The organism is Chitinophaga niastensis (assembly GCF_003014755.1).
GTDB lineage: Bacteria > Bacteroidota > Bacteroidia > Chitinophagales > Chitinophagaceae > Chitinophaga > Chitinophaga niastensis.
In genome coordinates, this window is sequence record NZ_PYAW01000008.1 from 1 (window position 1) to 57,671 (window position 57,671).

General features: G+C 42.8%; 52 protein-coding genes and 1 pseudogene (1 of these 53 running past the window's edge). 36 read left to right on the forward strand and 17 right to left on the reverse strand.

Annotated features, from left to right (window positions below):
* The 9 genes and pseudogenes from CLV51_RS25420 to CLV51_RS25460 form a co-directional block, all read left to right on the forward strand.
* The coding region (locus tag CLV51_RS25420) for a DUF6443 domain-containing protein (protein WP_211302121.1) at positions 1–4,473 on the forward strand (4,473 nt) is incomplete at its 5' end.
* Complete coding sequence (locus CLV51_RS25425) at positions 4,470–4,826, forward strand: hypothetical protein (RefSeq protein ID WP_106530927.1); 357 nt, start codon at positions 4,470–4,472, stop codon at positions 4,824–4,826. The genes CLV51_RS25420 and CLV51_RS25425, both read left to right, overlap by 4 nt.
* A 257-nt stretch (positions 4,827–5,083) precedes the next feature.
* A complete protein-coding gene (locus CLV51_RS25430; protein WP_106530928.1) occupies positions 5,084–5,686 on the forward strand; it encodes a hypothetical protein in 603 nt (200 codons plus the stop codon).
* Between the two features lie 49 nt (positions 5,687–5,735).
* A pseudogene (locus tag CLV51_RS25435) lies at positions 5,736–6,302 on the forward strand (RHS repeat-associated core domain-containing protein); the annotation flags it as partial.
* Complete coding sequence (locus tag CLV51_RS25440; protein ID WP_106530930.1) at positions 6,289–6,669, forward strand: hypothetical protein; 381 nt, start codon at positions 6,289–6,291, stop codon at positions 6,667–6,669. The pseudogene CLV51_RS25435 and the gene CLV51_RS25440, both read left to right, overlap by 14 nt.
* Positions 6,670–6,674: 5 nt before the next feature.
* On the forward strand, positions 6,675–7,073 hold the full coding sequence (locus CLV51_RS25445) for a hypothetical protein (RefSeq protein WP_106530931.1): 399 nt from the start codon (positions 6,675–6,677) through the stop codon (positions 7,071–7,073).
* Positions 7,074–7,477: 404 nt separating this feature from the next.
* The gene (locus CLV51_RS25450) at positions 7,478–8,311 is read left to right on the forward strand and encodes a hypothetical protein (RefSeq protein ID WP_106530932.1); all 834 of its coding nucleotides are present in this window, start codon (positions 7,478–7,480) and stop codon (positions 8,309–8,311) included.
* Positions 8,312–8,341: 30 nt separating this feature from the next.
* Positions 8,342–8,923, forward strand: coding sequence for a hypothetical protein (locus CLV51_RS25455; RefSeq protein WP_106530933.1), 582 nt, complete (start codon positions 8,342–8,344; stop codon positions 8,921–8,923).
* A complete protein-coding gene (locus CLV51_RS25460; protein WP_106530934.1) occupies positions 8,892–9,830 on the forward strand; it encodes an HTTM domain-containing protein in 939 nt (312 codons plus the stop codon). The genes CLV51_RS25455 and CLV51_RS25460 overlap by 32 nt, the downstream gene beginning before the upstream one ends.
* Positions 9,831–9,847: 17 nt before the next feature.
* Here the strand turns inward: CLV51_RS25460 and CLV51_RS25465 are convergent, their stop codons facing one another.
* The 5 genes from CLV51_RS25465 to CLV51_RS25490 all read right to left on the reverse strand — a co-directional run bounded on the left by CLV51_RS25465 (position 9,848) and on the right by CLV51_RS25490 (position 14,016).
* Positions 9,848–10,699, reverse strand: coding sequence for a DUF2911 domain-containing protein (locus CLV51_RS25465; protein WP_106530935.1), 852 nt, complete (start codon positions 10,697–10,699; stop codon positions 9,848–9,850).
* Between the two features lie 65 nt (positions 10,700–10,764).
* Positions 10,765–11,421, reverse strand: coding sequence for a response regulator transcription factor (locus CLV51_RS25470; protein WP_106530936.1), 657 nt, complete (start codon positions 11,419–11,421; stop codon positions 10,765–10,767).
* A gap of 121 nt (positions 11,422–11,542) precedes the next feature.
* Positions 11,543–12,352, reverse strand: coding sequence for a sensor histidine kinase (locus CLV51_RS25475; RefSeq protein ID WP_106530937.1), 810 nt, complete (start codon positions 12,350–12,352; stop codon positions 11,543–11,545).
* A 685-nt stretch (positions 12,353–13,037) separates the two neighbouring features.
* Positions 13,038–13,481 (reverse strand): hypothetical protein, encoded by a 444-nt coding sequence (locus CLV51_RS25485; RefSeq protein ID WP_106530939.1) that lies wholly within the window; start codon positions 13,479–13,481, stop codon positions 13,038–13,040.
* 304 nt (positions 13,482–13,785) lie between these two features.
* Complete coding sequence (locus CLV51_RS25490) at positions 13,786–14,016, reverse strand: helix-turn-helix domain-containing protein (RefSeq protein WP_106530940.1); 231 nt, start codon at positions 14,014–14,016, stop codon at positions 13,786–13,788.
* 317 nt (positions 14,017–14,333) lie between these two features.
* On the opposite strand from CLV51_RS25490, the gene CLV51_RS25495 reads away from it, so the two are divergent.
* The 3 genes from CLV51_RS25495 (at position 14,334) to CLV51_RS25505 (ending at position 16,629) form a co-directional block, all read left to right on the forward strand.
* Entirely contained in the window at positions 14,334–14,831 is a 498-nt protein-coding gene (locus CLV51_RS25495; RefSeq protein WP_106530941.1) for a hypothetical protein, read from the forward strand.
* Positions 14,815–15,087: a hypothetical protein gene (locus tag CLV51_RS25500; protein WP_106530942.1), complete on the forward strand. Its 273-nt coding sequence runs from the start codon at positions 14,815–14,817 to the stop codon at positions 15,085–15,087. The genes CLV51_RS25495 and CLV51_RS25500 overlap by 17 nt, the downstream gene beginning before the upstream one ends.
* Before the next feature lie 639 nt (positions 15,088–15,726).
* The gene (locus CLV51_RS25505; protein ID WP_106530943.1) at positions 15,727–16,629 is read left to right on the forward strand and encodes a hypothetical protein; all 903 of its coding nucleotides are present in this window, start codon (positions 15,727–15,729) and stop codon (positions 16,627–16,629) included.
* Between the two features lie 134 nt (positions 16,630–16,763).
* Here CLV51_RS25505 and xerD read toward each other — a convergent pair whose 3' ends face one another.
* Positions 16,764–17,663, reverse strand: a complete 900-nt coding sequence (gene xerD / locus CLV51_RS25510) for a site-specific tyrosine recombinase XerD (RefSeq protein WP_106530944.1) — start codon at positions 17,661–17,663, stop codon at positions 16,764–16,766.
* A 51-nt stretch (positions 17,664–17,714) separates the two neighbouring features.
* Here xerD and CLV51_RS25515 point away from each other — a divergent pair, with 51 nt between their 5' ends.
* Positions 17,715–21,170: a pyruvate carboxylase gene (locus CLV51_RS25515; RefSeq protein ID WP_106530945.1), complete on the forward strand. Its 3,456-nt coding sequence runs from the start codon at positions 17,715–17,717 to the stop codon at positions 21,168–21,170.
* 457 nt (positions 21,171–21,627) lie between these two features.
* Here the strand turns inward: CLV51_RS25515 and CLV51_RS25520 are convergent, their stop codons facing one another.
* Positions 21,628–22,044 carry a nucleoside-diphosphate kinase gene (locus CLV51_RS25520; RefSeq protein ID WP_106530946.1) on the reverse strand — a complete coding sequence of 139 codons (417 nt, stop codon included), beginning with the start codon at positions 22,042–22,044 and terminating at the stop codon, positions 21,628–21,630.
* Positions 22,045–22,209: 165 nt separating this feature from the next.
* Between CLV51_RS25520 and CLV51_RS25525 the strand changes: the two genes are divergently transcribed.
* Both CLV51_RS25525 and CLV51_RS25530 read left to right on the forward strand, forming a co-directional pair.
* A complete protein-coding gene (locus tag CLV51_RS25525) occupies positions 22,210–23,214 on the forward strand; it encodes a DHH family phosphoesterase (RefSeq protein WP_106530947.1) in 1,005 nt (334 codons plus the stop codon).
* A gap of 36 nt (positions 23,215–23,250) precedes the next feature.
* Positions 23,251–24,156, forward strand: a complete 906-nt coding sequence (locus CLV51_RS25530; RefSeq protein ID WP_106530948.1) for an FKBP-type peptidyl-prolyl cis-trans isomerase — start codon at positions 23,251–23,253, stop codon at positions 24,154–24,156.
* A gap of 270 nt (positions 24,157–24,426) precedes the next feature.
* Here the strand turns inward: CLV51_RS25530 and CLV51_RS25535 are convergent, their stop codons facing one another.
* From CLV51_RS25535 to folP, 3 genes are all read right to left on the reverse strand, one after another.
* The gene (locus tag CLV51_RS25535; RefSeq protein ID WP_106530949.1) at positions 24,427–24,825 is read right to left on the reverse strand and encodes a thiol-disulfide oxidoreductase DCC family protein; all 399 of its coding nucleotides are present in this window, start codon (positions 24,823–24,825) and stop codon (positions 24,427–24,429) included.
* 84 nt (positions 24,826–24,909) lie between these two features.
* Complete coding sequence (locus CLV51_RS25540) at positions 24,910–25,719, reverse strand: diadenylate cyclase (RefSeq protein ID WP_106530950.1); 810 nt, start codon at positions 25,717–25,719, stop codon at positions 24,910–24,912.
* Between the two features lie 20 nt (positions 25,720–25,739).
* Positions 25,740–26,603, reverse strand: a complete 864-nt coding sequence (gene folP / locus CLV51_RS25545) for a dihydropteroate synthase (protein ID WP_106530951.1) — start codon at positions 26,601–26,603, stop codon at positions 25,740–25,742.
* 274 nt (positions 26,604–26,877) lie between these two features.
* On the opposite strand from folP, the gene CLV51_RS25550 reads away from it, so the two are divergent.
* From CLV51_RS25550 to CLV51_RS25590, 9 genes are all read left to right on the forward strand, one after another.
* Positions 26,878–27,414 (forward strand): DUF1599 domain-containing protein, encoded by a 537-nt coding sequence (locus tag CLV51_RS25550; protein ID WP_106530952.1) that lies wholly within the window; start codon positions 26,878–26,880, stop codon positions 27,412–27,414.
* A 49-nt stretch (positions 27,415–27,463) separates the two neighbouring features.
* Complete coding sequence (locus CLV51_RS25555) at positions 27,464–28,546, forward strand: BT_3928 family protein (RefSeq protein WP_106530953.1); 1,083 nt, start codon at positions 27,464–27,466, stop codon at positions 28,544–28,546.
* Between the two features lie 87 nt (positions 28,547–28,633).
* Complete coding sequence (locus CLV51_RS25560; RefSeq protein WP_106530954.1) at positions 28,634–29,689, forward strand: ABC transporter permease; 1,056 nt, start codon at positions 28,634–28,636, stop codon at positions 29,687–29,689.
* A gap of 175 nt (positions 29,690–29,864) precedes the next feature.
* A complete protein-coding gene (locus tag CLV51_RS25565; protein ID WP_158267155.1) occupies positions 29,865–31,814 on the forward strand; it encodes an ATP-binding protein in 1,950 nt (649 codons plus the stop codon).
* A 4-nt stretch (positions 31,815–31,818) separates the two neighbouring features.
* Positions 31,819–33,705 (forward strand): sensor histidine kinase, encoded by a 1,887-nt coding sequence (locus tag CLV51_RS25570; RefSeq protein WP_146151382.1) that lies wholly within the window; start codon positions 31,819–31,821, stop codon positions 33,703–33,705.
* 82 nt (positions 33,706–33,787) lie between these two features.
* Positions 33,788–34,303 carry an RNA polymerase sigma factor gene (locus tag CLV51_RS25575; RefSeq protein WP_106530957.1) on the forward strand — a complete coding sequence of 172 codons (516 nt, stop codon included), beginning with the start codon at positions 33,788–33,790 and terminating at the stop codon, positions 34,301–34,303.
* Positions 34,293–34,763, forward strand: coding sequence for a hypothetical protein (locus CLV51_RS25580; RefSeq protein ID WP_106530958.1), 471 nt, complete (start codon positions 34,293–34,295; stop codon positions 34,761–34,763). The genes CLV51_RS25575 and CLV51_RS25580 overlap by 11 nt, the downstream gene beginning before the upstream one ends.
* 37 nt (positions 34,764–34,800) lie before the next feature.
* Complete coding sequence (locus CLV51_RS25585) at positions 34,801–35,322, forward strand: DUF4252 domain-containing protein (protein ID WP_106530959.1); 522 nt, start codon at positions 34,801–34,803, stop codon at positions 35,320–35,322.
* Positions 35,323–35,363: 41 nt separating this feature from the next.
* Positions 35,364–35,876: a DUF4252 domain-containing protein gene (locus tag CLV51_RS25590; RefSeq protein WP_106530960.1), complete on the forward strand. Its 513-nt coding sequence runs from the start codon at positions 35,364–35,366 to the stop codon at positions 35,874–35,876.
* Positions 35,877–35,883: 7 nt separating this feature from the next.
* On the opposite strand, the gene CLV51_RS25595 is transcribed toward CLV51_RS25590, so the two are convergent.
* Together CLV51_RS25595 and recF are read right to left on the reverse strand one after the other, a co-directional pair.
* On the reverse strand, positions 35,884–36,171 hold the full coding sequence (locus CLV51_RS25595; RefSeq protein ID WP_106530961.1) for a DciA family protein: 288 nt from the start codon (positions 36,169–36,171) through the stop codon (positions 35,884–35,886).
* A 328-nt stretch (positions 36,172–36,499) separates the two neighbouring features.
* On the reverse strand, positions 36,500–37,597 hold the full coding sequence (gene recF, locus CLV51_RS25600; RefSeq protein ID WP_106530962.1) for a DNA replication/repair protein RecF: 1,098 nt from the start codon (positions 37,595–37,597) through the stop codon (positions 36,500–36,502).
* A 228-nt stretch (positions 37,598–37,825) separates the two neighbouring features.
* On the opposite strand from recF, the gene pdhA reads away from it, so the two are divergent.
* From pdhA to CLV51_RS25630, 6 genes are all read left to right on the forward strand, one after another.
* Entirely contained in the window at positions 37,826–38,818 is a 993-nt protein-coding gene (gene pdhA / locus CLV51_RS25605; RefSeq protein ID WP_106531098.1) for a pyruvate dehydrogenase (acetyl-transferring) E1 component subunit alpha, read from the forward strand.
* A gap of 143 nt (positions 38,819–38,961) precedes the next feature.
* Positions 38,962–39,660 (forward strand): tetratricopeptide repeat protein, encoded by a 699-nt coding sequence (locus CLV51_RS25610; RefSeq protein ID WP_106530963.1) that lies wholly within the window; start codon positions 38,962–38,964, stop codon positions 39,658–39,660.
* A gap of 79 nt (positions 39,661–39,739) precedes the next feature.
* On the forward strand, positions 39,740–40,243 hold the full coding sequence (gene ribH / locus CLV51_RS25615) for a 6,7-dimethyl-8-ribityllumazine synthase (protein ID WP_106530964.1): 504 nt from the start codon (positions 39,740–39,742) through the stop codon (positions 40,241–40,243).
* A gap of 90 nt (positions 40,244–40,333) precedes the next feature.
* Positions 40,334–41,053 carry a (Fe-S)-binding protein gene (locus tag CLV51_RS25620; protein ID WP_106530965.1) on the forward strand — a complete coding sequence of 240 codons (720 nt, stop codon included), beginning with the start codon at positions 40,334–40,336 and terminating at the stop codon, positions 41,051–41,053.
* A gap of 24 nt (positions 41,054–41,077) precedes the next feature.
* Complete coding sequence (locus CLV51_RS25625; protein WP_106530966.1) at positions 41,078–41,488, forward strand: EVE domain-containing protein; 411 nt, start codon at positions 41,078–41,080, stop codon at positions 41,486–41,488.
* Between the two features lie 256 nt (positions 41,489–41,744).
* Positions 41,745–42,422, forward strand: coding sequence for an SIR2 family NAD-dependent protein deacylase (locus CLV51_RS25630; RefSeq protein ID WP_106530967.1), 678 nt, complete (start codon positions 41,745–41,747; stop codon positions 42,420–42,422).
* An 85-nt stretch (positions 42,423–42,507) separates the two neighbouring features.
* Here the strand turns inward: CLV51_RS25630 and CLV51_RS25635 are convergent, their stop codons facing one another.
* The gene (locus CLV51_RS25635; protein WP_106530968.1) at positions 42,508–43,833 is read right to left on the reverse strand and encodes a saccharopine dehydrogenase C-terminal domain-containing protein; all 1,326 of its coding nucleotides are present in this window, start codon (positions 43,831–43,833) and stop codon (positions 42,508–42,510) included.
* 423 nt (positions 43,834–44,256) lie between these two features.
* Between CLV51_RS25635 and gyrA the strand changes: the two genes are divergently transcribed.
* A complete protein-coding gene (gene gyrA / locus CLV51_RS25640) occupies positions 44,257–46,857 on the forward strand; it encodes a DNA gyrase subunit A (RefSeq protein WP_106530969.1) in 2,601 nt (866 codons plus the stop codon).
* Positions 46,858–47,022: 165 nt separating this feature from the next.
* The gene (locus CLV51_RS25645) at positions 47,023–48,282 is read left to right on the forward strand and encodes a tetratricopeptide repeat protein (RefSeq protein WP_106530970.1); all 1,260 of its coding nucleotides are present in this window, start codon (positions 47,023–47,025) and stop codon (positions 48,280–48,282) included.
* 538 nt (positions 48,283–48,820) lie between these two features.
* On the opposite strand, the gene CLV51_RS29475 is transcribed toward CLV51_RS25645, so the two are convergent.
* The 4 genes from CLV51_RS29475 to CLV51_RS25665 all read right to left on the reverse strand — a co-directional run bounded on the left by CLV51_RS29475 (position 48,821) and on the right by CLV51_RS25665 (position 52,678).
* Positions 48,821–49,018 carry a hypothetical protein gene (locus CLV51_RS29475; RefSeq protein ID WP_211302122.1) on the reverse strand — a complete coding sequence of 66 codons (198 nt, stop codon included), beginning with the start codon at positions 49,016–49,018 and terminating at the stop codon, positions 48,821–48,823.
* A 261-nt stretch (positions 49,019–49,279) separates the two neighbouring features.
* A complete protein-coding gene (locus CLV51_RS25655) occupies positions 49,280–51,466 on the reverse strand; it encodes a hybrid sensor histidine kinase/response regulator (protein WP_158267156.1) in 2,187 nt (728 codons plus the stop codon).
* 151 nt (positions 51,467–51,617) lie between these two features.
* Positions 51,618–51,854, reverse strand: a complete 237-nt coding sequence (locus CLV51_RS25660) for a hypothetical protein (protein ID WP_106530972.1) — start codon at positions 51,852–51,854, stop codon at positions 51,618–51,620.
* A 128-nt stretch (positions 51,855–51,982) separates the two neighbouring features.
* The gene (locus tag CLV51_RS25665) at positions 51,983–52,678 is read right to left on the reverse strand and encodes a LytR/AlgR family response regulator transcription factor (protein ID WP_106530973.1); all 696 of its coding nucleotides are present in this window, start codon (positions 52,676–52,678) and stop codon (positions 51,983–51,985) included.
* 103 nt (positions 52,679–52,781) lie between these two features.
* On the opposite strand from CLV51_RS25665, the gene CLV51_RS28960 reads away from it, so the two are divergent.
* The 4 genes from CLV51_RS28960 to CLV51_RS25680 form a co-directional block, all read left to right on the forward strand.
* Positions 52,782–53,096, forward strand: a complete 315-nt coding sequence (locus CLV51_RS28960) for a DUF6660 family protein (protein WP_146151383.1) — start codon at positions 52,782–52,784, stop codon at positions 53,094–53,096.
* 97 nt (positions 53,097–53,193) lie between these two features.
* Entirely contained in the window at positions 53,194–56,325 is a 3,132-nt protein-coding gene (locus tag CLV51_RS25675) for an efflux RND transporter permease subunit (protein ID WP_211302123.1), read from the forward strand.
* Positions 56,322–57,557, forward strand: coding sequence for a TolC family protein (locus CLV51_RS29480; RefSeq protein ID WP_211302124.1), 1,236 nt, complete (start codon positions 56,322–56,324; stop codon positions 57,555–57,557). Before CLV51_RS25675 ends, CLV51_RS29480 begins: the two co-directional genes overlap by 4 nt.
* Positions 57,558–57,569: 12 nt before the next feature.
* Positions 57,570–57,671 carry the beginning of an efflux RND transporter periplasmic adaptor subunit gene (locus tag CLV51_RS25680; RefSeq protein ID WP_106530975.1) on the forward strand. Its footprint extends 1,077 nt past the window's final position, so 102 of the gene's 1,179 nt are visible here — the first part of the coding sequence; its start codon is at positions 57,570–57,572; its stop codon lies off the right edge, out of view.

Sequence of the window (57,671 nt, forward strand, 5' to 3'; positions counted from 1 at the left end):
TTTAATATTAATTCCAATATAAAAAAAGCAGCAGGGGTATTATTCATTATCGTATTTGCCACAACGCTGTCTGCTCAGAATGTACCTACAGGTACCGGTGTGCCGGCAGGTACGGCCAACCCGGCTCCAGCTGCTTACACCAACTCCACCATTAATTATGTAAGGACCTGGGAGCCTTCCATGCCTACCAGCGATTCGGCCGCCGTTGTTTCCAGTACGGATGTTAAAGCAGTAAAACAAACTACCCAATACATAGATGGTTTGGGCCGGCCGTTACAAACAGTGAGCAGAGGTATCAGCGGTATAAATAACAGGGACCTGGTGGCCCCTGTTATATACGATCAGTTTGGAAGAGAAGGATTAAAATATCTTCCCTATGTTTCACCCACCAGTGATGGCAAGTTTAAGCTCAATCCTTTTAGTGAACAGCAAACTTTTTCAGGCACGCAATATCCCGGAGAACAGGTGTATTATGGTGAAACACAGTTTGAAGCCTCTCCCTTAAACCGGGTGTTGAAAACACTGGCCCCTGGCAATAGCTGGGAGGGCAGCGGACGCGGAGTAGAAAATAGTTACCAGGTGAATACCACTGCGGATGCTGTTGTGATCTGGAATATGGCGGCAGGAGCTACTATTCCCACACAAAATGGTGTTTATGCTTCAGGGCAACTGTTTAAGAATGTAGTAAAAGATGAAGTGGGCAACCGCGTAGCGGAATTTAAAGATAAAGAAGGGAAAGTCATATTAAAGCGCGTAGAAATCACTCCCGGGGCAGCAGATGGATACATCGGCTGGTTATGTACTTATTATGTATATGATGACCTGAGCAACCTGCGTTTTGTGATTTCCCCCAAAGCAGTGCAGGCCCTTTTGACCAGTTGGGTTATTTCCCAGCAAGTAGCAGATGAGCTATGTTATCAATATCAGTATGATGGCCGTAACAGGATGATCGTAAAAAAGATTCCGGGCACTACTGCTCCTACAGAAATGGTATATGATGTAAGGGACCGGTTGGTATTTACACGTGATGGTAATTTACAGGGCAAAAACCAGTGGATGGTCATGTTCTACGATGGGCTTAACCGGCCCACCATGACAGCCCTGTACACTGGCATTGCCACCGATACCAGGGATGCGCTGCAAACCCGTATGAATACTGCCACTTCCAATACACAAAACATTCCTTATACTTTTCCAGGGGTGGCTGATCTATCGGTGAATAATTATGATAGTCGCCCGCAGTATATTGCTACCAAAAGTGTTACCCTTGAAATGGGTTTTGATACTGGTACCGGGGCAACAACAGAAGTATTGAATGATTCGACTATTATTGCTGGAATTACTACCCTCCCAGCTACCAATCCATTGCCGGGATTGGATCCATCAACATTAACCCCGCTTACCTATACTTTTTATGATGATTACAGTTATATCGGTGTGTTGGCTCCTCAAACCGGGGATTTCAATAAACCCCAGGCAGGCAGTAATCCTTATGCAGAGCCTGTAACTGCGGTAAGTGCTATGATCAAAGGATTGGTAACAGGTACGAAAGCAAGAGTAGTGGGGACTAATAGCTGGTTAACTACTTCTACTTATTATAATGACAAGGGGCGCGTTATACAGGTACTATCGGAGAATATAAACAGCGGTGTGGACGTATTGACATCTCTGTATGATTTTAATGGAAAACAGCTCAGTACCTACCATCGTCATAGCAACCCGCATAGCAAGGCTACGCCGGATATGCGGCTGCTGACCAATATGAGCTATGATGCTGTGGGAAGATTAACGAGCATCAGCAAGCAGGTGAACGATGATGCTGCCAAAGTGATTGTGCAGAACAGTTACAATGAGCTGGGACAACTGATGACCAAAACACTCGGAGCCAACCTGGAGAGCCTGAACTATGATTACAACATTCGTGGGTGGCTCAAAGGGATCAACAAAAGCTATGCACAAATCGGGAGCGCCGGACATTATTTCGGAACCGAGCTGCACTACGATTACGGCTATACGCAATCGCAGTACAACGGTAATATAGCAGGCATTACCTGGCGTAGTAAAAGTGATAATCAGTGGCGTTCCTATGGATATAGTTATGATGCCGCCAACCGCTTGCTGAAGGGAGATTTTACTCAAAACAACAGTGGCTGGAATAATACAGCTGGCGTGAATTTCAGCATGCAGCTGGGAGACGGACTTAATTACAGTACTGCATATGATGCCAATGGTAACATTCTTGGCATGACCCAACAGGGGTTAAAAGGTACCACTAGTGTTCCTATTGACAAACTCAGTTATGTTTATCTGGCTAACAGCAACAAACTGCAGGGTGTAATCGATGCTGCAAATGATCCCAGCTCTACCCTGGGGGATTTTAAAGAAGTAAATGGTACCGGCACCAATGATTATGCGTATGATGCCAATGGTAACCTTACACAAGACGCAAATAAAAATATACCGGCATCAGGAATAAGCTATAATCATCTGAACCTTCCCACAGGGATAACGATTACAGGTAAAGGTAATATCCAGTACCTGTATGATGCAGCTGGTAACAAGCTACGCAAAACAGTAACAGATAATACGGTTACTCCGGCTAAAACAACAGTTACTGATTATATCGGCGGTATGGTATATCAGAATGACACCATGCAGTTTTTAGCCCATGAAGAAGGACGGGTACGACCGGTATTGAAAACAGGGCTACCTATCAGCTATGTGTACGACTATTTTGTAAAAGACCACCTGGGTGACATCCGTATGGTGCTTACAGAACAAAGTGATTTTAGTATGTATGCTGCTACGATGGAAACAGCACCCGCGACAACAGAAACTGCTTTGTTCAGCAATATTGACAATACCCGCACGGCTAAACCTGTAGGTTATCCCCAGGATAACACCACACAAAAAAATGAGTTTGTTGCCAAACTGAATGCCAAAGCAGGCGGTCAAAAGATTGGCCCTTCCCTGGTATTACGGGTAATGGCCGGTGATACTATTAAAATAGATGGTAAAGCATTCTATAAATCTGATGGTCCTAAAAACTCCAATAATCCTCCCCATATAGAGGATATGGTGGCTGATTTGGTGCGGGCATTTAATGGCGCTGATAATAACACAGGTGCACATGGTGAAGGGAGCGCGAATCAGTCTACTCCATTTACCAATAATTTCTATAGTAATGATTATAAGCGGTTAAAAGAAAAAGACCCGGAACAAAATAAATCAGATAAACCGAAAGCGTACTTAAATTTTGCGTTGTTCGATGATCAGTTTAAATTAGTGGAAGAAAATAGCGGGGTACGGCAAGTGAAAGGAGAACCGGATCAATTGCAATCATTAGGTACAGAGAAGATGGCTATTAAGAAGAGTGGCTTCCTGTATGTATATACCAGTAATGAAAGTCAGCAGGATGTGTTCTTTGATAATGTTATATTGGGAGTAACGTCAGGGCCACTGTTGGAAGAGACACATTATTATCCATTTGGGTTGACGATGGCGGGGATAAGTTCGAATGCGCTTAAAGGAACTTCATATGCTGGGAATAGATTGAAGTATAATGGAAAGGAGTTGCAGAGTAAGGAGTTCGGAGATGGATCAGGACTGGAGTGGTATGATTATGGGGCAAGGATGTATGATGCGCAGATAGGGAGATGGCATACGTTAGACCCAATGGCAGGGAAGTATGAAAGTTGGTCACCATACTCATACTGTTTAAACAACCCGATTGTTTTTATTGACCCAGATGGGAGAACTGTTGATCCTGCAAGCCAAACCGAATGGAATAAGCAAAAGAAAGCCGTTACAGATCAGATGAATAAATTACAAAAGAAGATTGATAATTTAACCGCCAAAGCAGAAAAGAAAGGATGGAGTGCAGAGAAGCTTTCAAATAAGACCGGCGATTTAAATGAGAGAGTATCGGGTCTGAATAGCAGCCTTAGTAATTTAGGGAGCCTAGAACAAAGTACGCAGGTCTATAGCCTTGCAACTACATCGGGAGAAGAAGGCGGTACTACTTATGATCCTAAAACAGGAAATGTTGTGATTACTTTTGGCACAACTTCAAATTTTGTACATGAAACAACTCATGCTGGACAGTTTGAAACAGGAGATATGGCATTTAACAGTAGATCAGGGCAATCTTTAGGGCAAGATGTGCAAGATGAGGCAGCAGCTTATAAAGCTCAATATGCTTATGATCCGTCATCCGTTTCTGGTTTGAAATCTACATCAACAGCAAACACATTTGCAACTATAACAACTTCTTGGGTCCAAGGGATAACAAAAACTGATGGAACAAAACCCTATGCTCTGGGAGGCGCAGCAAATACAGGAATAACTCCTGTTAATATCAACAGTAATAGAGATGCTTTAATTAAAGCATACCCTAATCAGGCGACTACGTTATACACACTACCAACAACATTTACTTTAAAAGACATACCATCAATTTATTATAAACGATGAAAAATAACATTCTATTTATAGTAGTTGTAATTTTTACTTCCTGTAGAAGTGTTGCTGTATCTCAAAATATAGCGGGACAATACTATAAGTCAGGTAAGGATTATCAATACAACTTAATTTTGAATAAGGATAATTCATTTGCTCTTACTCAAAAATATTTTGATGTTAATTCCATGTGCCAAGGTAAATGGCAGTACCTATCAGCGGACACAATTTTATTAAATTGTGGGGATGAGGATTTATCTGCTCGTCTTGAAAGAGGCTACATGACTGAAAGGCAAAAGAAAATAATTGTGTTGGGCCAAAATAAACTGAAACTTGGTGCAGTGATTTTAAAACGGAAAAAAGAATGAAACAATAAATCGTCAAGAATAAAATAAATGACAGAGGGCCGCAGGCGGGAGCTTGCGGTTTTTCCGTTTATCGGGTGTATGCTTTTTTAGTTTTATTATAAGTAATAGCCAACCATTTTAGGACCTATTGATATTAATTCAAAGGAAGGAAAGATATTACGCCAACAAACTATGGAAGCAGGTAAAGCAGGGGTCACGGTTAAAGAGGTATATAAGGGTTGGCAAAAAGATTATCAAAAGGGACAAAAATAGATTTTATGAAAAAGATCAAAATACTTTATGGGCTACTTTTACTATCGGCACCCATATATTCACAAAATGCTTCAAGCAGCATATACCAATATAAGTCGTCCCACTATTATGAAAGTATTGATTTATTAAACGACGGAACATTCAAGTATTATCAAAAGACAGAGTTTACAAAGAGCGAAATAAATGGTAATTGGCAATTACGGCATGATAGTATTTTAGTATTGGATAGCAGCCCTCAAAAAACCAAACTCAAAGTTTCTGAATCGTATAAAAAAAACAGGAAGGTTACATTTCGTATTCGGGATATGAAGAACGATTTGATTTATTATAATATATACCTTCTCACAAACGAGGGAGACAGCCTTGTATTCAAAGATCAGTTCGATAAAACTACTGCAACAGGAAAATTTTCCTCTTTTTACATCGTGGATACAAAAGGATTACATTCTCCAGTTTACAACATAAATGGTGTACGGACCAATTTTTTCGACATAAGTGTTGAGCAACAAAGAGTATTTGAGAATGAACATTGGAAGCATTGTGATCAATATATAGTTCCTCTGGGATTAAATGGGAAATATTCGGATTACAAATTAGTAAAGCAGTGAAATGTAGTTGGAGATCCAGTGCTGAAAGAGAACGTATTACTATTCGTTTGGATTGACGATGGCGGGGATTTCTTCTAATGCATTGAAGGGGAGTAACTATCCGGAGAACCGGATGAAGTACAACGGGAATGAATTACAGAATAAAGAGTTTAGTGATGGTAGTGGCCTGGAATGGTTTGACTTCAATGCAAGAACTTATGATCAACAGTTAGGGCGGTTTATACAAATAGATCCACTTATTGAAAGTGGAGAGCGGGAAACCCTTAGTCCTTATCATTTTGCTAAGAATAATCCTGTAAAGTATAATGACCCGGATGGTAAATGTCCGAATTGCTTAGTTGGCGGAGTTGTTGGTTTCTTTGTTGATGCTGCAGTTCAGGTTTCGGCGTCTGTAGTAGGTTCAGTTGCAAGAGGAGAGCCTGTATCACTCGGTACAATTTCGCGTGACTTCAGCGTAACTCAATCATTAGCAGCAACGGCTGCGGGTGCGATAACGAGCGGGCTTTCAGCAGTAGAAGAAGCTGGAGTATCTCTTACAGTTAAAACTGTCGCGGTTAATGGTAGTGTAAAGCGTTTGGAGGCAACAGGCTCAAAATGGGTCAGTGAATCCTACTGAACTTGTAATTGATGCTTTACCAATACCTGAGGGCAAAACAAGAAATCTTATGAATACTGCTCCTGCAGAGAAATCTTTAAGGCAGGCGGAAAATTCATTGAATTCTTCCACAGGGAAAATTCCTCAACGGAAAATTAACGCAGTTCAGGAAGCTAAGAGCACATTAAATAGGCAGGTCGAAGCAAATGCAACTTATAATTTAACTGGAGAGTCAGCGAAAGCAGCTGGAGGCAGGACAGTTGTTAATGAAACAAGGAAAGCTGCAGAGAATAGTAAATCAGGAAGAGGTTCGGCTCCTTTGAATCCAGTAAATGCTCCTCCTCCCAGCGATAATACAAAAGTTATTAAACCTCTAATAATAAGATAAATAGAATGTCGAAGAATTTATTTTTAGCGCTAATACTTGTTGCTGCGTCTGTCTTTCTTTTTACATTAAGTTATTGGAAGTATAATGTGCGTATTGAGACGTTGAAAGATAAGAATCTGATTACTGTTACAATATCTGATATTGATTGTAATAGGCTGAATAGGAAGAGCTCTTTGGTATTTAAGCATAGGGGGCATAATCATATAGTAAACCTGACTCGTGACCGCTGTGGGCAGTTTAAAGTTGGCGATCAAATAAAATTGTATTATAATCCCAAAAGTGATTGGTACATATTGGACGATGATGGAAAAGAAAGTGAAGATGTTTGGGGAATGATTGGTTCTGGGATTATGTTTATTATTGTGTCAATATCTTCATTGCGGATGGTTTACTTAAAGAAATAGAATTTTTTTGATTTTATATTTTAAAATCAAAAAGAGAAATAACCTAACTACATTATCACGAGGATAACTAGAAAAGACATTGGCAAGACCTTAAATAGTAAAAATACAAGTATTAGCTATTACAAATAACTCATAAAATGCAAAAGTCGCAGGTAATCACTTGCGACTTTTGCATTTTATGAGTTAAAGGCTTTTTTAGCTTTAGTATTTTGAATAATGTTATCAATTAGGAAATACCTTCTCTTCACTTTTTTGGGGCAATACGCATCGTGCTTGCGGGTTTCATAAATAAATAATAAAACACGACTTATTCATGCGATAGGATGTGCAGTCATTTGAAGTAATTTTAAAGCAGGATGCCCTAACCCAGCCCCTTTAAATAACCCTCAAAATCTAATCATCACATGAACAGGTACCTATTATCCTCTTTCCTACTATACCTTCTGGTACTCACTGCCTGCCAGAAAGAGCAGGTCAAAAAAAGCGCTGATGAAACACTAACCTCACAAGCAATAAGTAGTAGTGTTACAGCGGCGGCCACATCTGATCAATTAGACTTAATTCTGAAAGATCTGCCTGTTGGTACTTACCGGCTGGAATTTCCTAATATGCCTGCAAATCCGGCTATTACCAAACCATTGTACGGTACACTAACAGATCTTACCCGTGCGCCCATCAAAAATTTCTACCTTCCAGCTCTCACCAGCCTGAACTATGGATGGTGGGTTCCTCATTGGATCTGGCCTATCATCATACCCGGCCCCAGTTGCATGGATATTATCAATGATCCCACCGTCTCAGACAAGGTGTTACAACTGGCTAAACAACAGGGACTGCCTTATTTTAATAATGTAATAGCTATTGACGCCGGACAAGGACAGATGATCCTGGAAAGCAAAGACTATTTCAGTAAATTAAGTAGTATTAAAACTGACGACATAGATAATAAAATCCTCAACGGAATTCCCCTGAACAGTTTTCGTCTGGCACTTCCGGGTAACGTGCAGCAGCCTTATTTCACCCGTTTATTTTATGGTACCGGTGATATAAAAGGAGTGAAAGCAGGTAATGGCGATCTGTCTGATTATATCAAAATGTTCCCGAAATATATTGGCTGTTTAGACCCTATTATCCTGGATAAAATTCGTTTGAATGCGCTCAATTACGACAAGAATGTGTTTGGTAATTTGAATATTCAGTCAGTAGGCAGCGGAGTAGGGGTGCTGGTATACAAATAAACATAGCCCAATTTTAAGTATATACAAGGCATGGTGAGTACTGCGAAAGGAAGCACCATGCCTTACTATAATCCTTTTCTTATGACCCTCCGGCATCAACTCTGGCTGGGAATTGTCTTTTTTCACCTGCTGCTCGCAGTCCTGAATGCTGCACATATGAAAGAATGGGGCAGGAAAAGCAGACTGGTTCACAGCGTCAATATTTACGGTTATTATTCCGGCGCAGGGAATATTTATAGCTTCTTTGCTCCTGGTCTTGCAGAAGAAACTGAGGTGATCTATACATTGGCAGATGCTGCTGGTCATCAGCGTGTACTACGACTGGAGAATAATAACCACGAGCATAACCTGCGTATTCAGACTATTTATACTTTTTTTGGTATCAGGGAAGCAAAAGACCTGTTCCTGAAATGTACTGCCGCCTATATGTTTGACCAGCACCGGGATGCAGTACTGATACGGGTGCTGGTGTTAGGAAAATATATTCCTTCTATGTATGATTTTCGACGCGGACAAACATGCCGGTGGCGGATGTATTTTTATGAAGATTTCGCCAAAAAAGATCAGGTAAAACAAAGCTATGAAAAAACCTATCCGGGCAAGGATCTTTAATTTTTTCTTCAAGCCTTCTTCTCCTTACCCACTGGCCTTTTTAAGGATCAGTGTTGCCTTGCTGCTTATTACACAGTTGTTATGGCTTTATAAAAGCCTCCCGCTGTTATACGGGCATCAGGCACTCATTCCCTGGCCGGTGAGCCAGGCTATTATGGGAAATTATACACCGAATATAGAATGGGTGGCTGGTTACGCTGATTATCTGCATATTTCTCCTGATGACGTGCTTTGGATCTTTATCGGCGTTTACCTGTTTGTGCTGGTGGTTTTTTTGCTGGGCATTTTTACCCGTGTAATGGCTGTACTGGTGTGGGCATTGCATTATATGCTGGTGAATACAGGCTTTATGAGCGCTTATGGAGTGGAGAGCTTTGCACACATCATATTGTTCTATTGTATTTTTATGCCGGTGGGCAATGCGTGGTCTTTCGATGCAAGAAAAGGGAACAAGCAGGCAGATAATGAATGGAATACATTATCAGTACGGGTATTGCAACTACACCTGTGCATAATATATTTTTTTTCGGGCATTGAAAAAGCGGTAGGTATTCAATGGTGGAACGGAGAGGCTATCTGGCGTACTTTAATGCAGGATCAGTTTAAGCAGTTCGATATGTCCTGGATGGCATATTACCCCTGGGTGGCAAAAATCATTTGCTGGAGTACGTTGTTATTGGAAATCGGGTATCCCTTCTATATGTGGGGGACTGCTAGCCGTAAATACGGACTTATAGCCATTATACTATTGCATCTGGGTATTGCTGTTTTCCTGGGGCTGCAGCTGTTCGCTGTAATCATGATTATTTTCAGTGTGGCAGCTTTTGGCAAATTAAAACCCCGGAAGGCTTTAGGCCATTCCGGGGCAGCTGCTCAAAAAATAACAGAAAGCTCCATCATTTTTTAAATGTCTTATTCTTGCCGTTATTTCAATGTAGCCAGTAACTTATTATTCAAAGCTACGTAGTCATCATTCTTAGCTGTTTTAGCCAGTTCAATAGACTTCAAAGCCGCTTCCTTAGCAACTTTCACGTCTTTTGCTTTAGCATGGATACGAGCTTTCTGATACCAAACCCAAAATGCATCAGGGCTCTGGTTGGCTGCTTCATCAATCCATTCTGTAGCCTTCTTCAGATCTTTGCCAGTTTCAAAATAGTATACTGCTGCCTGGAAGTAAGGTTTTTTGTCAGCGGATTTCATCGCTTCATCTATCTGCGATACAATTTTATTATCGATATCAGCAGTAATCTCTACCGGTACTTTGGTTTTGTCCCAGCTTAAAGCCAGTATCATAGAAGAAGCCTGTACCTTTTCAAATTCGATGGTAAAGTTTTCCTGGGAAAAAGGCATTGCTTCCGGGGAAACCTGTACACGGGCAATATCATTTTCCTGTTTGTAAGCTGCAGGGCTGGTTACATCCAGGCTGCTGGTCAGTATAACTGTCCATTGTTTAGCACCGGGGATAGTGAGCAAGCCGTATTTACCTGCTTTCACCGCTACGCCGCCAAATTTTACATCTTCGCCGAAAGTAATGGTAGTAGCATTGTTGGCACCGGTTCTCCATACTTTGTTATAGGGAACCAGGTCACCCATAATTACCCTGCCATTCTTCAGTGGACGGGAATAGTTCAGTTCCACATTAGATAAAGCAAAATCCTGTTTAATTGTTTGTGTTGGGCTCGGAGCGGGCATCTTAATGCCTTGTGCCATCGCGGCGCCGGCATACATCAGCAGCATTGCGCCTGCTGTTGCAGCAAAGGTTCTTAAAGTTTTCATATAAGCTTATGTTTATTGGTGGTCCCGGGATTACCAGGATTTGATACAGTAATACAGGTGCAAAGTTACTCAATCAGACCATTACGGAATGCATACAACACGAGTCCAACACTGTTTTTAACATTGAGCTTTTCCAGCAGTTTCTGGCGTATCCCCTCTACCGTACGGGGGCTCAGGAAGATCTGTTCAGAAATTTCCTGTGTGGTATATTCGTTGCAGATCAGCTTCAGCACTTCCTTTTCACGGTCGTTGAGTTGTATTTCGTTCTTTAAAGTAGGCTTGAACTGTTGTTTGTTTTTGTGTAGTACTTTTTTGAGTAATGCCAGGTTTACATTCTCATTGAAATAAAATCCCTTTTCGTAGGTAGTACAGATGGCCTCATAAATTTCTTCCGGATCGGCATTTTTAAGCAGATAGGCATTAGCTCCGTTTTCCACCAGGTGTACAATGAAGTTGTCATCTTCATACATAGTAAGTATGATGATTTTCACATCCGGATACTTTTCTTTTACCTTAACAGTAGCCTCAATGCCGTCCATATTGGGCATTTTGAGATCCATGAGAATAACATCAGGCTGTTGATGTTCCATGATCTGTAGCAGATGCAGGCCGTCATCGGCTTCAAAAATGAAGCTGATATTTTCGTAAGGAATCAGTGTATTTATTACTCCACTGCGGAAGATTTTATGATCATCTGCAATGGCCACTTTAATGTGCGCCATAGGTGGACAGTTTATAGAAGATTTGCTATTATTTTATTGTAAATAAATTACTATGAGTCATGCCGTTACAAGCGGGTTCATCACAACCGGATGGCAATTTAGTAATAAAACAACATAAGTATCAACTATTCTGGGCGGGCGACTGATAATTATCTACACTAATCGTTGCAATGGTACCTTTTGGTGTTCTGCTAGTGAAGTTAATATTTCCACCGATAATATTCAGGCGGCTCTCAATATTTTTGAGTCCGAGGCTGCCCGATTTTTTACGGGAATCGGTTAAAGATGGCAACAGTGCGCCGTTTCCGTCATCTTCTACGTTGATAGTAAGCAGGGAAGGAGTGGTTTGATAGGTAATCCATACCTCCGATGCCTGGGCATGTTTCAGGATATTATTGAGTACTTCCTGCACCACGCGGTACACGTTAAGGGCTTTTTCTTTTTCTACCGTTTGTCCGTTACTGGCGGTTTTAAAAGAGATCTTTACCTGTTTGTTCTTATTCATCAGGCTGCAGAAGGAGTCCAGTGCATGTGCCAGACCCAGGTTTTCCAGTGCCTGCGGGTGCAAACTTTGGGAGATGAACCGCAGTTGCTGGATAATAACATCTGTGAAATCTTTGGTTTCCTTGAGCCTTTCTGTTTCGCCGTTGCCGGTTTTGAGTAATGGCTGTAAGCCACCGAGGTTAAGTTTCAGTACAGATAATTGTGCACCCACTTCATCATGAAGGTCTTCCGCAATACGTTTGCGTTCCTGTTCCTGACCCTGGAGTACCGCCACGAGGCGTTCGCGTTGGATTTGTAAGTCTTTATCCCGAATAACAAGCTTGTGTTGAATTACCTGTTTTTGTTGAAGCATTACCAGCAATATCACAATTATCCCCAGGGTTAACATTACTGTAGATCCGATTACAATAATATCAACTATTCGCATATCTCAATTTTTTGGTTTTTGAGAGCCCAATGTAAAAAAGAATCATTGATATAATGCCAACAATATAATTTATGACTAATATAGTCAACGTCATTCCCATGTTTGATATACCTGATTCCTGGATAATATTGTAACTGATATTAAATAATAATGAGGTACAGAAAAAAATAAATATGCCTGCATTATACCAAAAAACGGGTAGTGAATCTATATAGATTGCTTTTTCAATAAGATCTTTATCTTTTAACAGTTGAAGAAAGAAGATGATAGCATATACCATAATCACGATATTCCTTATTCCTCCGGAAATTGAATTAAATGCTTTAATTCCTTCTAGCTTAAAAAAATCCAGCAGGAATATAAGTAGTATTATGAACGGCATTATTTTAATGAGTGTCCGAACAATTTCATTTTTTATGGTTAGCCAATAAAATACTGAGAGTATAACGAACTGCACAAAATACATGACGCTAAAAAACCACATATTATTACCAAATAGTTCTGACAGAAGCCATGACCCTGCTGCAAAAATAATGCTGCTGATTATGTAGTAGAAAATCCATTTTGCTGGGGGATTGAGCAATTTGAAATTGACTACAAAGGGGATCAGAATTAAACATTCGACCCCCAGCATAGCATAGAAAATACAATGGAATATTGTTGGATTCACGTTAATATTTTAATGTTATGGTTGGGCTGGTTTTGGTGGTTTTGTACCGCCGCAATAGTCAGGACATGGAAGACCAGCATCCAGTATTTTTGCTGTGGACATACTTTTTGCTACAGCGCCGGTTGCAGTTGCAGGAACTTCAGGTGTGGGCAATATATCATTTCCATCACTATCTACAGCTACCAGTACCATTTTCTTCTCTTTTACACCACTTCCGTCAGTATCTACCTTTAAACCATAGTAGATCCTTAAAGCAGTGGCATCCGGATGATCAAGTAATTCGAGCACTTTATCTTTACCAAAACACATTGCTTTTATATGATGTCCGGTAAGAGATTTTTGGTTAGCACTTGCAATAGCATGGTCATCATCATGATTTCTCGTTAGAGTGTTCATTTCCTCCAGTGAAATGAAAGCGCCTGCATCCGAAGGAATAGGCCTCTTAGTAGAATCGCTCATAGTGTGTAGTTTTAGTTTGGCGGTAAAATTATTATAATTTATCACTTATCCAATGCTGTGATTTGCCTGCAATAGCATAGCAGTCTTGTAGGGTATAGGGTCGTAATGCAATATGATGCTATATTTGAAGTGGTTTTAACTCGATAAAATAGACGAATGTTTACGTAGGGGTAACAGCAAAATGCGTATAAATACGCAAATCCTTGCGTGTGCTTTTGAAAATGAAACAAACTATTTGTTATGTGGTTATTCCTTTGATATCAGGGGGGCGCTCTTGAAGTTTATCCTGCTTTAAGCGTTTCGCTTAATCACATTTAGGAAATAACTGGTATAGTTCTACTTCAAGTGCCGCTGCCAGTTTAACTATAGAGTGGAATTCAATATTCTTTTGTCCATTTTCAATCCGGCTTATATCTCCATTGTTTATCCCTGATCGAACCTCCATGTCCATCTGTGTTAATTTCCGTTCTTTCCTAAGTTGCTGCAGGCGTTTTCCTAATTTGATAAGTTCGTCTGAATATCTTTCTGTAGTCATTTTGCTGATTAATCACAAAGGATCAGAAAAAAGGCAATAAAAAATCTGGTTTATAACACAGTTTTTTAAAAGAAATCTTTATCTTTACAAAGTGAGAATGAATCGTGCAATTAATTATTCAGCGACCCTTAGCATATTAAGGCTATCGCTTATCCTCATCCTGAGGAATGGGCCTGCCTCATAGGCCCATGTATAAAGCTCCCATTTTAATATAAGGCATTGATAATCGGTTAAAGCGACCGATAGGGCATTGTTTGGCCCGATAAAACCTGTGATACCCTGAAACAATATTATAAACACAAAAAAAATAACATGCTATGATTGATCTGCTTACCGTCTTGAACAACATTACTTCATACGTTTCACAGCGGGGATTTATTGAAGTTTGTTGGCTACAGCTACACAATGTTATATCCAGTAAAGAGGCTGGCAAATGGTCTTCAGATAAACGAGGCCAGTTTATGTTATTCAGCGAGTTCTTTATAATGAATGGAAATGCGGCTTTTACAATACGGGATACTTTGATCAGAGCGCATGTGAAAAATTTGAATAAAGCGCTGGTGGAGGAATTAGCTGAACCACTGGATGATTTGATTGAATTTGCATCAGCCACTGATGTTAAAGAATTGACGGAGGTAATGAATGAATATGTAGAAATAATTGTTGATGAAGAACATTGCCTGTTAGAAGCAAGCCAGGTTGAAATAGCGGCAAGCCATTTTAAAACCTTTTTCCTGACATTGCTCTCGCTGGATATAGAACAGCGTATTGAAACTGTAACAATAAAAGCCAATGAATATGCATGTAGACAATAACAAAATTAATGTGCTTAATGAGCTGCACGCCACATTTTCGAATGTAGCTATTTATTTTAGGGAGCGCGTTTGTGAAGAATGCAATTTTAGTGTACCTACTTTTTATAGGAAGATGCAGGATAAAGATAAGCTGGACGCGAAAGGTAGGCTCGTCCGGGTATTCAGCAATGCCGAAAAGGAGATGATTCGTGAAATTGCAAAAGAAGTGCAGGAAGTGTTAATAAGTTCCCTCAATGGTCTGAAATCAAAGAGTTGATGTTTTAGGCATAATTAGCATCTACAGCGCTTGATTACTCTTGCGCTATTTTTATTTGCAGCAGGAGCATATCTTGATATAACTGGTACTATATTATCAAATATCCTTACCACAAGGTTAGGTCCAGGATAGCCCTGTGATAGCACAATGTCAAGAATTAGTTGGAAGGGTTAATATAATATTAGTATGGTAGGATTGTGCTATAAGTGTAGATCGAATATTATAGCAATTGGTAGTTTGAAGATAAGTAAACTATGGTTAAATAGTTCAAAGTTTTTTTGGCTACCTGATTTACCCTTGCGCCATTTTATTTTTACAATAAGCAACTTCTCACCTGTCATCCTCCCCATATTCCCAAACATCTCATCATAATACCGTACTTCTCATTATGAAATGCGTATTTCTACGGAATCCTTTTTTTCAGTTCTAAAACGCTTGACTCTCTCCTTAAACTTCCCAACCTTTGTATCATCAACCGGCTTAGTAATCTATTGTCACTGTCCACAAAAAAGTAATTGGCCTTTCTACCTTGTTTGTTTTTTTTCGCTAGTAGTCCGCAGAGGTTTGGCTGTACCGATAAACAGCTCATCAGGTTAAGCTCGTTAACCCCCTTTTTTTTTTATTTAAAAAAATAAAATTATGAGTTACCTATTAATCGGCAACATCTCTGCACTAATTTGTAATGATTGTATTGAACCTTTGGTGAATGCAAGGATACGCATTTACCTGCCAGCTACCCGGTATCCGTCGGATAATGAGGCAGGAGTAAAGGGCATCTTTCATGACATGAAGCAATTATCTGCCAAAGAAGTGCTCATGAAGGCAGACAGACTACTGGCAGAAACGACCCTGGATGAGAATGGTAATTTTAGTCTTACCTGGGACGAAATTCATTTGTTTACAGAAGCATTGGAAATGGACCTTTGCCTGGATCAAATGCCTGGCAAAAATGGTAGCCACCAGTCACGTAATTTTCATCTCAGTAAATTAGTGCCTCACTGGAAACGCAATAGCAATGGCTATGTAGGAGCATATGCTTATGTTATTCCGGCTGAAGTATGGCGTACCATTTACCAAAATGCCGGCGCCTGGGTGATTACCGGTCTTGTAAAACATCAGCAGAGAGCTGCCGGTACACCACGCCTGAAAGTAGAAGCGTATAATGCTTTATCAGGTCAGCTGATAGGGCAGGCTTATACTAATGAAACCGGCAGGTACATGTTGCATTTTTCTCGTAAAAATCTGTATAGCGGTTTTATGCAGCCCATTATACCCGGACGTAAAAACCTGGGACCCGATATTTATTTCAAGATTTACAGGAATGAACAACTTTTGTGGTCGGAAGATGAGCAAAGGGCAAAAGATCAGGACCGGCAGGATGTTGCACCCTGTAGCTGCCTGGATATCATGTACAGGCCATCCGTTGTAAAAAGAGCATCAGACCATATCGGTTCATGGCTCAATGGTGTGATCACCCTAACGGGTACACGAAAAAATAAACGCGACAGATACCGTTTGCTAACCCACTTTAGCTTATTGTAAGAGATTATCATATTGTTTGTATACCCATCCCTTATTTGCGACCCCGCAGTTATTATGGCATTAAATCCCCTTTTGTTTGGGACCCGATTGAAGCAAAAAGAACAGCTACCTTTCCCCGGGTAGCTGTCTTTATTTTAAAACCTCGGGTGAAACCGCATCAGCGTATCACGTAAATATTCTCTGTCGAGATGGGTATAGATCTCTGTAGTAGTAATACTTTCATGTCCGAGCATCTCCTGCACGGCACGCAGATCGGCGCCGCCCTCTACAAGATGGGTGGCAAAAGAATGACGGAAAGTATGCGGCGACACATTCTTATTGATCCCTGCCATTTTAGCAAGTTCTTTCACCACCAGGAATATCATGACCCGGCTCAGCATACCGCCGCGGCGATTCAGGAATAAGGTATCCTCTTCTCCATATTTAACAGGTAATTCTATGCGGACATTCCTGCGGTAAAGATCAATCTGCTTCATAGCATCTTTACCAATCGGTACCATCCTTTCTTTATTACCCTTGCCTATTACCCGGATAAACCCTACATCCATATGCAACTGGGTGATCTGTAAATTGATCACCTCACTTACCCGGAGGCCACAACTGTACATAGTTTCCAGGATAGCCTTGTTCCGGTGCCCTTCGGCAGTGTCAAGGGGTATCTGCGCAATGATCTTTTCTATCTCCTCGAAAGTTAATACATCCGGCAACTTACGTAATACTTTAGGTGCCTCCAGTAATTGCGTCGGATCTTCCTTTGCCATATCTTCCAACAGGAGGAATTTGTAAAATGCTTTGAGACCGGAAATCGTTCTGGCCTGAGAAGTAGCCGTCATGCCCAGTTTCGCAATCCATTGCACACAGCCTTGTAAATCTTCCAGCGTAACGTCTTGTGGCCGCAGCTTTTCTTTACCATGGGCCATGAGATACTGCTCTAATTTTTCTACGTCGCGTACATATGCTTCCACAGAGTGGTCAGACATAGATCGCTCCAATCTTAAATATCCTTTGAATAGTTTTCGGAATGATTCCCACATAAATGGCAAGTTAAAAGTTTTACCCTATTTTTAGTAAAACAACCTCGAATCATGCCGGACCCATCACTTAGAAAGATCTCAAAGCTGCTAGTGGCCAATCGCGGGGAAATAGCGGTGCGTGTTTTAAGGGCTGCAGCTGAATTGCGTATCCGCACCATAGCTATATTTACTTATGAAGACAGATACTCACTCCATCGTTATAAGGCAGATGAGGCCTACCAGATAGGGGCAGACGATGATCCGCTGAAACCATACCTGGACATAGAAGGCATCATTCATATGGCTAAAGTGCAGGAGGTAGATGCTATCCATCCGGGTTATGGGTTTTTAAGTGAAAATGTACAGTTTGCCCGGCGGTGTGGGGAAGAAGGCATCATCTTTATAGGTCCTTCTCCGGAAGTGATGGCGCAACTGGGCGATAAGGTGGCTGCCAAAGCCATCGCGCGGGAAGCCGGAGTACCGTTGATAGAAGACAGTCGCGTTCCCCTCACAGACGTAGCTACGGTCATATCAGAATCCAAACGTATAGGGTTTCCCGTTATGCTCAAAGCAGCTTCCGGTGGTGGCGGCAGAGGTATGCGGATGGTGCACCGGGAGGAAGACCTGGAACGTTCGTTCCTCGAAGCCCGCAGCGAAGCCGCCAAGTCTTTTGGTGATGATACCATGTTCATAGAAAAATTTATAGTAGAACCGAAACATATTGAGGTGCAGATCATGGGGGATACCTATGGCAACATTGTGCACCTCTATGAACGCGATTGCTCGGTACAGCGCCGCTTTCAAAAGGTGGTGGAAATAGCGCCGTCACCTAATTTACCGGAACGCACACGGGAACAGCTATACGAATATGCATTGCGGCTGGCCCGCAAAGTGAATTTCAACAACGTAGGCACAGTAGAGTTCCTGGTGGATCAGCAGCACAATGTTTATTTTATAGAAGTAAATCCACGTATACAGGTAGAGCATACCGTTACAGAAGAGGTGACCGGGATTGATATTGTGCGTTCGCAGATCCTGATTGCTGCGGGTCATAGCCTGGGTGATCCTGAAATATTTTTAAAAGGTCAGGAAGATGTACACCTGAACGGCTTTGCGATCCAATGTCGTATTACCACCGAAGATCCGGAGAATCATTTTACACCGGACTATGGCACCGTGATCGCCTACCGCAACGCAGGGGGCTTCGGTATCCGGCTGGATGAAGGCAGCACTTACAGCGGGGTGAAGATATCGCCCTTCTTTGATTCTATGCTGGTAAAGGTAACCGCCTGGGGCCGTACCTTGTCCGGCGCTTCCAGCCGTTTACACCGCACGTTGCGGGAGTTCCGTATCCGTGGGGTAAAGACCAATATCGGCTTCCTGGAAAATGTAATTACACACGACGTATTCCGCAAAGGCAACTGCACCGTAGGATTCATAGACAAGCATCCTGAATTGTTCCAGTTGGAACAGATCCATGACCGTGCCACCAAGACACTGATGTACCTGGCCGATGTAACAGTAAACGGACATGCAGATGTGAAAGAGAAAGATGCCGGCCGCGTGTTCCGTACGCCGGTAATCCCGGTATACAGTGAATTGGGACCTTTCCCGCCCGGTACTAAAAATCTGCTGGAAGAAATGGGGCGGGATAAGTTTGCACAATGGTTACGTAAGGAAACACCGGTATATTTTACAGATACTACTTACCGCGATGCGCACCAGAGCCTGCTGGCTACCCGTGTGCGCAGCAAAGATATACTGGCAGTGGCGGGCGGTTACGCCAGGAGCAATCCGCAGCTGTTTTCTATGGAAGTATGGGGCGGCGCTACTTTTGATGTAGCCATGCGTTTCCTGCACGAATGTCCCTGGCGCAGGTTGCAGCAAATGCGCGAGGCCATGCCTAATGTATTACTGCAAATGCTTTTCCGCGGGTCTAACGGTGTTGGCTACTCGGCGTATCCGGAAAACCTGCTGGCAAAGTTCATAGAACAAGCCTGGGAGAATGGTATTGACGTGTTTCGCATATTTGACTCCCTCAATTGGGTGGACGCGATGGCGCCCAGTATCCGCTTTGTGCGGGAGCATACCAGCGCGCTCGCACAGGCAGCCATCAGCTACACCGGGGATGTACTGCGTCCGGCAGGCAACAAGTACACCCTGCAATATTATATTGATCTGGCAAAGCGGCTGGAAGATGCCGGGGCACATATGCTGGCGGTAAAAGATATGGCGGGTCTGTTAAAACCACAGGCAGCGGAAGTGCTGATTGGTAGCCTCCGGGAGGCGGTGCAGCTGCCTATCGTGCTGCATACCCACGATACTGCCGGGGTGCAGGCAGCCACTTATATGAAGGCCATAGAGGCCGGGGTAAATGTGGTGGACTGTGCGATTGCTTCATTAAGCGGACTTACTTCACAGCCCAACCTCAACTCTATGGTGGCTATTTTGGACGGGCATCCGCGTAGCCGGGAAATGAATTTATCTTCCCTCAATCAGTATAGTAATTACTGGGAAGATGTACGCGACTATTATTATCCTTTTGAATCTGATATGAAGGCCGGCACCGCCCAGGTGTATGAAAATGAAATTCCGGGCGGACAGTACTCCAATTTGCGGCAACAGGCAGAATCGCTGGGATTGGGTGATAAGCTGGAGCTGATTAAACGCAATTATACCGTTGTAAATGAGTTGTTCGGTGATATTGTGAAGGTAACCCCCAGCTCTAAAGTGGTGGGCGATATGGCTTTATTTATGACCAGTAATAACCTCACCGCTGCTGATGTGCTGGATGAAACCCGCCATTTGGCTTTTCCTGCTTCTGTGAAGGGCTTCTTTAAGGGGGATCTTGGGGTGCCATATGGCGGCTTCCCGACGAAGCTGCAGCAAATCGTACTGAAAGGGGAACTGCCCTTAAATGGGAGCCCTAATGCACAGCTGCCTCCTGTGGACTTCGACAGCGACTTTGCGGCTTTCCAGTTAAAATACCCGCAGTCGGAATTCCTGGACTACCTGAGTTACCAGATGTTTCCTAAAGTGTTTGAGGAATACTATCATCATGCGATGGTGTATGGCAATGTGGAAGCAATTCCAACGCCCGCCTTTTTTTACGGGCTCCGGTTGGGAGAAGAGATCCTGATTACGTTAGGCAAGGGTAAAACCATTATTGTAAAGCTGCAGTACATTTTGCCGGCAGATGATAACGGTATGCGCACAGTGGTGTTTGAACTGAATGGATATGGCCGGAGGGTGCAGATCCGTGATCGCTCGGTGACCAGTGTGGCACCTATCAACAGGAAAGTAAATGACCCGTCAATAGAAATAGGGGCACCGCTGCAAGGCAAGTTATCCAGGCTGCTTATCAAGTCCGGCGATGCTGTTTTGGTAAACACGCCCTTGTTTATCATTGAAGCGATGAAGATGGAAACTACGGTAACGGCTACCCGAAATGGAAAAGTGAAATCAGTGCTTTTAACCGAGGGAACGATGGTACAACAGGATGATATAGTAATTGAATTAGATAGGTAGAGTTTGTTTAAAGTAAGGTATTTATCTATCTATATTAATTATTTGATAATGAGATGATTAAGAAGTGTGTAATTTAGGACGATTTTGAATGAAAAAGTTACCTTTTCCGGCCTTTTCAGTTATCATATTTTCATTGATATATATATGATTCAGACTTTTTGGCAGATGATAGTCGTTGTTTACCAGGTTGCTTTAAGAAAATAGGTATAAATAATTGATAATGAGATAATTGAAATAAGACAATTCAAGTTTGTGGTACTTTATTTAATACTTCAGGGACAATCGAACAATAGCGCAAGGATAGCGCATAGATACTCCATAGATACTCCATAGATACTCCATAGATACTCCATAGATACTCCATAGATACTCCCCGTATACTTCGGGTATAACACAAAGAAGCCGTCAAAATACATTGACGGCTTCTTTAGTTTCTTTAAGAACCTGTAATGCAGTACTAGAATTTTTCCAGACCGCTGAAGAAGAAGTTACCTTCTATTGCAGCATTCTCATCAGAGTCAGAACCATGAACCGCGTTACGGCCAATAGACTCAGCGTATTTTTTACGGATAGTACCTTCTTCTGCGTTAGCAGGGTTGGTAGCGCCGATCAGTTTACGAAAATCTTCTACAGCATTGTCTTTTTCCAGGATAGCCGCTACGATATGACCGCTGCTCATAAATTCAACCAGTTCACCGTAAAAAGGTCTTTCAGCATGTACTGCATAAAATTCACCTGCTTTAGCAGTTGATAACTGGGTCATTTTCATGGCTACGATACGAAAGCCTGCAGCATTGATCATGTCAAGAATGCCACCAATATGCCCGTTTGCTACCGCATCAGGCTTGATCATAGTAAATGTTCTGTTGCTCATATAATGTTTAATTCCGAATTACAGATTAGGCCGCAAAAGTAATTACATTTTCTTTAGCGGTAAAAAATTTTGAAATTCTGGCTCAAATAAAGATCTTCGCACTTCGTTTTCTGTTCAACCACTTGGTTGTGACTGGATATCAACTCTTAACATTACAGTTTTTTAATGAAGTCGATCGAGGAAATTAAGCCTTTGCTGGAGAGCCCGAAGAAAGTGGTTATTACGATGCATCAGAAGCCGGATGCGGATGCAATGGGATCTTCCTTAGCATTGTACCATTACTTAATACAGAAAGGACACGATGTGACTGTCATATCACCCACCAACTTTCCTGACTTTTTAAAATGGATGCCTGGTGCGGATGCTGTCATTGACTATGAATCCTCTACGGACCGTGCTATACAGGCCTTGGAAGGGATAGAACTCTTGTTCTGTCTGGATTTCAACGCATTATATCGCACCAAAAATCTGGCGCCACACCTGGAAAAGCTGGATTGCATTAAAATACTGATAGATCATCACCTGGAGCCTCATCCCAGTTTTGATTATGGGGTAAGTGATACAAAAGCCAGCTCCACCGCCCAATTAGTTTATGAAACTATATATAAATTGGGAGATGAGCAGTATATTAACCTCGATATTGCACAATGCATTTATGCAGGTACAGTAACAGACACCGGTTCTTTCCGTTTTGCATCTACTTCTGCTGCTGTGCACCGCATGGTAGCCGATCTGATGGACAGAGGACTGCGTCATGAGGTTATTCATCAGGCGATCTATGATAATTTCCTGGAAAACCGTTTGCGCTTCCTGGGACATAGTTTGCTGAACCGCATGGAAGTGTTCTATGAATACAACACCGCTATGCTGGCTATTCCTTATTCCGATCTCAAAAGGTTTGATCTGCAAACCGGCGATACAGAAGGACTGGTAAATTTCCTGTTATCCATACAGGGCATTAAAATGGCAGCGCTGGTGATTGACCGTAACTCGGAAGTAAAGTTGTCGTTCCGTTCAAAAGGCGATTTCGACGTAAACACCTTTGCCCGCAAATATTTCGACGGGGGAGGGCATTTTAATGCTTCCGGTGGCAGAAGCACCGACTCACTGGAAAAAACAGTGAACAGGTTAATCAAAGCCGTGGAAGAAAATGAGGATCTACTGCAATAAAATAAATAAAGTATTTCAACCTACTAATACAATCAAATGAAAAGAAACAATCAGTTTTTAGTTGCAACTGCAGCTTTTGGCCTGCTGATAGCCAGCTGTGGTACAGGTGTTAAAAAAACACCGGGCGGTATTGAGTATATCGTTCATAAAGCCGGCAGCGGTGCACAACTGAAATTGGGTGATACTGCCCTTATGAACGTGACCCAGAAAATCACTATCGGTGACCGTGATTCCCTGCTGGGTTCTTCCCGTGAAATTGTACATGCTCCCATTCCGGTATTGATTGCTAAACCACAGCAGAAGTACGATCTGATGGAAGGTATTGCTTTGCTGCACGAAGGTGATAGCGCTACATTCATCATTCCATGGGATTCATTACCAGCTCAGGAACGTCCTCCATTTGGTAAAAAAGGCGACAAGCTGAAAATTACTTTCGCTGTAGAAGGTAAATTCTCTGCTGCCAGCCAGAAAGAAAAAGACGAAAAACTGATTAAAGAATACCTGGAGAAAAACAAAATCAAAGCTACTAAAAACGCGGAAGGTGTTTACGTAGCTGTTTCTCAGGAAGGTACCGGCAGCACACCTAACCCAGGTGATACTGTTTATGTACACTACACAGGTAAACTGACCAGCGGTAAAGTATTTGATTCCAGCCAGGATTCAACTATGCGCCCAGGTATGCCTTTAGAGCCAATCAAATTCCCTATCGGTCGCGGTTTCGTGATCAAAGGATGGGATGCTGGTTTAAGTGGCCTGAAGAAAGGTTCCAAAGCTACTTTGGTAATACCTTCTACTTTGGCTTACGGTTTACAAGGTAGCCCTCCGGCAATTCCTGGTAACTCTATCCTGGTGTTTGATGTACAGTTAGTGGACATTAAACCAGGTGCTCCGGCTCCAACGGCTCCTATAGCTGCTCCAGCTCCAGCCAAGAAAGGTAAATAAGAGAATTACTGATACAGTATAAAAAAAGTCCCCCGGCATAACCGGGGGACTTTTTTTGTCTGAACTGTGATTTTTATGATTAATATGATTATCCTGATGAGCGAAGATTTTAGCGGGTGTTGTCTGAACCAGGATTTAACAGATTTTATGGATTACCCTGATGGGTGTTATGTTGTTTTATTCTTATCGAAGATTTACGCGATTATCTCCGCTAAAATCTCCGCTAATCAGGATCATCATAAAAATCATAATAATCACAGTTCAGATAATCTACCCCAAAAATCTGCTGCGTATTTCCGCAGTGGGTATCATACAGGCCGCTTTCTTCCCGAACCAACGGTAACGGTTACGCGCAATCCAACTGTAGATACTGTTTCTTATAAATGGAGGTATTATTATAAATACATATCCCAGCTTCCAGGGAAATGGTAACCAGCGAACTACCCTGAGTGCGGCGGTGCTTTTCGTATATACCTGCCCGTGCTGAACCAGTATAAATGATTCCATCGTAGTTACACTGAAATGATATTGCACTGATAACTGATCTGCTGTTGCTGATTGTAAAGGTGCAAAACGGAAAAGACCACGCTTGTCATGGCGGATCACAAAATTGATACTCGAATTGCAGAAGTTGCAAACACCGTCAAATAATATAATCCCGTTTTCCATTAGCTAGGGTTTATAAGGAGATTTCGAACTGGTTAACTAAAAGCTAAAGGCTAACAGCTAACCGCTAAAAGCTAATCGCTAACCTCAGTAGCCGTCAATCAATACTTCATAGAGCTTTACTTTCAGGTCTTCCAGCGATACATCCTGTGTGAGCACGCCATCCATGGCATAAGACACAGCGCCCCGTTCTTCAGAAACAATAATTGCCAGGTTATCACTGTGTTCTGTAATCCCTACTGCAGAACGATGACGTAAGCCAATACGTGTAGGCAGATTAGGATTTTCTGACACCGGCAAAATCACTTTTGCTGCCAGGATCTTATTGCCAACAATGATCAGAGCACCATCGTGCAACGGGCTATGCTTCTCAAAAATACTTTCAATCAACTTGGCACTTACGTTGCCATCAATGGGAATACTGGATGCAGAGTCAAACTTCAAACGATAGGTAGTGGCTATTACCATTAGTGCGCCGGTAGAAGTGCTCTGCATACGGCTTACGGCAACAATCAGTTCATTGATGATATTCTCTTCTTCTTTATAACTCTTAAACTTATCAGGTAAAAAGAGCTTTGTCAGAAAGCTATCTTTACTTAATGGCGTCTTTTTTCCCAGCACCAGCAGAAACTTGCGGATCTCCGGCTGAAAGATGATAATGATGGCAATGATACCCACATTAATAAAATTCTGCAGGATGGTGGTCAGAATCGGCATCTGCAAAGCTCTTACAAGGAAGTACGCAGCATATACCATCAACAGCCCGACGAATATATTAAAAGCAAGACTGCCCTTTAATAAACGGTATAATTGAATGATTAAAAAAATAACAATCAGCAGGTCTATAACATTCAGCCAGCGAAACTCAACTCCATAAAATTCTATTACTTCCTTCATAGTTGTAAAAATAGCAAGATTTAATTACCTTTCATTTTCTCCATAATCCTTACTGCTTCTACAGCAGCTTTTACATCATGTACTCTTAAAATATGCGTGCCTTGCTGTAAGGCAATGGTGTTCAATACAGTCGTTCCATTCAGTGCTTCTGCAGGAGTAATATCCAATAACTTATAAATCATAGACTTACGGGAAATGCCCGTCAGTACCGGTGTTCCCAGTAAGTCATAAAAAAGGTGCAGGTGCTTTAATAAGGCGTAATTATGCTCCAGTGTTTTCCCGAAACCAAAGCCCGGATCTGCAATAAAATCTTTTATGCCCGCTGCCCGGCATTGCACCAGTTTGTGCTTCAAATAGTCCAGCACTTCAGTTACCACATTTTCATATTGTGGCTTATGTTGCATGTTGGCAGGTTTACCTTGCATATGCATAGCAATATAAGGAACCTGTAGTTTTCCCGCAACATTAATCATTTCGGCATCAAGATCGCCGGCGCTGATATCATTGATGATAGCTGCACCCGCCAGTATTGCTTTTTCAGCTACAGCAGCATACCAGGTATCCACTGAAATGATCGCCTGCGGATAACGATTCATGATGGCATGAATGGCCGGTATTAACCGGTGTATCTCTTCGTCTTCACCAACCACTACTGCACCCGGACGTGTACTTTGCGCACCGATATCCAGTATGGCTGCGCCTTCCTGTAAATGCTGACCTGCCTTTTCCAGTACCTGGTGCAGTCCGTGCATACGGCTGCCTTCATAAAAAGAATCTTCTGTTACATTGATGATACCCATCACCACAGGAGTGGCGAGTGATAGCAATTGTCCCCGGCAATTAATAGCCGGAGGAGGCGTAGTACTGATATGGTTCGGTTTCATTTGAATGCGTTAAAGTGATGGCGTGCCCGGTACCTTTTGCCCGGATTTTCATATAGTTCCGGCTGTTTACCCGAAATTCTTTATTTTGCCCTGCAAATCTAAGAAGGAAAATTACGAATTACGAAAGTTTCACGCAAAGGCGCAAAGCAGCAAAGCCTCAAAGGAAATTTTTTCATTCTTCAAAAACCTGGCGGCTTTGCTGCTTTGCGCCTTTGCGTGAAACTTTCGTAATTCGTAATTTCCACTTGCATCAGCACATATATTATAGTATAAGATGGATACATTAGCACAATATCAAGCCGCTGTCGCCGGTTGTAAGGACATTTTTATTAAGAAGACAAAAGACTACGGCACCTCCTGGCGCGTACTACGCCCTATTTCTGTAGTAGACCAGATTTTTATCAAAGCACAACGTATCCGTAATATACAGGAACTGGGCACACAAAAAGTGGCAGATGATATTGAGGGAGAATTCAAAGCCATCGTTAATTATGGGGTGATAGGACTGATCCAGTTACAACAAAACGGTAACCCCTATACGGACTTGCCGGTAGCAGAAACTGACCGGCTGTACACCAAATACATAGCAGAAGTGCAGGAAGTGATGGAAGCCAAGAACCATGATTACGGCGAAGCATGGCGGGATATGAGCCTGGAATCGTTTACAGATCTTATCCTGACCAAACTGCTGCGTATCAAACAAATTCTGCGTAACCAGGGTAAAACGCTGATCTCTGAAGGTATTGACGCTAATTATGTAGACATCGTAAACTATGCATTGTTTGCGCTCATCAAAATCAGTGAGCAGTAAAACACGATTGTCATTATCTTCACAGATCGCTTAACCATTAAACTATTTTATGAAACTTATCCTGAACCTGTTGCGAATTATTGTGGGGGTGCTTTTCATTTTTTCCGGTCTCATTAAAGCCAATGATCCATTGGGACTGAGTTATAAAATGGAGGAATTTTTTGAGGTCTTGCACATGACCTTCTTCTCCCCATATTCCCTGGCTTTTTCAGTGATCATGAATGCCTTTGAAATTATTGCCGGCGTAGCTGTACTGATAGGATACCGCATGCGTATCTTCTCTGTATTACTGTTGATGCTGATCACGTTTTTCACTTTCCTCACGGCTTATGCCCTGTTCAGCGGTACTATCCGCGAATGTGGCTGTTTCGGCGACTGCATTAAACTAAGTGCGGTAGAAACGTTCTGGAAAGATGTGATCCTGTTGGTGATGATTCTTGTGATCTTCTTTTATCGTAAACGTATACAACCACTTTTCAAGGGCACAGGAATTGTATTGCTGCTGGCCACCATTTTATCCTTTGGTATACAGTGGTATACTTTAAAACATCTCCCTTTCATCGACTGTCTGCCTTATAAAGCAGGTAATAATATTCCGGAGAAGATGAAACTGCCGCCAGGAGCTACGCCAGACGTGTATGAGATGATGTTCATTTATGAAAAGAACGGACAGAAAAAAGAATTTACGGTAGATAATTACCCCTGGTCAGATAGTACCTGGAAGTTTGTAGACCGTAAAGATAAACTGGTGAAGAAAGGTAATGCCGAACCAGCTATCAAGGATTTTATCCTCACAGATCTGGATGGGGTTAATCAAACGCAGGCCATCTTAACAGCAACAAAACCGGTATATTTATTCCTGGTGCAAAATGTAGAAAACGCCGGTAGCGGCTGGGACGCAAAGATGAAAGCTTTGCAGCAAAAATGGAAAGATCAGCAGGTAGTAATATATGGAGTGTCTGCTTCCTCCAAAGATGCACTCGCTGCATTTAAACAGCAGCATGGACTGGAATTTCCTTTTGTGCAGATGGACGGTGTAGCTATCAAAACTGCCGGAAGAAGTAATCCTTGCCTGATCCTGCTGGATAAAGGCACCATTAAAGGAAAATGGCATTATAACGATATACCATAAGCTATTAGCTTTTAGCACTTAGCTGTTAGTCTTTCTAATACAGGGCTTACACTAAGAGCCCAAAGCTGACGGCTAAAAGCTAATTATATGACGCGCTTTCTCCTTCGCAAAACAGGATACGGGCTGTTGGTACTACTCGGTGTAGTGGTGCTGGTATTCTTCCTGTTTAATGTACTGCCCGGCGATCCGGCCAGGCTTACATTAGGACAGCGCGCAGATGTATCGTCGCTGGAAAATGTACGCAAGGAACTGCATCTCGACCAACCGGTAGGGATGCAGTTCCTGCTTTACCTGAACGACCTGCTGCCTGCAGGGATACATACCCGGCAGCAGGCACAGGATAATCTGCACTATATAACGCTAACGCATATATCAAAAGAAAAGATCCTCGTACTTAAAACACCTTATTTACGCCGTTCCTACCAGGGGAAAAAGCAGGTATGGGATATTTTAACGGAAGCGATGCCGGGAACTTTGCTGCTGGCTATGGCAGCCATGCTGTTTGCTACCGTTGTCGGTATTTCGCTGGGAGTATTATCTGCCGTCAAACAAAATACCTGGATGGATACTGGTGCTGTATTTGCCAGTGTAGTAGGTATTTCAGCGCCTTCGTTCTTTGCCGGCATTGTACTGGCTTACCTGTTTGGTTTTGTATTAAGCGATTACACAGGCTTACATATGACAGGCAGCCTGTTTGATGTAGACCCTTTCAAAGGCCGGGTACTGAATCTCTGTAACCTGGTTTTGCCCGCTATAACGCTAGGCATCCGTCCACTGGCCATTATAGTGCAGCTCACGCGCAGTGCTATGCTGGATGTACTGCACCAGGACTATATCCGTACTGCCTATGCCAAAGGGCTTTCTAAACCCCGTATTATATGGCACCACGGCCTGCGGAATGCCCTCAATCCCGTAATCACCGCCATCACCGGCTGGTTTGCTGAATTGCTGGCAGGTGCCTTTTTCGTAGAGTATATCTTTGGTTGGAAAGGCATCGGTAAGGTAACGGTAGATGCATTGGACAAATTTGATTTTCCCGTAGTCATGGGGGCCATATTATTTACTGCCGCTATATTTGTAATAGTAAACATACTTGCGGACCTGCTGTATACACTCATTGATCCGCGGATCAAACCCGATTGATCATTCCTTATTAATGATCATGTATTAACTGCTAATTAACGCTTCCAACGGGTATTTTTGACTAACTACATATTCCATATCTACGCTTGGCTTATTTTAATATGTTGAAAACACAGAAAGTGAGAACTGAATAAGGGGATCACATGTTATTCATTTATCAAAAAACACGATGGTATTGCGCTTATTACAAAAGAAGCAATGGACGGTGATCTGCCTGTTATGTTATGCGGGAATGTTACACGCCCGTACCGGAGATATATGGCAGGTGCCCGTTTCCCAACTGCAGGACAGTACACATTATATTGATAAGGTTAACCACCTCGCTGTTTTATATCAATTGAAAAACCTCGATTCCAGTTTTCTTTATGTGATGCAAGCCCAGCAAATAGCTACCCGGCAAGGATATACGAAAGGCAAAGGGGACGCCTGGCAGGCGCTGGGCGACTATTACGGATTGCGTAATAATAGTTATCTGTCCATCCGTTATTACATGGATGCGTTACAGGTATATAAAAAACTGGCTGACAGTAACGGTATCAGTCAGGTATACGCCAGCCTCGGTGTTTATCATAAGCAGTCCGGACAGATGGAGATTGCCCGGGACTACCTTCATAAGGCTATGGATATAGGACAGCGGCTCCCGGGAGACTCTACCTACGCCCTGATATTATCCCGTTTTGCAGGTGTGAATATGGAAGACCCGACAAAACAGGACTCCGTTCAATGGGCACTTAAACAGGCCCGCAATATATCCACCGGTTATCGGGATGTGTATAACCTGTTGCAACTGGACCTGCTTGATCTGCAGTCCCTGCTCTGGCAAGGTGATATCGCAACCGCCAGAAATAAACTGTCGGCATTGGTATCCGCTGTCACGACTAACGGGTACGGCTATCCGGCTATGTTAGCCAGCCGGTTGATGGCAGCCACCAGCGCCCGGCAACAGCAAGCTGATTCCATTCAGTACCTGGTGCAGGCGGTAAAACTTTCACTAACAGGAGGGTACCAGGATCTAATGCTGCCATACATCGTTCAATTATATGACTGGTACAAAAAACAAGGGAAACAGGATACCATCATACTATACAGCAATTTACTCCTGGGAATACTGAAACAGAGAAATGACGCCAAATCCAATGGTGAGATGGACTATATTGCCTATTACACACAGCAACATCAAATGCGCGCCCTGCAACTACAACGTGCCACTCAACAGGAATTATTGCGAAAGAGAGGGCTGGAAACACGGAACCGTCTTGCCCTGATAGGCTTCCTTTTTTTGTTGTTGGTGTTTACAATGCTGGTAGGCCTTTACTTTTATCGCTCTTATAAAGAGTCCGGACAGAGCGCCGTTATGCTGGCAGCAAAGAACCGGGAGATCAGCGCAAAGAACGATCTGTTGCATAAACAGGACGATTTCAAAAATAAACTGGTTTCTGTAGTAGCGCATGATTTCCGATCACCGCTGCATAGTATCATAAGTATGACAGAGTTTTTAAAAGCAGGAGACATCCCTCCTGATGAGGCCTATGATTGGATGATGGACGTAGAACGCTCCGCAGGTAATACCCTGCAGACCTTTGATAATATACTGGCCTGGATCAATTCCCAGCTATCAGGGTTTGTGTATATCCCTGCGCTGTGTACACCCGCAGACATGATACCGGAAACGCTGCAATACCTGGCAGATATGGTCAATAGCAAACGATTACAGATAATCATTTCTATACCCCGGGAGATACAGGTCTGGGCCGACCAGGAAATGTTGCAGTTTGTACACCGGAACTTTATTCATAATGCTGTAAAATTCTCTCCTGAAGGAGGCAAACTGTACATAACTGCCGGAGAGGAAAATGGCAGCGTAACATTATCGGTGGTGGATGAAGGACCAGGAATACCAGAGAGCATATTCCCTTATTTGTTTGAATATCCCCAAAATAACGAAACCCGCGAAACCAAGCAGGGTGCCGGCCTGGCACTGATCATCTGCCGGGATTTTATGGACAAGATGAGGGGACAATTGCAGGCAGGCAATCAGCCTGGTGGAGGGGCTATCTTTTCATATACCTTACCCCACGTAAAAAATATCACAGCTACCATAAGTTATGATGCAATGGTCTTTTAAATATATGCGCATAAAGTACATCGGACTGCTGCTGCTTTGTAGTATCAGTCTGCAGGCAGCTTTGGCACAAACGAGCAAGCTGCGGGAACTGCAGGATAGCTTACGTCTTGCTAAAGACAGTAGCACGTATGTAAGGCTGTTAAATGACCTGAGCTATTATTATTATATGAGCAATTTAGACAGTTGTTTCTGGTATGCCGTAAAGGCGAAAGAAATGGCTACCCGCCTGAATAATCAGAGAGAACTTTCCAATGCATATAACAACCTGGGCATCTTTTACTCAAAAAAACGCAATGCCACGCTGGCCATCTTATATGATTACGAAGCGTTAAAAATAAGGTATGTACTCAGGGATTCTGCAGGTATCTGCACGTTCATGAACAACCTGTCCATGGATTATGAATCAGACAGTAACATGGTGATGAAGGAATATTATGAGCAGCAGGCGTTGCAACTGGGCAACCGATTGCCTGGTTACAAGGGTTATAGTGTACTCCTTATGAACTACGTGGTTGACTATTGGAGAGACACCACCAAAAAAGACTCCGTGCAATGGGCCATGAACCGGTTATGTGCTCTTACCGCTGATAAGCCGTATACCCATGAATGGTATCATGCCAGGATATTTGAAGTGATGGAAATAATGAGAGGGGGAAGGGGGAAAGAAGGGGAGCAACAACTTAATAAACTGGCGGAGGAAGCTTATAAAAAAGGATTGCTCCGCATTCCCGCAGATGTATATGAGCATATGTTGGAAGATATTATACCTATGGGGTACAAAGCGGATTCTATACGCTATGCTGAAAAACTTTTTTCGGTGGCAAAGGAAAGCGGCGACTATATACTTATGATGTATGCCGTAGAGATCATATACCCATATTATTTATCCCGCGGCAACAAGGCAAAACTGGCTTCTCTGGGAGATGCGGTACGGGAGCTGGCTGCTTCTGAACATACGGAATCTGTCAATCTCCCCACTACAGATTACATCGGTTATTTTTTGAATGAACAACAAATGCAGGAGCTGCAACTCAGTAACCAGCTGCAACAACAAGCCATTGCGGAAAGCGATTTGCATAAGGTCGGTCATCGTACACTCCTGAAGTTCCTGGCTGCCCTGCTGCTATTACTGGTTATCTATGCCGTTATCTATTACTGGTTTTATTATTCCTCCCGGCGAGCCGCGCGCGTCCTGGCCATGTTGAATACCGGTATAACGGAAAAGAATATACGATTACAGGCCAACGATGACTTCAAAAACAAGTTGTTGTCTTTCGTTGCCCGCGATTTCCGGGCACCACTAAACGAAATTATCAGCACGGCGGAATCATGGCAACAACAAGGCTCCCCGGATAACGATACAATACTGACCAGCATTACATCGGTAGAAACGGCTTCACGCCGTACCCTTCGCTTGTTTGATGGCATCCTGTACTGGATAAAATCACAGTTTCCGGGTTTTATATATACCCCCGGGTCTTTTAATACCAGGGAAATGCTTGCAGCGGCTATACAGGGTATACAATCAGAAGCTACCGGCAAACAACTGCAAATAGTGCTGGAAATACCGGATAATCTCACCATGGCTGCAGACCAGGAAATGTTAGCGTTCGTGCACCATACCCTTCTGCAGCATACGGTAGCATTAATTACTGCCGGCGGCACCATGATGATCACTGCGCTACTGTTTGAAGGGAAAATACAGGTAACCATCAAAGGGCACCCTGTTGTGGTTACACCCGCTCTGCTGTATTTATTGGACCTCCCGCAGGATGACAGGCTGATATTGATTACCTGTAAGGATTTTATGATTAAGATGGGGGGAAGTATGGAAGTGATGGAGGAGGGCAAGGATTCATTTGGGTTTGTATATACCTTGCCAAAACATTAATTAAATAAATATTCAAAATATTTCAGATTTCTTGTAACATCTTCTTTTTCCAGTCGTCTTCTTTTAAAATGTGGTATTCTGCATGTCATTAGAAAGGTTTCTCTCCCAGGTAGTTCCAGTCAGGCAAAAGCTTTACCGCTTTGCATTCCGCCTGTTGGGTAATGAGGAGGATGCGCAGGACATCACCCAGGATGCCCTCATGAAAGTATGGGGGATGCAGGAGAAGATGGCAGAGCTGCAAAATATGGAGGCATGGTGCATGCGTATCACCCGCAACCTGGCACTGGACAAAATCAAGTCCAGGAAATACCGGGTAGCTGACGAACTGGACAGGGCAGGAGAACTGCCTTCGCTGCAACAGAAAAGTCCGTATGCAGCGGCAGAACAAAATGATGTGATGCAAAAAGTGCATGTAGTTATCAACGCCCTGCCGGAAAAATACCGGACCATCATACAGCTACGGGATATGGACGGACTATCGTACCAGGAGATCGCCGATATACTGGACATTGACATGAATGATGTAAAAGTGAATTTGCACCGTGCCCGTAAAACGGTGCGGGAAAAACTACAAAATCTACAGGTATATGGATTATAACAAGATCAGTGCATTGCTGGAAAAGTATTGGGAAGGAGAATCTTCCCTGGAGGAAGAGGCACTGTTACGTAATTTTTTCAGTACGCCTCATCATGATTTACCGGATGAGTTACAGGAGGCTGCTCCTTTATTTCAATACTTCCACGAAGAAGCAGAAAAAGTGTGGGAAGCGCCATCAGCAAAAGTAGTGAAGCTGTCGCCGCTGCAGCATTGGATGAAGTATGCTGCCGTATTACTGATGGCCATTGGCATCGGTTACGCGCTGAAACAGCATCAACACAGAGAAAAGGCGGTGATAGTAGCCATGAAGGCGCAAGACATGGAAGACCCGCAGAAAGCATATGCAGAAACGAAGCGGGCATTGCAGCTGTTAGCGAAAAATCTCAACAAGGGAACTTCCAAAATGCAGAAACTCTCTTATTTCAATGAGGCTACTGCTGTAATTGAAGGGAAAGATTAACGACGGCCATTTTAAAACCTGATATAAATTTTAGAAAATGAAACGATCACTTGTATTGTTAATTGCGGTCTTCGCCAGCATGCACCTGTTTGCACAACAGGGGAGTGTAATAGACCGCTTTTTTCAGAAGTACGAAAACGACCGGAACTTCACGTTGGTAAGCATTACACCTAAGATGTTCAGTATGTTTGCTAAAGTAGATGCCGGCGATGCAGATGCAAAAAACCTGATGAAGGTAGTGCAAAAGCTCAAAGGGCTGCGAATCCTGGCCAAAGAAGATACGAAGGATGGACCACGGTTGTACAAAGAAGCAGCGGCCTTTCTCAGCGCTGATTTTGAAGAGCTGATGACGGTACGGGACAAAGACAGCGACCTTAAATTTCTTGTAAAGGAAAACAGCAAAGGCAATATCAATGAGCTGATTATGCTGGTAGGTAGCGCCGATCAGTTTCTGGCAATGAGCCTGGTAGGCGACATTGACCTCAATGAAATATCGCAGATCGCAGGATCCGTCAACATCCAGGGCATGGACAAACTAAAGAATGTAAAGAAGAAATAGACCGGGCTTTAATTACCATTGAAATTTTAATAAGCACTCCCATGAAATCTTTAATTATTGCAGCTTGTTGTTTCGCATTATCCGCCACTTCTGCTAAGGCACAGGATAAATGTTTGCGTGAATTCCGTAACAAATATCGTGGATCAGCCGAAACGCATACCATAGCACTGGGTTCTTTCTCCATGAAAATGGCCGGCTGGTGTTTGTCGTTCGATGATAGTGGTGACGCCGATGCCAAGGCAGTAAAACATTTGCTGAAAAATGTACGCCGCGTAAAAGTGTATACGATCACTAACGTTAACGGTACTACGGTAAAAAATGAAGATATCGAGCAGTTAAAAAACAACCTGGAACAAAAAGAACATTTTGATGTATTGATGGAAGTAAGAGATAAGGGTAGTCTTGTTCATGTATTCAATAAAGGTAAGGACGATGAGCTGGGTAAGGTGGTAATGTTAGTGCAGGACGGAAATGATTTCACGATCGTAAATTTAGAAACCAACCTCAAAATAGCAGAAATCAATAGCCTGATCCATCAATTTGCTTCCAACTAATTAATACCTATCGGATCATCACATCCTTAACAATGCTTTCTCCCAGCATTTCATTCACCAGTTTGATGATCTTGTCTTTAGAATAAGTCAATTCCTGTTTTAGTGGCGCCACTGTTGTAGTAACGATCAATTTATTATCGATCAGCTGGATGCTTTGTGTGTATCGGGCAATGGTTTTACCCATAATTTTTTCCCAGTTTTCCTGGATGCGCACTTCTGTGAGACGGGGTTTCATCCTGCTCTTATTCATAAATTCCCGAAGGGCATCTCCAATACTGGTAGTTCCATGACGCATCCGGCAAAATTACTAAAAAGTTTGATCAAGGAGGATATTGTCTTGCAGAATAATGTCTGAACTGTGATTTTTATGATTAATATGATTATTCTGATGAGCGAAGATCTTAGCGGGTATTGTCTGAACCAGGATTTTTAAGATTAAATGGATTACCACGATGGATGCCGAAGATCATAGCGGAGATATTCGCATATATCTTCCAGATAAAACAATACAACACCCATCAGGGTAATCCATTTAATCTTAAAAATCCTGGTTCAGACAATACCCGCTAAGATCTTCGCTCATCAGAATAATCATATTAATCATAAAAATCACAGTTCAGACATTATTCTGCAAGATAATTTTCCACCTCAATTAGCTGTATTGTTTCACTCGTCCCCGCAAATGCTTGTAGCAGCCGTTCTGCATGGGTATCTGTAATAAATACCTGTCCGTAAGTGTCACTTGCCACGAGTGCTATTAACCGTGTTACACGTTCCTGGTCCAGTTTTTCAAATACATCATCCAATAGCAGGAGTGGCGCAAATTTTTTGCTTTGTCTGATTACTTCAAACTGTGCCAGCTTGAGCGCAAATAAAAAACTTTTGCGCTGACCTTGTGAGGCGCTTGTTTTCATGAGATGATCATCCAGCAAAAAGAGGAGGTCATCGCGGTGGATGCCGGCAGTGGTGCGTTGCAGCTGCATATCCTTATACCGGGAAGCATTGAGCTGAGTGGCATAATCCTCTTCCTGTAATGTGCATTGATAGCGGATATTCACCACTTCATGCCTGCCGGCAATATAGTCATATAGTCTTTGCACCTGTGGGATGAAAGTTTCCAGGAATGCCCGGCGGGTTTCAAATACAGGGGTGCCATGCATAATCAGTTGCAGGTCAAAAACATCGAGGAGGCTGTCCTGGTTTTGTCCGGTAGCTGCCATGTTTTTCAGCAAACTGTTTCGTTGCAGTAATATTTTCTGGTAGATGATCAGGTGATCGAGATAGTCCGGGTAGAGCTGAGACAGGAGGGTATCCATCCATTTGCGGCGTTCCTCACTTCCTCCCAGGATAATTTCTGCATCGTCCGGCGCTATCATTACCGCCGGAAACTGACCGATATGCCGGGAGAAGCGATCATATTTTTCTTCGTTCAGCGTAATTTCTTTTCTACCGTCTTTTACGGTACAGACAATTTTTTCGGGTTGACCATTCTTTTCCATGAATCCTTCCAGCCGGAAGCCATTGGTTTGGTATTGGGTATTCTGGATTTCGCTGCTGGTAAAATAGCTACGGGTAAAACACAGGTAATAGATCGCATCGAGGAGATTGGTTTTGCCCGCACCGTTCCTGCCGGTGATGCCAACGATCCTTTTATCGAATAAAAAGTGTTGCTGGGCGTAATTTTTGAACTGAACGAGCGATATTTTATTGATATGCAGCAATGAAAATAATTATGCGTTATTAATAATATGCGAAAATAATACACTTTATAAGTGATAAAGAACCCCACTAATGGGCGTTCCCCTGTGAATTATCTGCAATTAAATGCAAAACTGTTTGAAATTGATGAATTTGCATAATTTAATGGGAATTAGAATTGATATTTAAATTTTAGGATTTTCCTGTTATATTTGCGAACAAATTTAGAAAGAGTGCAAACTAAAACAGACGTGAAGACGAAATTCACCAAAGAGACATATCTGTACTGGTATGAATTGATGCTTTTGCTGCGCCGCTTTGAAGAAAAGACAGGCCAATTGTACGGGATGCAGAAAATCCGTGGCTTTTGTCATTTGTACATAGGACAGGAAGCAATTGCTGCTGGTGCAATGACAGCTACCAAGCCGGAGGATAAATTCATCACTGCATATCGTGATCATGCTTTGGCAATAGCAAAAGGAATTTCCGCTAAGGCTTGTATGGCAGAACTGTATGGTAAAGCAACCGGTTGTTCGAAAGGAAAGGGAGGCAGTATGCACTTTTTCTCCAAGGAACATGGGTTCTTTGGTGGCCATGGTATTGTTGGAGCTCAGATTGGTACTGGTGCCGGACTGGCACTGGCAGAACAGTACAGGGGAACAGACAATGTAGTATTGTGTTTCTTTGGTGATGGTGCTGCCCGTCAGGGTATCCTGCATGAAACCTTTAACATGGCTATGACATGGAAACTCCCGGTAATTTTCATTTGTGAGAATAACATGTACGCTATGGGTACTTCAGTAGAACGTACTTCTAACGTATTGGATATCTATAAGCTTGCTGATGCATACGAAATGCCAGCCGACTCTATCGATGGTATGAGCTGCGAAGCAGTACACGATGGCGTGGAAAGAGCCGTAAAACGTGCGCGTGAAAACGGTGGACCAACCCTGTTGGAAATCAAAACTTACCGTTACCGTGGTCACTCCATGAGCGATCCGGCTAAATACCGTACCAAGGAAGAGCTGGAAGAGTACAAGGAGAAAGATCCGATCACTGAAGTACTGAAAGTTATACAGAAAAATAAATGGGCTACTGAAGCAGAAATTGAAGTCATCAACGAACGTGTTAAAGCGGAAGTTGAAGAGTGCGTTACTTTTGCGGAAGAATCCCCATGGCCGGCTGATGATGAACTGCTGAAAGATGTTTACGTACAGGAAGATTATCCTTTCATAGTTGATTAAAGATTTTAGCATTTAGCTTTTAGCATTTAGTAAATGCAGCGAAGATTATGATATAATATGTTCTTCATTGCATTTACTAAATGCTAAAAGCTAAATGCTAAACCCTATATTAAATAACCAAGCAATCACAATTACACCTTAAAATGGCAGAAACTAAAGATAAAGCCACTACACCGCAACCTACAAAAGATTTTGATCTGGAAAAATCCATGCACAAAGCAGAAGATTTTTTCTTTAAAAACAAAAATGTTATTACAATCGCAGTGGTGGCTGTTGTAGTACTTGTAGGCGGTTTCTTCGCCTATAACCGTTTTGTTAAACAGCCGAATGAAAATAAAGCGCAGGAAATGGTTTTCCATGCACAGAACTACTTTGCAGTAGATTCATTCAAACTGGCCCTGAACGGTGATGGTAATAATTACGGTTTTTTACAGGTGGTGGACAAATACAGCGGCACACAAGCCGGTAACCTGGCGAAATACAGTGCAGGTGTATGTTATATCCGTCTGGGTGAATTCCAGAAAGGTATCGATATGCTGAAATCCTTTAGCTCCAGTGATCTGTTATTACAGCCTACTGCATACGGCTTGATCGGAGATGCTTACATGGAACTGAACAAAACTGAAGAAGGTATTGAATCTTACAAGAAAGCTGGTCACTATAATGATAACGAACTGACTTCTCCTGTATACTTATTCCGTGCCGGTCTGGCCCTGGAAAAAGCAGGTAAAGCACAGGATGCGATCACTATCTACAAAGAAATAAAAGAGAAATTTCCGCTGACCAACGAAGGTCGCGAAATGGACAAGTACCTGGCAAGACTGGGTGATGTGAAGAACTAGCTGATAGCCTCTAGCTGTTAGTCCTTAGCCCGTGGTTATTTGCTAACAGCTAAAGGCTAATAGCCAAAAGCTAAAAAATATGTCCGAGCACAATAAAAGCTTATTAAACGATGCTGGCATTCTCAACCTGGAGGATGCCAGTGTTGTTATGGTATATACCGAATGGAACGACACCATTGTAAATGAACTGGTAGCCGGCTGCGAGAAAGCCCTTACACAGTATAATATATCTAAGTCAGGTAAAATTCTGGTACCAGGCGCATTTGAATTACCTTACGCCTGTAAACAGTACTGGGAAGCCACACAAGGCACCGGTAACCAGCCTGGCGCTATTATTGCTTTCGGTTGCGTGATCCGTGGTGAAACGCCACACTTTGACTATGTGTGCAAAGCTGTAACAGAAGGTATACTGCAATTGAACCTTCAGCTGCCGGTTCCTGTTATATTTGGAATTCTGACAGTTGATAACGAACAGCAGGCACTCGACAGACTCGGTGGTGTACACGGCCACAAAGGTGAAGAAGCTGCGATCACTGCATTGAAGATGATTTCATTACAAAGAAATTTAGCTAAGAGCCATTAGCTTTTAGCCTTTAGCTGTTAGCATTTAGATGACTGCTAAAGGCTAATTAAGAACACTAATTGCTAAAAGCTGATTGCTAAAAGCTAAAAAATGAATGTACAGTTATTTATACCGTGTTTTGTAGACCAGTTGTTTCCGGAAACAGCATTCAACATGGTAAAAGTGTTGGAGAAGCTGGGGTGTAATGTGATGTATAATACGGAACAAACCTGCTGCGGCCAGCCGGCTTACAATGCCGGATACCAGGATGAATGTCGTTCTGTGGCTACCAAGTTTGTGAAAGACTTTAAAACATTCGATTACATTGTTGCGCCAAGCGGTTCCTGTACCGGTTTTGTGCGTAACTACTACACCAAATTATTCGATAATTCTGCCGCACATAATGATGTAAAGCAGCTCAAAAAGAACCTCTACGAGTTTACCGAATTTCTTACAGATGTACTGCATGTAACAGACCTGGGGGCTACCCTCAATGGGGTAGGTACCTACCATGATGCCTGCGGTGCACTGCGTGAATGCCACATCAAGGAAGGCCCGAGAAAGCTGCTGGAGAAAGTAAAAGGACTGGAGCTGAAAGAGATGAACGACTGCGAAGTATGCTGCGGATTTGGTGGTACTTTTTCTGTAAAGTTTGAACCTATATCTATGGGTATGGGTGAGCAGAAAGTAAACAATGCGGTGGATAGTGGTGCAGATTACCTGATCTCTACAGATCTTTCCTGCCTCATGCACCTCGATGGATATATCCGTAAACATGGCACTAACATCAAAGTAATGCACATTGCTGATGTACTGGCAAGTGGCTGGTAAAACCTGAACAAAAAAATTATTATCATGAACTATTGGCTGGTGAAGTCCGAACCTTTTAAGTATTCGTGGGATCAGTTTGTAAAAGATAAAGTTGCCACCTGGGATGGTGTGCGTAATTATCAGGCGCGCAACAATCTTCAGGGCATGAAGAAAGGTGACAAGGTATTGTTTTATCACAGTAATGAAGGGATGGAAGTTGTAGGGATAGCTACAGTGGCAAAAGAATATTACCAGGATCCTACTACACCGGACCCAAAATGGGTAGTGGTGGATCTTAAACCACTGAAACCTTTCAAACAATTTGTGACCCTGGCACAAATGAAAGCAGAAAAAAAACTGGCTGGTTTATCACTGATCCGCCAGGGACGTTTATCTGTTTGCGACCTGACACCCGAAGAGTTTGAGGTGATCATGGAAATGGGCGGGATGAAATAAGTTTTTTTATAACGATGATATCAGCGAAGGTTGTCTTTCTTAAGAGAGATAACCTTTGTTTTTTTTATGGAATTTCCATAGTGCTTACAATCTCTGAAAGACGGTTGGAACAGCCCTTGAATTATTAAGTATATGGCCGTTGATTACCGGTATCGTTTTTCTCGTTATTTTTATGAAAAGAGTGGTAAGAAGACGGAAATTACGTGCTGTAACCATTCCTGCCCCAACTAACGTGAACCTATAAACGAAATGAACTATGAAACAAAGATTGGTGGTGCTGACGGGAGCCGGCATCAGCGCAGAAAGCGGGCTACGGACCTTCAGGGATTCCGATGGATTATGGGAAGGCTATGATGTATACGAAGTAGCTTCTCCCAAGGGCTGGCAAAAAAATCCGGCACTTGTACAGGAATTTTATAATGGCCGCCGTCAGGATGTAAAGGCCGCCAGGCCTAATGCTGCGCATATCGGGCTTGCGAAGCTGGAAGAAAAATATGACGTACGCATTATCACACAGAACATTGATGATTTGCATGAGCGCGGTGGTTCCACCCGTGTACTGCATTTGCATGGAGAAATATTTAAAATGCGCAGTGTTACCAATGAGGAGCTTATTTATGATATCCGGGAGGATATAAAAATGGGAGACCTTGCGGAAGATGGCGGGCAGCTGCGGCCGCATATTGTATGGTTTGGAGAAGCGGTGCCGATGATAGAACAGGCGATGCAGGAAGTTATGTGGGCAGATATTTTTGTGGTCATTGGGACTTCATTGCAGGTGTATCCGGCTGCTAACCTGATCCAATATGCCAAACCACAGGTGCCGAAGTATATCATTGATAGAAAAATTCCGGATATGGATACTGCCGGTAATGTTCATCGTATTGAAAAGCCCGCAACAGAAGGGATCCTGGAGCTGTTATCCATCTTATAAAAATAAAAACCTCCCCAAATTCCGGGGAGGTATCACAAGTCCTTTCTACTCGGATCGAGTTCATCATAGGAAAACAATGTCTTGTCTATTCAAAACTTTCCTCAAATCTGATGTCATATTCTTCCAGTTCTTTTAATACCGGGTTATAGATTTCCGGCATGACTGGTATATGTAATCCTGTTAGTGTTACTTTATCCTGTAGTATTAATTTGGCCATGATACCCAGTGGTAGTCCTACTGTTTTAGCCATTGCGGTACGCACATTATCTTCTCCCTGTGTAATCATGTAACTGTGCATCCTGGTAGCCATATTACGCCGCTCGAATTCTATTTCATGCATCATCACAATCATGTCTTTGTCGGCGGGTTCCATTTTAAGTTTGTTTTCTACCAGGAACTGGAGAATACCTGCATTCGTTTGCTCCCCTAAATTTATGACATCTGTGCTTAATAAGCCCAGATATTTCAGTTGCCGGATGACCTTGGATTTGGTACTTACGCCCAGGTATTGCGCCATCATTTCTTCGGGGCCACTTTGTTTTTCCGGAGTAACGTGTTGCGTAGCCCATTTATTATAAGTGAGCTGGTCGGTTTGTATTTTATGCGTGTCTTCTGTCAAACCCAGCTGTACCACAGCATTCCAGCCTTCGCAGAAATCCGGGAAGCGGAGCGTAGCGCGCATAAATGTGGCGAGATCCTGCAGGTTATAAGCCTCCATGTAGCCGAGAGAGTCGCGGTTAGGATAGAAGGCCAGCTTGCCCAGGCCAGGCACCTGTATGATTTTGGAGTGATCAAATAAATGTTCGTAACTAAGTTCCTTTACTTTTCCCTTTTCTTTATAGGTGGCGCCGGAACTGCCTGCCATTACTATGTTACGGGCATTCCAGGAAACTTTGTACTGCCATGGATTATCGTTGCTGTCTGGCGAAATGAGGCCACCACAGTAGGATTTAAAGGAAAATATTTGTCCGCCTTTTTTCTCGATAGAGTGAATGAGTTTCATGGCCGACATGTGATCAATGCCGGGATCGAGGCCCATTTCATACATAAAAAGCACGCCTGCTTTTTTAATATCATCTTGTAGTTTGCGTACTTCCGGATCAATGTAGGACGCAGTGAGCAGGTTTTTTTTGAATTGCAGGCAATCTTTAGCCACAATGATGTGCAAATTTGGGGGGAGCAGCGAAATGACCAGGTCAGTGTCCTGGATGAGTTGCTGTCTGGCTGCATTGTCTTTAATGTCGATAGCTGCAGGTGTTGCGTAGTATGATTTTCCGATCTTGGACTTAATCAGCATCAGATCGTGATCTGACACGGTAATGTGCCATTTTTGTCTCGGAGCATTGGTCAGCAGATAGTCGATCAGACTGGTGGCCGATTTGCCGGCGCCAAACAACAGTATGTTCTTCATAGTATTCTTTAGAAAAGTGTTAAGAATCAGGGGAATAACAGCTGTTTAGATGTTTATGTTCGAATTTTGCTACAAATTCGGGTGGTGACTGTTATTATATATAATTTCCGTTAATCTGATATGTTGATTATCAGCATCTTAGAAACAAATACTTTGCCAATATTTATTTTCTGGTATATTATCAATAGTGTACATATTGCAGATAAAGTAAAATTAGGACATTTTTTATACTAACGTAATAACGGGCTAAATGGTTGTCATTCATTGATTAAAATAATCATATATCGATATTGCTATATAATCGATTATCCCTATGGCGCTTTTTATTCACATTTATTGATTTGTAGGCCGAAATAAGGCCCGAAATGGCTATATTTGCCTTTATCTGTTTTGAGCAGAAAAAACTGTAAATCAATACACAAAATGACAGAGCATACGGAAAATCATCAGGAAGGGAGAATTGTCCAGATAAATATCGAGGAGCAAATGAAAACGGCCTACATAGATTACTCTATGTCCGTGATCGTAGGCCGCGCCTTACCCGATGTGAGAGATGGTTTGAAGCCTGTGCACCGCCGCGTTTTATTCGGAATGAATGAACTCGGTAACCACAGTAACAAAGCCTACAAGAAATCAGCGCGTATTGTGGGTGAGGTAATGGGTAAATATCACCCACACGGTGATGCTTCCATTTATGACACCATCGTACGTCTGGCGCAGCCCTGGAGCATGCGCTACCCGATGGTAGATGGTCAGGGTAACTTCGGTTCGGTAGACGGTGACATGCCGGCTGCGATGCGTTACACAGAGATCCGCCTGCAGAAGATCGCAGAAGCCATGCTGGAAGACATTGAAAAAGACACGGTAGATTTTACCCACAACTTCGATGATACCCTCGAAGAACCAACAGTATTACCTACCCGTATTCCCAATCTGCTCGTAAACGGTGCTTCCGGTATCGCAGTAGGTATGGCCACCAACATTATGCCCCATAACCTCAACGAGGTAGTGGATGGTGCCATGGCTTATATCGATAACAGGGATATTACGATTGAAGAGCTGATCAAACACGTGAAAGCTCCTGACTTCCCTACAGGCGGTATTATTTACGGTTTTGAGGGTGTTAAGCAGGGTTTTGAAACCGGCAGGGGCAGAGTAGTGGTACGTGGTAAAATCACCTCAGAAACGGCTAAAAACGGTCGTGAAAAACTGGTGATCTACGAATTACCTTACCAGATTAACAAGGCAGTATTACACCAGAAAATTGCACAGCTGGTAAATGATAAAATTATTGAAGGCATTTCCGATGTACGTGACGAAAGTGATCGTGAAGGTATGCGCCTGGTAATTGATCTGAAAAGAGAAGCGATCTCCAACGTGATCATCAACCAGTTATTTAAATATTCTGAACTGCAAACATCTTACGGTATCAATAACGTGGCCCTGGTAAAAGGCCGTCCGCGTATTTTGAACCTGAAAGATATGATCGCAGAGTTCATTGAGTTCCGTCATGAAGTAGTGGTAAGAAGAACCCGCTACGATCTGCGTAAAGCGGAAGAGAAAGCACATATTCTCGCTGGTTATCTGATTGCCCTGGATCACCTCGACAAGGTAATTGCCCTGATCCGTGCTGCTAACACACCTGAAGTAGCGAAAGATGGTTTGATGAGCGAATTCGGTTTGTCTGAATTACAATCCAAAGCTATACTGGAACTGCGTTTGCAGCGTTTAACCGGTATGGAGCGCGATAAGATCCGCGCTGAATACGATGAGATCATGAAGCTGATCGGGTACCTGAAAGATGTACTGAATGATGAAGTTTTACGTATGCAGATCATCAAAGATGAGCTGGAAGAAGTGAAAAAGAAATTCGGTGACGAACGTAAAACTGAAATCCAGTATCTCGCCAGCGAAATGAGGATTGAAGATATCATCGCAGAAGAAGATGTGGTTATTACCATTTCTCACCTGGGTTATATCAAACGTACATCTGCTTATGATTATCGTCAGCAGAAACGTGGTGGCCGTGGCGCTATCGGTGGTAAAACACGTGATGAGGATTACATCGAACACCTGTTTGTGGCCTCCACACACCATACCATGCTGTTCTTCACAGAAAAAGGTCGTTGCTACTGGTTAAAGGTGTACGAAATTCCTGATGGAGAAAAGAGTGGTAAAGGCCGCGCCATCCAAAACATGATTCAATTGCCGGGCGACGATAAAATCCGTGCTATTATTGATATCAAGGATTTGGGAGATAAAGATTTTATCAATAGCCATTATATTGTACTTTGTACCAAGAAAGGTATCATCAAGAAAACGATGGTGGAAGAATTCTCCCGCCCACGTCAGAATGGTGTAAACGCTATTACCATCAATGAAGGTGATGAGCTGCTGGAAGCAAAACTGACTACCGGCGACAGCCAGATCATGATGGCCATACAGAGCGGCCGCGCTATCAGATTCCCTGAAGCAACCGTTCGTGACACTGGTCGCGGTGCGATTGGCGTAAGAGGAATTGAAGTGGACAGTGAGAACGATGAAGTGGTTGGTATGATTTGTGTTAACAAGGAAGACGAATTAAAAACAATCCTTGTTGTTTCTGAGAAAGGTTTTGGTAAACGTACCAGTATTGATGAATACCGTATCACCAACAGAGGTGGTAAAGGGGTGAAAACCATTAACATAACGGAAAAAACCGGTAACCTGATCGCAGTGCTGGATGTAACGGAGAAACATGATCTGATGATCACTTGTAAATCCGGTATCACCATCCGTATGGCAGTAGCAGATATTCGCGAAGCAGGCCGTGCTACACAGGGCGTTCGTCTCATCCGCCTGGATGACAGCGACGAAATCGCAGCAGTAGCACGTCTGGATGAACAGGAAGTACTGCCTGTTCACGATGAAGAAGGACTGGAAGGCATTGAAACGCCAACAACTGTAGCAAACGAAGCACCGGCAACTGAAGAAAATGAAGCGCCGGAAGCAGCAGCTGACCAGGAAGAAAAAACGGAAGAATAATTAAGTATTAAGTAACTTATACACAACGGATTTTCCAGAAGATCCGTTGTGTATTACTAATAAAAAATGCAACCAGCTTTTAGTGGTAACTATATTCCTGGTTGTATTATAATTTATTAGAGCACCATACTCTTAATGTAATCAGCAACTAAAAAACACACAAGCATGAAAAAATTATTGGTATCTCTTCTCTTTTGCACGGCCGGAGTATCGGTGATGGCACAACGGGCAAAAGTTAGCAGTGCAGACGAGAACCTGAAGAAGCAAGATCTGGAAAAAGCTAAGGCAGACATTGATGCAGCGTTACAGAACGATAAAACCAAAAATGATGGTAAAACGTGGCTGGTAGATGGTAAGATCCTGGAAGCAATGGGCACCAAACAAAAGAATGCAGGTCTTGCTCTGGAAGCTTATTCTGCATTCAAAAAAGCATTGGAATTAGATCCTAAAATGAAAGAGGCGGTACTGGAAATGAACCAGCCTCTGTTCAATGTATATGCTACCGTTGCTAACGCCGGTTATGCTAACCTGAATGAGCAGAAATGGGATTCTTCTCTGACCAATTTTAAACACGCATTTGAAATCGCTGAATTCTATAACAGCAAAAACCTCGGTGGTTCTATTCCTCCGGATACTGCGCTGACCTTCTACGTAGGTTATGCAGCTAACCAGGCGGGTAAAAAAGACGATGCTTTCACCTACCTGAAAAAAGCCGCTGATCTGCAATTTAAAGGTGAACCTGCACTGTATGTGATCCTGGGTCAACTGTACGAAGAAAAAGGTGATCAGGCTAACTGGTTGAAAACAATTGAACAAGCGAAAGTTTTATTCCCTAAGGATAAACGCTTTAACGATATGGAAATGGCTTTCTACAGCAAAACCGGTAAAACCAACGAATTACTCGGTATGCTGGAAAAGAAAATGGCCGACAATCCAACTGATGAAGCAGCTGTACTGGATTACGCTATTCGTGTAGACAACCTGGCTAATCCCCGTGATGAAAAAGGTAATGACGCACCAAAACCAGCTAACTACGAAGAACTGATTGGTAAAGCAGAAAAAGCTTACAAGAAAGCAATCGAAATGAATCCTGTAGATGCTACTGCCAACTTCCAGTTGGGTGCACTGTATTTCAACCGCGCGGTTGTTTTCAACAAACAACTGAACGAACTGGATAGCAAACAACAAACTTCTCCTAAAGCAAAAGAACTGCAGGCTAAAGTAGAAGGACTGATGAATCAGGCTTTGCCTTTCTTCGAAAAAGCTGATGCAGGTTTCACTGCTAAAGGCAGCAGCATCGAAGCGAGCGACAAACAAACCTACGAAAGCTGTTTGTATGCATTGCAGAAAATCTATGCTATCAAAAACAATACTGCTAAAGTAGAAGAAGTAAAAAAGAAACTGGACGGACTTACACAGAAATAAGTCTTTATTATAGCTAACATATTATTGAGAGAATGTCCGCCGTATGGCGGACATTTTTTTTTGTCTTACTCAGGATTAGGCAGATTATACTGATTAGCATGATTATTTTTTTGATTTTGGGAGATTTAAAGTTTGTCTGAACTGTGATTTTTATGATTAGTGTGATTGTTCTGATGAGCGGAGATCTCAGCGGATTTTGTCTGAACCAGGATTTTTAGGATTGAATGGATTACCATGATGGATGTTATTTTGTTTTATTAAGAAGATATATGCGAATATCTCCGCCAAGATCTTCGGCATCCATCATGGTAATCTATTCAATCCTAAAAATCCTGGTTCAGACAAAATCCGCTGAGATCTCCGCTCATCAGGATAATCACACTAATCATAAAAATCACAGTTCAGACAAATTTTAAATCTTCCAAAATCAAAAAAATAAAATCATAGTAATCAGTATAATCAGCCTAATCCTGAGTAAGACAAAAAAAATCCCGTCTGCTTTACGCAGACGGGACATTAACTCAAACGCTGTATTGAATTATGCTTTTTTAGGAGCAGGAGCAGCTTTTTCTTTTTTAGCAGCTGGTTTAGCAGCTTTCTTAGTTGTGTCTGCAGCTGGTTTAGCAGCTTCAGTTTTAGCTTTTTCTTTCTTAGCTGGTTTAGCAGCTGGTGCTTGTGCGAAAGATGCAGCAGAAATGCTCATTACTACTACAGCGGCGATCAGGCTTTTTTTCATGTGATTGTCTTTTTAAATGATTAGATTAAAAGAATGTGTTGTTTATAATTTGTGCAGTAAAAATAATGCAGGATGGCAGCGTTTTCAGGAAGTTTCGATGAACAGGGAATTACTGTCGTTGAACAAGGTAAAATGCACGGTATAAAGTAACATATGTAAAACAAAAAGTAAAAAGTTATTGAGGTGAAACATAAGCGCATAGTCATTCTTAGCCTATATCACTGTTTCAATAGCTGTATGTTTTCACCTTTATGTTATCGATTATAAAAGGATATTAATCGCTTCCTGGATGGCCTGTAAACACAACTGTTTCAGGGTCATGAATATTTCTGCAACGAGGTGGGGATGATAATTATTTTCCTGCAGCTGTTCCAGCTGTTCCAATATAGGATAGAGATGTGCCTCCAATCCAATAAAAGATACTGTTGTTTTGAGGTTATGCGCTGTAGCGCGAATCGCTGCTATATCTTCTGCTACAACAGCTTTCTTTAACAGCGATAATTCTTCGGGTAGTTGGGTAATAAATTGTTCCAGCATATTTTTTTCAAAGGCGGAGTCACCTTTGGAAAGATCATGCAGGTACTGCATATTAATTAGCTGTTGGGTCCCATTTTCATGCAGGTGATGCGCGTGTGTTGCCGGCAGTTCCCGTGGGGTAAGTTTGCCGGTGTATACCTGTATCATCCTGTACAATTCATCTTCCACAATAGGCTTTGAAATATATTCATTCATGCCTATCTGCAAACATTTTTCTCTTTCACCTGCCATAGCATGTGCTGTCATGGCAATCACCGGAATAGTGGAATGACGGTCGTTCCGGATCATCTGTACTGCTGTATAGCCGTCCATTTCCGGCATTTGAATATCCATCAGTACCAGGTCGTAATGTTGTTTGTCTAATGCCTGCAACACTTCTTTCCCATTATTCACCACTTTATATTGTAGTTGCCAGCTACTTAACAGGTGACGGAGCAGGTTCTGATTCATTTTATTATCTTCTGCTACAAGCAGCCTTACATCCGGATGTAAGGGGAGTTGGTCGTTTTCTGCATAATAATCATCGCCATTTTCAGGAAGAAAATCGCCCAGGGTATAGGGCAGTTCTACTTTGAAAATAGCGCCCTCACCGGGTTTACTCTCTACGGAGATAAATCCGTTTTGCAATTCTATCAATTGTTTTACAATCGTAAGACCTAATCCTGTTCCTCCGAACTTACGTGTAGTAGAGGCTTCTGCCTGGTTAAAGCGATCAAAGATGCTTTCCAGTTTAGCCGGTTCTATACCGATACCCGTATCTCTAACGGTAAACAATATACGAACTGCATTATCTTCACTCCATATTTTTGTTACGCGGATACTCACTTCTCCTGCGGCTGTAAATTTAATAGCGTTGCTGGTCAGGTTAACCAATACCTGTGTTAACCGCATCACATCTCCATAAAGGATATCAGGTACCTCATCAGCGATGGTTACTGACAGGTGCAATTGTTTTTCTTCTGCTTTAGGCCTGAACATGGTATTAAGCGAATGCAATACACTGCGCAAACTGAAGGCGGTGGCTTCTATGCGCATCATACCGGATTCTATCTTGGAGATGTCCAGAATATCGTTGATGATCTCCAGCAGATTTTGCCCGGCGTTTTCAATGGCGCTGACATATTCTTTGGATTTATCATTGAGGGGTTGCGCTTGTAACAGATGTGTGAAACCCAGTACGGCATTCATAGGCGTACGGATCTCATGGCTCATATTAGCCAGGAATTGCTCCTTCACAGCCGCCAGTTTTTTCTCCTGTTGCTGTGATTCATCGAGCGCTTCAATGAGTTGTTCCTGCCGGTGTATGCGGCTGGTGATATATAAAAACGCCAGTAAACTGGTCAGGCAGGCAAAGAATACGAGCACGGTGCCCCAGCTCTGTGCTTTTTGCCCACTGGTATCAATAAGATGTGTAGTTCGGTTTACTTCTGTTTGCCGCGTCGTATCGAGTTGGTGTAAAATGCCGGTGATGGCTTCTCCCAGCCGTTTTCCCCGCTGGTTGTTGATCATTCTTTCGGCAGACCATTTGCCTTTGCTGTAGAAGGTATCCAGCACCAGGAGGTTAAAATTATTTTTTTCGTCTACGAGATAATTGAGTTGGGTGAGGAGTTTCTCTGTACTATCGTTCTTAACTATTTTATTGATTTCTTTCAGGTCGGCTTTGATAATGGCAATGTCAGCTTCAATGCCGGTAATATGCATGGTATCCTGGGAAATGACTGTTCCGCGTACTTTGCTATCGGTTTTAGCCATGTTTGTTTGCAGCTTCTGTAATTCATTTTTTACATTCAGTTCCTGCAATAGCTGCTCATTACCAGTGATGAGCTTACGGATATTTTTGGCGGAATTAAATTGCAGCACAATGAATAATATCATACCTGTTATGAACAGGCCAAGGAGGTAATATTTCATTCTTTTAGGCTGCATGACTCTTTAGTACATATAAACGCTGATATAGGAAAGCCGGTTCAATAAACAAAAAAAATTCCGGAATTACGAATGTAGATATTCGGTTACCTTATCAGTAACTGAATATCTACATTCAAAAAATCTGAAAATGTTACTATTTCGCTTTTGGAGCAGCAGCAGGAGCAGGTTTAGCTGCATGATGATGATGCTTTGCGTGCGATTTATGGGAAGCCATTGGTTTTTCCTTAGCTTCTTCTTTCTTTTCTGTAGCGGCTGTTTCTTTCTTTTCTGTAGCTTTCTTTACTTCTTTTTTAGGCGTAGTTGTTTGCGCAAAAGATGATGCACTCATAAACAACATAGCGGCTGCGATGATAATACCTAACTTTTTCATGGTTGTATACTTTAATTAGTGATCAATTGTTTGACGACCTAAAGATACATCCACTACTACCGCTATTAACTAACAAATGGCCCAACGGGCCCCAGCTATCGGTCAAAAAGGGGAAAGTGTCGTTAAGGTCAAAGCAGGTTCAGTTTATTATTCAGGGCAGCCCTGTATGCATCCGCCACTGGTATAGCATTCTTCTGAATAATGATCGTACCGTCCTCGATAGATTCTATTTTATCGAGCGCTACAATGTACGAACGGTGTACCCGCATAAACCTGCCGGCTGGCAGCTTTTCTTCCAGGGCCTTTAAAGTAGTATGGATCGCATGAAACTTCTGGGGTGTATTTAGTTTTACATAGTCGCCCATGGCTTCCAGGAAAAGAATATCTTCTGTACGGATTCTCTTTAATACGCCTGTATCCCGGATAAATACAAATTCTGTGTCTGATACCTGTATTTCACGGTTATTACTATCGCAAATTTCTTTTGCTTTCTCGATGGCCTGTATAAAGCGGGCCGGATGTACCGGTTTAATCAGGTAGTCCGCTACATTCAGCTCAAACGCTTCTACAGCATACTCTTTTTTTACAGTAGTAAAAATGATCACCGGTCGCTTTTTACCCAGATTGCGGGTCAGCTCCAATCCGCTCATACCGGGCATTTCGATGTCCAGCAGGAGCAGGTCTATCTTTTCTTTCTGTAAAATATTGTAGGCTTCCATGGCACTGCTGCATTCGCCGGCTACGTGGAGGTGCTCTACATGGCTGGCAAGCTGTTTCATGGCCGTACGTGCCATTTTGTTATCATCTACTATCAGGCAATTCATGGGGCTAATTTAACAACAAATTGTAATACAAAATCATCTCACCCGCAACTAGGATGCAGTTTTTCCTGTGCTGGTTCTGCTTTAAATTTTTACATTTGCAGATATGAAGTGGTTGCTGTACATACTAAGTCTCTACATCCTTGTGCTGTCTTGCATTCCATGCAACGATGCCGATGCAGCTGTACGTAGTGGTATTGAGCAAACGGCCCGGCTGACCACCCCGCATGAACATGATATACAACCCGATTTTTGCTCCCCGCTCTGTGTTTGCAGTTGCTGCAATGTACATGTAACGCCGGGTGCGGCTATCATCGTTCTCTTTTATCATCACCGGGTCCGGATCAGTTATCCATTATTGCCCGTTAATCCGCTTCCTTCCTTATCTGCTATCATCTGGCAGCCCCCACAGTTGGTTTAGTATTGTTTTAATGATGTTTTTGTTATGCGTGTACGATGTGCCGGAATACGGTACAGGGTTCACTATAGCACCTCTTTTTATTACATATTAACCAATCATGCTGGATAAGATTATTCGTTTCTCTATCAGAAACAAATTGATTATAGGGATACTCACGCTTGCGCTGATGGCGTGGGGCATTTTTTCGCTATTACGCCTACCGGTAGATGCGGTGCCTGATATTACCAACAACCAGGTACAGGTGATTACACAATCGCCCTCCCTGGCGGCTCAGGAAGTTGAAAGACTCATCACTTTTCCGATAGAACAAACCATGGCCGTGATTCCGGAGCTGAAGGAAGTACGTTCTATTTCCCGGTTTGGACTATCGGTGGTAACGATTGTATTTCATGATGAGGTAGATATTTACTGGGCACGGCAGCAGGTCAACGAAAAGCTGGGGGAGGCCAGGACCAATATCCCGCCTGGCATTGGTACACCTGAAATGTCGCCGGTTTCCAGTGGACTGGGAGAGGTGTATCAATACGTGGTACATCCTGAGAAAGGATATGAAGAAAAATTTAATGCGCAGGAACTGCGTACTATCCAGGATTGGTATGTACGCCGGCAGTTGCTGGGAACACCCGGTGTAGCGGAGGTGAATAGCTTTGGTGGCTTGCTGAAACAATACCAGGTAACCCTGAATCCTGATAAGCTGCGTAGTTATAATTTAAGTATCACAGATATATTTAACGCACTGGAACGAAATAACCAGAACACCGGCGGCGCTTATATAGATAAGAAACCTACTGCTTATTTTATCCGTAGTGAAGGACTGATAGGTAGTTTGGCAGATATAGAAAAAATTGGAGTAAAGAATATCCCCAACGGACTACCTGTTTTAGTAAGAGATATTGCTACTGTACAAACCGGTAGCGCTACCCGCTATGGCGCGCTCACCCGAAATGCCAGCGGGGAAGCCGTGGGAGGTATTGTGATGATGCTGAAAGGAAAAAATTCCAATGAGGTAGTGAAGGCTGTGAAAATACGCATGCAGCAGATTCAGAAAACATTGCCCGATGGTGTGGTCATCGAAGCTTTTCTGGATCGCAGTGAGTTTGTGGGACGGGCAATTAGCACGGTGCAAAAAAACCTGGTAGAAGGGGCGCTCATTGTAATATTTGTGCTGGTACTATTCCTCGGAAACTTCCGCGCAGGGCTGATTGTAGCCTCCGTTATTCCATTGGCTATGTTGTTTGCCATCGCCATGATGAAACTGTTTGGTGTATCCGGGAACCTGATGAGCTTAGGTGCCATAGATTTTGGTTTGATCGCAGATGGTGCTGTTATTATTGTGGAAGCAACTTTACATCATCTCACCGGTAAAAATAAAACCAATAGTGTGCTGCGTTTAACACAGGCAGAAATGGATACGGAGGTATTTGAGTCTGCCAGCAAAATACGCAGTACAGCGGCTTTCGGCGAAATTATTATCCTGATCGTCTATCTGCCTATATTGGCGCTGGTAGGTATTGAAGGAAAGATGTTCCGGCCCATGGCACAAACGGTTTCCTTTGCTATACTGGGTGCATTCATCTTGTCGCTCACCTATGTGCCGATGATATCCGCCTTATTGCTTAGTAAAAACCTTCGTAACAGGGTAACGATATCAGATCGTATCATGCGTTTCTTTCATCGTATATACGATCCCGTTATAAGAGGGGCATTGCGCGCAAAGGCTTTGGTGGCAGGTGCGGCCGTGCTACTCTTCCTTGTTTCATTATTTTTGTTTAGTAAGATGGGGGGAGAATTTATTCCTACACTGGAAGAGGGTGATTTTGCGGTGGAAACGCGATTACTCACCGGTAGTTCTTTGTCCGAAACAATTGATAAGGTAAGTCTTGCCTCCGGCATTTTGCTCAAACAATTTCCGGAAGTAAAAGAAGTGATTGGTAAGATAGGCGCTGCAGAAATTCCTACAGACCCTATGCCTATGGAGGCTTGTGATCTTACGATCTTATTAAAACCAAAGAAAGAATGGACCAGCGCCAAAAACAGGGAAGAGCTGGCAAATAAAATGCAGGAGGCTTTGGAAGCTATACCAGGGGTTAGTTTCGGCTTTTCTCAGCCTATTCAGTTGCGGTTTAATGAGCTCATCTCCGGCGTAAGACAGGATGTAGGGATAAAGATTTTCGGAGAAGATTTATCTACCCTGGCTTCTCTCGCACAAAAGATAGGAGGTATCGTTAACCGCACACCGGGTGCCAGGGATCTGTATGTAGAGCAAACGGGCGGCTTGCCGCAAATAGTGGTGTCGGCAGACAGGGACAAGATAGCCCGTTACGGACTGGACATTGCCACTATCAACCAAACACTTAACACTGCTTTCGCAGGACAAAGTGCGGGCCTGGTATATGAAGGAGAAAAACGTTTTGAGCTGGTAGTAAGACTGGATCAGCAAAGCCGGCAAAACCTCGCAGATGTACAGCATCTTTATATCACAACGCCATCGGGCAACCAGGTGCCATTGTCGGAAGTAGCCAATGTGGAAATGACAACAGGTCCCAACCAGATACAAAGGGAAGACGCCAAACGCCGCACCATTGTAGGGTTTAACGTACGTGGCCGTGATATCGCCAGTGTGGTGAAAGATATAGAATCGGCCATTGATAAAGAAGTGAAATTGCCTGCAGGCTATTTTATACGCTACGGTGGCCAGTTTGAAAATTTAAAAGAGGCTAATCAGCGTTTATCCGTTGCCGTGCCCCTGGCGTTGCTGCTCATTTTTGGGTTATTGTATTTTACTTTCCGCTCTGTTAAACAGTCATTGCTGATCTTCACTGCCATCCCTATGGCGGCCATTGGTGGCGTATTTGCGCTGTTGCTGAGAGGAATGCCATTCAGTATATCTGCCGGTGTAGGGTTCATTGCCTTGTTTGGTGTGGCGGTACTTAATGGTATTGTACTGATAGGAGAATTTAACCGGTTAAAGCAAGACGGACTTACAGACCTGAACAGCATTGTACTAAATGGAACGGCTACACGCTTACGCCCTGTACTCATGACGGCCTTCGTGGCTTCCCTTGGGTTCTTACCGATGGCACTCGCCACCAGTGCAGGCGCAGAGGTGCAACGGCCATTAGCTACCGTGGTCATCGGAGGACTCATTACTTCAACATTACTCACCCTCCTGGTGTTACCTTGTTTATATATTTATTTTGAGAAAGGTTTTTCAAAACAAAAATCATGAATATCCGATTGATAATATTTTTATTGTTTCCTGTTGCTACGTTTTCACAAACGCAGCAACTCACCATGGAAACAGCGGTGCAACTGGCTTTGCAGCAGAACAAAGGATTAAAATCTGCCGCAACCAATATTGATTATTACCGGGACCTGACAGGTACCAGTACAGAGTTGCCTAAAATAGGCGTGAACCTGCAATATGGGCAAACGAACAGCTACGTCAAAAACGATAATAATTATAGTGTATCGCAAACCATTCCTTTCCCATCTGTATTTGGTGCTAAAAAGCAACTGAATGATGCACAGGTAGAAAAGGCAGTGTGGTACAAAGCCACCACGCAAAATGAGTTGATCTACCAGGTAAAGCAGGTGTATGTACAGCTGTTGTATATTTTGGAAGTAAGAGAACTGATTAAACACCAGGACAGCCTGTTTACCAATTTTGCACGTGGCGCGGACCTGCGGTATAAAACCGGAGAAAGCCGTATGCTGGAGAAAACAGCGGCAGAAGGACGGTTGAACGAAGTGCGTAATTCACTGCGGCAAAATGAAGCCGATCTGAAAATTTATATTGCCAGACTACAGGCATTGTTAGGCAGCAATGCGCCCATCAGGATTAAGGAAACGGAGATCCCCGCGGCAAATATGTTGTTTGAGAATGATTCGGTGGCCGTGTCAGGGAACCCGCAACTGCAGTATCTCAGGCAGCAGATCGTTATTACAGAAAAGCAGCAGAAATTATTCAAAGCATCTATTCTTCCCGACATTACAGTAGGGTATTTTAATCAATCGCTGATTGGTACCCCGCTGAATGCTACAGGGACGCCATTATCCACTAACAGTAATCGTTTCCAGGGATTCCAGGTAGGATTGTCGTTGCCGGTTTGGTTTGGCCCGCTGAAAGCCAAAGTAAGAGCGGAGGAAAAGCAGCGACAGATAGCCAGTTTGTATTATGATAATAGCATGCTGCAGCTGCAAAGTCAATACGAACAGGCAGTACAGCAGTTTATCAAACAACGTAACAGCCTTGATTTTTATCAGCGTACGGCATTGCCCAATGCGGAACTGCTATTGAATCAATCTTCCAAATCCTATACCAGTGGGGATATTGGCTACTCAGAGTATTTTCTTAACCTGGAACATGTGCTGTCTGCCCAACAAGGTTATCTGCAAGCCAGAAATGATGTGAAGCAGGCAGAATTATATATGGCCTTTCTGGCCGGACGTCAACTTTAAACTATTATCATCATGCAATTATTTAAAAAATATATATTCCTTCAAGTTATAACGTTAATGGCTACACTGTTATTAACTTCCTGCGGAAATAAGCCTGTGGCAAATGTTACAGCA

What these genes read in the sequence shown, in the direction of transcription:
- CLV51_RS25425 (WP_106530927.1), top strand. Translation starts at nt 4,470, where the DNA reads ATGAAAAATAACATTCTATTTATAGTAGTTGTAATTTTTACTTCCTGT.
- CLV51_RS25430 (WP_106530928.1), top strand. Translation starts at nt 5,084, where the DNA reads ATGAAAAAGATCAAAATACTTTATGGGCTACTTTTACTATCGGCACCC.
- CLV51_RS25445 (WP_106530931.1), top strand. Translation starts at nt 6,675, where the DNA reads ATGTCGAAGAATTTATTTTTAGCGCTAATACTTGTTGCTGCGTCTGTC.
- CLV51_RS25450 (WP_106530932.1), top strand. Translation starts at nt 7,478, where the DNA reads ATGAACAGGTACCTATTATCCTCTTTCCTACTATACCTTCTGGTACTC.
- CLV51_RS25455 (WP_106530933.1), top strand. Translation starts at nt 8,342, where the DNA reads ATGGTGAGTACTGCGAAAGGAAGCACCATGCCTTACTATAATCCTTTT.
- CLV51_RS25460 (WP_106530934.1), top strand. Translation starts at nt 8,892, where the DNA reads ATGAAAAAACCTATCCGGGCAAGGATCTTTAATTTTTTCTTCAAGCCT.
- CLV51_RS25465 (WP_106530935.1), bottom strand. Translation starts at nt 10,699, where the DNA reads ATGAAAACTTTAAGAACCTTTGCTGCAACAGCAGGCGCAATGCTGCTG.
- CLV51_RS25470 (WP_106530936.1), bottom strand. Translation starts at nt 11,421, where the DNA reads ATGGCGCACATTAAAGTGGCCATTGCAGATGATCATAAAATCTTCCGC.
- CLV51_RS25475 (WP_106530937.1), bottom strand. Translation starts at nt 12,352, where the DNA reads ATGCGAATAGTTGATATTATTGTAATCGGATCTACAGTAATGTTAACC.
- CLV51_RS25485 (WP_106530939.1), bottom strand. Translation starts at nt 13,481, where the DNA reads ATGAGCGATTCTACTAAGAGGCCTATTCCTTCGGATGCAGGCGCTTTC.
- CLV51_RS25490 (WP_106530940.1), bottom strand. Translation starts at nt 14,016, where the DNA reads ATGACTACAGAAAGATATTCAGACGAACTTATCAAATTAGGAAAACGC.
- CLV51_RS25495 (WP_106530941.1), top strand. Translation starts at nt 14,334, where the DNA reads ATGATTGATCTGCTTACCGTCTTGAACAACATTACTTCATACGTTTCA.
- CLV51_RS25500 (WP_106530942.1), top strand. Translation starts at nt 14,815, where the DNA reads ATGCATGTAGACAATAACAAAATTAATGTGCTTAATGAGCTGCACGCC.
- CLV51_RS25505 (WP_106530943.1), top strand. Translation starts at nt 15,727, where the DNA reads ATGAGTTACCTATTAATCGGCAACATCTCTGCACTAATTTGTAATGAT.
- xerD (WP_106530944.1), bottom strand. Translation starts at nt 17,663, where the DNA reads ATGTGGGAATCATTCCGAAAACTATTCAAAGGATATTTAAGATTGGAG.
- CLV51_RS25515 (WP_106530945.1), top strand. Translation starts at nt 17,715, where the DNA reads ATGCCGGACCCATCACTTAGAAAGATCTCAAAGCTGCTAGTGGCCAAT.
- CLV51_RS25520 (WP_106530946.1), bottom strand. Translation starts at nt 22,044, where the DNA reads ATGAGCAACAGAACATTTACTATGATCAAGCCTGATGCGGTAGCAAAC.
- CLV51_RS25525 (WP_106530947.1), top strand. Translation starts at nt 22,210, where the DNA reads ATGAAGTCGATCGAGGAAATTAAGCCTTTGCTGGAGAGCCCGAAGAAA.
- CLV51_RS25530 (WP_106530948.1), top strand. Translation starts at nt 23,251, where the DNA reads ATGAAAAGAAACAATCAGTTTTTAGTTGCAACTGCAGCTTTTGGCCTG.
- CLV51_RS25535 (WP_106530949.1), bottom strand. Translation starts at nt 24,825, where the DNA reads ATGGAAAACGGGATTATATTATTTGACGGTGTTTGCAACTTCTGCAAT.
- CLV51_RS25540 (WP_106530950.1), bottom strand. Translation starts at nt 25,719, where the DNA reads ATGAAGGAAGTAATAGAATTTTATGGAGTTGAGTTTCGCTGGCTGAAT.
- folP (WP_106530951.1), bottom strand. Translation starts at nt 26,603, where the DNA reads ATGAAACCGAACCATATCAGTACTACGCCTCCTCCGGCTATTAATTGC.
- CLV51_RS25550 (WP_106530952.1), top strand. Translation starts at nt 26,878, where the DNA reads ATGGATACATTAGCACAATATCAAGCCGCTGTCGCCGGTTGTAAGGAC.
- CLV51_RS25555 (WP_106530953.1), top strand. Translation starts at nt 27,464, where the DNA reads ATGAAACTTATCCTGAACCTGTTGCGAATTATTGTGGGGGTGCTTTTC.
- CLV51_RS25560 (WP_106530954.1), top strand. Translation starts at nt 28,634, where the DNA reads ATGACGCGCTTTCTCCTTCGCAAAACAGGATACGGGCTGTTGGTACTA.
- CLV51_RS25570 (WP_146151382.1), top strand. Translation starts at nt 31,819, where the DNA reads ATGCGCATAAAGTACATCGGACTGCTGCTGCTTTGTAGTATCAGTCTG.
- CLV51_RS25575 (WP_106530957.1), top strand. Translation starts at nt 33,788, where the DNA reads ATGTCATTAGAAAGGTTTCTCTCCCAGGTAGTTCCAGTCAGGCAAAAG.
- CLV51_RS25580 (WP_106530958.1), top strand. Translation starts at nt 34,293, where the DNA reads ATGGATTATAACAAGATCAGTGCATTGCTGGAAAAGTATTGGGAAGGA.
- CLV51_RS25585 (WP_106530959.1), top strand. Translation starts at nt 34,801, where the DNA reads ATGAAACGATCACTTGTATTGTTAATTGCGGTCTTCGCCAGCATGCAC.
- CLV51_RS25590 (WP_106530960.1), top strand. Translation starts at nt 35,364, where the DNA reads ATGAAATCTTTAATTATTGCAGCTTGTTGTTTCGCATTATCCGCCACT.
- CLV51_RS25595 (WP_106530961.1), bottom strand. Translation starts at nt 36,171, where the DNA reads ATGCGTCATGGAACTACCAGTATTGGAGATGCCCTTCGGGAATTTATG.
- CLV51_RS25610 (WP_106530963.1), top strand. Translation starts at nt 38,962, where the DNA reads ATGGCAGAAACTAAAGATAAAGCCACTACACCGCAACCTACAAAAGAT.
- ribH (WP_106530964.1), top strand. Translation starts at nt 39,740, where the DNA reads ATGTCCGAGCACAATAAAAGCTTATTAAACGATGCTGGCATTCTCAAC.
- CLV51_RS25620 (WP_106530965.1), top strand. Translation starts at nt 40,334, where the DNA reads ATGAATGTACAGTTATTTATACCGTGTTTTGTAGACCAGTTGTTTCCG.
- CLV51_RS25625 (WP_106530966.1), top strand. Translation starts at nt 41,078, where the DNA reads ATGAACTATTGGCTGGTGAAGTCCGAACCTTTTAAGTATTCGTGGGAT.
- CLV51_RS25630 (WP_106530967.1), top strand. Translation starts at nt 41,745, where the DNA reads ATGAAACAAAGATTGGTGGTGCTGACGGGAGCCGGCATCAGCGCAGAA.
- CLV51_RS25635 (WP_106530968.1), bottom strand. Translation starts at nt 43,833, where the DNA reads ATGAAGAACATACTGTTGTTTGGCGCCGGCAAATCGGCCACCAGTCTG.
- gyrA (WP_106530969.1), top strand. Translation starts at nt 44,257, where the DNA reads ATGACAGAGCATACGGAAAATCATCAGGAAGGGAGAATTGTCCAGATA.
- CLV51_RS25645 (WP_106530970.1), top strand. Translation starts at nt 47,023, where the DNA reads ATGAAAAAATTATTGGTATCTCTTCTCTTTTGCACGGCCGGAGTATCG.
- CLV51_RS29475 (WP_211302122.1), bottom strand. Translation starts at nt 49,018, where the DNA reads ATGAAAAAAAGCCTGATCGCCGCTGTAGTAGTAATGAGCATTTCTGCT.
- CLV51_RS25655 (WP_158267156.1), bottom strand. Translation starts at nt 51,466, where the DNA reads ATGAAATATTACCTCCTTGGCCTGTTCATAACAGGTATGATATTATTC.
- CLV51_RS25660 (WP_106530972.1), bottom strand. Translation starts at nt 51,854, where the DNA reads ATGAAAAAGTTAGGTATTATCATCGCAGCCGCTATGTTGTTTATGAGT.
- CLV51_RS25665 (WP_106530973.1), bottom strand. Translation starts at nt 52,678, where the DNA reads ATGAATTGCCTGATAGTAGATGATAACAAAATGGCACGTACGGCCATG.
- CLV51_RS28960 (WP_146151383.1), top strand. Translation starts at nt 52,782, where the DNA reads ATGAAGTGGTTGCTGTACATACTAAGTCTCTACATCCTTGTGCTGTCT.
- CLV51_RS25675 (WP_211302123.1), top strand. Translation starts at nt 53,194, where the DNA reads ATGCTGGATAAGATTATTCGTTTCTCTATCAGAAACAAATTGATTATA.
- CLV51_RS29480 (WP_211302124.1), top strand. Translation starts at nt 56,322, where the DNA reads ATGAATATCCGATTGATAATATTTTTATTGTTTCCTGTTGCTACGTTT.